Below are 55,934 nucleotides of genomic sequence, written 5' to 3' on the forward strand. Positions count from 1 at the left end.
CCGTTAGAATTCCTGTAGAATGAATAATTTGGACTTTGTACAAAAAAGAGCGCCTCTGTAACATGGGAGTTGGAAACGGGTCTACAGCCCTTTTAATCTCACCATCTAGGAGGTCGCTCTACTATGAAGTTTAAAGCTCAAGACAAGCAAAATCAACTCATTGAAAACATTTCCTCATCGCATCTGGTTGTCGGCGTAGATATTGCCCAAGAGACTCACGTCGCCCGTGCGGTCAGCTTTCGGGGAATTGCTCTAGGATCGCCGCTGGAATTTGGCAACCACGACGAGGGATTTCAGCTGTTCAGCCGCTGGATTCGAGATCTACTCAAATCTTACAAACTGAGCAAAGTTATTGTAGGTATGGAACCTACCGGCCACTACTGGCTGAGTCTGGCTCGCTGGTTTTCAGAGCAAGAGATTGAGGCGGTTCTTGTGAATCCCCACCTCGTCAAAAAGAACAAGGAAAATCGGGACAATACTCCCTCTAAAAGCGACCGTAAGGACGCGCTTGTCATCGCAGATATGGTCAAAAACGGCTACTATTCCCCCGTACGTTTCAATCCGGAAGCCTACAAGGAACTGCGAATTCTCATGGCCAACCGAGACACGGTTACCAAACGGCTTAATAGCGCTGTTAACCAGATTCATCGCTGGGTAGATATTGTGTTCCCGGAACTGCGGCAAGTCTTTAAAATCTTAACCTGCACAAGTAGCATTGCCACATTAAGGCTCTTTCCTCTTCCTACAGAAATTAGCCGTTTAACAACCGAGCAAGTCATAGCCGGCTGGAAACAATATGTGAAACGTCACGCGGGTTTGCAGCGAGCCGCGCAGCTCATCGCATTGGCTAAACGCAGCGTTGGCGCTACACAGGCTTTGCACGCCTACAAGCTGCACTTAAGTCAATTACTCGAAGAATACGACCTGGCCCAACGTCAGCTTGAGCAAATCGAAAATGAACTCCAACTCGTTCTTAAGCGCATCCCTTATGCGAAGAAGATGCTTGCTATTCAAGGTGTAATGCAATCAGCTTAGCCGGTATTTTAGGTGAAGCCGGTGATCTGAGTGGCTATGCTCACGGTAATGCTTTACTTCGACATGCAGGTCTTAACCTGGCTGAAGCCAGCTCAGGGAAATGGCGTGGAAAAATGGTACTTAGCAAGCGTGGCCGCCCTCGTCTCCGGCGCTTCCTTTATCTCATGACGATGTGCATGGTTATGACTAATCCGGATGTTAGAGCCCTGCACCACTACAATGTCGATGTGAAAAAGCTCAAGAAAATGAAATCCATTATGAAACTATGCGGTAAAGTGGCTCGAATGCTCGTCAGTCTGGCAAAGAGCAACGAAGCATACAGTTCAGCTAAAGTGTTTCCGCAAGCGGCTTAAGAGCGTTATTTCACCAGTTGATGCATTCGCAGGATGACAAGAAGCACGGAGTATCGGGAGACGTTGCGCAAAAGGGCTCGGACCCGTTCCGTTAGAAAAACCGACCTCCACCCCTTAGTTAGATGTGACGAAGGAATGATAGGGCTTGACCCGTTGAGACATGGGAGTGAGAATCGCTAGGGTGACGTGGAGACGTGCATGATATGGAACAAAGTGGGTATTGGACACAACACCCTTGTTCCCGCATGCCCTTTCTATAGTCCCCAGCCACCGACTCCCCCTGGATTCTTTGCTTTCATGTTTAGCTCAGGGTGAAATCCTGCGAATTCATGAGTCTGAGTGAGGAAACTGAATTATTTCGAGGGAGCGCAACAAACTTTTCGTTCTTTAAAGAGCACTGAAACTGCGATAATTGCTTTTTTACGTTCAAGGATTCTGAGACAGAAAAAACGTGACAAATCATAAAATAAGAATTAAATATAACGAGGTACGAAATATCGAATTACGTTATAATTGTAGTCGATATAGGCTGAGTACGTATGAGGCTGGAACGCTATAAACCGCAATAAACACGCTATTAAAGAAGAAGTGGATTGACCATGCGCCGAGCATGGAGGATCCCGACAGCAGGCGCAAAATGTACTCGATCACCGCAAATGGTCGGGAGGTTGCTACGCTTTGGCTTCTAACGCCAACAATATACACAACTTCTTCGGGTGAGGACGGATCACGGCCACCATTATACCCGCAGTTTTGCTGGAAAGCCTGGTGGTGTTGATTCTCGGTTACGGCATTATCCGAATCCGCAAAAAATCGGGGATTAAGAGAATTAAGGGTGTTAGGCTAACTTGTTTAAAATTAAAGCGACAAGCAGGGACGAAAAAAATCCTAGACTGCCGCTGTTTTATTCAACATATCCCTTAGTATGAATGAACCCAGCGAATAACAGCAGGCAGTTCTCATGCAAACAAAGACCCGAGTATCAGGCATTTTGTTTTTATTTGCGGGTGATTCGATCTTCTTGTGTCTTCGTATTTTGTTTATTTGCCTTATATGCGCAATACAGATTTAGCAAAATCATAAGGGGAAATATTATCCAGTTGAAACCTCTGCCTAGAGCGAACGGTGTTTCGAATAGAAAAGCCCTTCAGAATGCTACTCCGTTTAAATCCCATAGTCCTGGAGTATAATATAGCGATTTCGGTTCAAGCATTACCCCCGGATCGATCGTGTCTGTAGAAATGAGTGCCGCCAGTAAAGGAATGAAGGAAACAGCTAATGTAGCCCACATATATGATAACCGCTTATATCGCCCGGCTTTGGAATCGACATCCGAAAAAATATCTTCATTTCCCTGTTTATCTGTTTTCTTAAAATATTGATATCCCGAGCTTCTCGTTCCAGCGATATGTTCCCAGCCGCTGTCCTCAAATAAAGCACAATAATCTTCGAAATCCTCACGCTTTTTAAAGAAGCGGTAGTCCATTTTGATAATGGAAATTTCCGGATTCCCAAACTCGAACTCATAGCCGAACGACGTTTTTCTTGTGAAACGGTAACCCTGCTTCGCCATTTCATTCAGCCAGTTTTCTTCTTTGTCGAACCTAGTAAAAAATTTGTATTTCATCATACGCTTTTTCCCCCATTCTTATTTCAATCGATCGATCGTCACGTCAATCATTTGTTTCATTCGTTCGAAATCGAGGAGCAATATTTCCGACCCTTTGTTTGTAATGGTGTATACCTTACGGCGGCTGTCCTTGTTGGGCACAGGCTGAATGAACTTCAGCTTAACCAACTTCTCAATCGCGCCGTATAGAGTACCCGCAGCCATTCGAACTTGCCCGCTGCTGAGTTCCTCCACCTTCTGCATTATTAGATAACCGTGCGCCGGCTCGATCAAGGCCAACAGAATGTAATAAACCGTTTCGGTCAACGGCAAGTGCTTATTTCTCTCAATTCCTATCCTCCTGGCAAAAAAATTTAATAACCCATATCTATATAATGCCAAAATGTAAATTATACTTTATACAGTACAACTATATACTGCAACAAAAAAACGAAAGAAATAACATAGCCTTAACATTGTTCTAGTTGTTGTGGTGATGTTCTGATCCATTCCACTATCGTTCCCAGTTAGCATTCCTGTGGAGCGTTAGATTCCCGCATTGCAATAAAACGAGCGCCTCAGTACGATGGGAGTACGCAACGGGTCATAGCCCATAAATCCCATCATCCAGGAGACGCCCTGAAGTTCAAATCGCAGGACAAACAAAATCAACGAATCGAAAAAATAACTGCCCAACATCTGGTCGTCGGGATCGATATCGCTCAGTTAACGCATATCGCTCGGGCTGTTAACTTTCGTGGGATTGCGCTTGGTCATCCCCTGTCTTTCTCGAATGATGAAGAAGGCTTTCAAACCCTTCTTCATTGGATTCACGCGCTGCAAGCAACGCATCGCCTAACTGCAGCTATCGTATTCATGAACCTACTGATCATTACTGGCTGTGAATCTCTCTAACTGGCTCTCCGAACGTTGGCACCCTTTGTCTTTTTCCAGCCCCCGAAGATCTGAGTAAGTTGCAGCCTCAAGACGTCATAGCTGGTTGGAAAACCCTTATGAAACGGCATTCTGGGAGCGGAGGTCTCGAGCGCTTATCTCGCTAGCTGGTAGTTCTGTTGGATCTAAACAAGCCACGCATGCCTACAAGCTTCACTTGAATCAGTTGCTAGATGAATATGACCTTGCTTGCCGGCAGCTAGCAACGGTAGAGACAGCGATTATTGCCGTATTAGATCGGATTCCTTTTGCGAAATCCATGTTTGAAGTAAAAGGGATTAGTGCTATTTCACTGGCTGGTATTCTCGGCGAGGCAGGGGATTTAAGCGGTATTGTTCACGGCAATGCCCTGCTGCGGCTGGCCTCAACCTCGCAGAAGCAAGCTCAGGCAAATGGACCGGACAGATCAGCAACGCCTCCGCCGCTTCATCTCTTGATGGCCATGAGTTTAGTAGCGAACAATCCGGAATTCAAAGCCATGCACGCGTATAATGTTACAGGTAAAAAAGATAAAGAAAATGAGATTATGAAGCTGTGTGGTAAATTAGCTCGCGTCACTCGTTGGAATGGCTCGCAGCGGCGAAGCCTACAATCCTTCTAGAACGACGCCAATCCAGTTAGTAGCTTAACCTATACTTACCGTTTCGTCGTACGAATTTTGGCCTTATTCGCGGGATTTCATAAGAAAGCAAGGAGTGATACATGGGAGTGAAAACCTCCAGGGGCGGCGTGGAGAAGCGTCAGTAGACGGAAGGATATGGGTTTTAACCTCCCCCTTTGGTGTTGGAAAACATGAAGAAACTGTACGTAGCATCATGATTGGAACCCTGCAGCATAAAAATGGAGGCTACTGTTTAAAAAATATCCATCATCGGCTTGAGATATGTTTGGATATCCTTATGGTTTAGCAATCGATAGCAAAGTCGGTACGGGTACGAAGGTTAATGTACAAGTCTCTCAAAAGGCATACCAACGAAAGAGGGATATACACCGAACCGCACTACTTTTTATGACAAATCGCTGGCATTGGCAATTCGCGCCTTGTAGTGGCCCCTTAATACCCCTGATCCATCAAATTTTTCTGCCCATTTCCCAAACCGCTACACAAAACATCGAACGCGATATCGCATTTTTGAGTCCTATATTATAGGCAGGCGCATATTAAATGATTTGGCCATATAATGAGGCATATTTCTTATTTCTTTTGGAGGTTACCATATGGATCAATATCATTTCATCGGCATTAAGGGTTGCGGAATGAGCGCCATGGCGCAAATTCTTCATGATCTTGGAAATGAAGTACAAGGGGAAGACACAGAATCTATACTTTTTACACAGTCGCTTCTCGAAAAGCGAAAAATCCCCGCATATCCGTTCGGGAATGCCCCTTTATCCCGCGACATGAAAGTCATCGCTTCAAACGCATTCGGCGACGAGCATCCTTCCCTCGTCAACTGCAAGAAAATGGGCCTCTCTGTTGTGCGATATCACCACTTTCTTAGCGAGTTGATAAAGGACTACACGAGCATAGCGGTTGCCGGTTCTCATGGAAAAACGACAACGACTGGGATGATGGCTCATGTGTTTGGAGAAATCGAACCTACGTGCCATCTTATTGGTGACGGGACCGGCAAAGGGCACCCCGACGCACGCTTGTTTATTTTTGAAAGCTGTGAATATAGGCGGCATTTCCTTGCTTATCAACCGGATATTGCGGTGATTACAAATATCGATTTTGATCACCCGGACTATTTTGTTGACCTGGATGATGTATGCGATGCATTTGAACAAATGGCTTCTAGGACACGAAAGCAATTGGTCGTGTGCGGGGATGATCCACAAATACAAGCTATGCGTCGAACCTGTAGCCCAAGAGTATTATATTATGGCTTTGGGAAACATAACGATTTAAGAGCATCCGAACCGAACATTAAGGATAACAAGCTGCATTTCGATGTTTATTTTATGGATGTAAGGGTAAATCAATTTTCTATTCCGATATACGGGAAACATAATATTCTGAATGCCTTAGCTGTAATCGGTGTTGCGCTGACTTTAGGGCTCGATTTGAATATCGTTAGGAACCAATTGGCAGCGTTTCCGGGCGTTAAACGAAGATTGTCTGAAAGGGAATGCCAATCAAACATCCTAATAAGACGACTACGCCCATCATCCATCAGAAATTAGGGCAACTCTCGAAGCTGTGAGAAGTAAGTATCCGCGAAAAAAGATCGTTGGGGTATTTCAGCCCCACACCTTTAGTCGTTTAGCAAAATTTCTTGACGATTTCGCCCATTCGCTAAATCATGCCGACGATATATTTTTATGTCCAATTTCCAGTTCCGCTAGGGAGGGTAGGGGGAACATCTCAATAGAAGACTTACAGGAACGGATCCCGAATGCCCGCCTCGTTTCGGATAATATTGCTGCGGATTTATCGCTTTATAAGAACTCCGTTTTTGTTTTTATGGGGGCAGGCGATATACAGAAATATCAAGAAAATTTGCTGGAATTGTCCTACCGATAGACCATTCGAAAGTTCCGCAAACAAATACTGCCCGATCTTGCTACGGGCAGTATTGCATTCAACATTCGCATCTCCTTCATATAAATGTTCTGGTTTCTGCGATTCCATGGTTGAGATCTCCTTCTTGAGAGTATATTCTAGCTAGACCCTCCCCATCATAATTAAAGATATCGGTGGAAGCGGCCCCACATGCCCCGCAAGTGATGCATGTCGCCTTGCTCACTATCGAATATTTCGCCATGATTCTTATGGATTGCCTTCGGACCCACCATCACCGGGGCCGAAGTTCATAAAGGCGTTTTTTAGCTAATACCCAAGCATCCTTACCATGCAATATTTTAGGGAAAAGCTTCATTCTTTGGGCAGCTAGAGATGTAAGGCCACCATCGATGAAGGATATACCTTCATCTAACTTTATTGAAAATGAATCAAATGCTGCCGGATCGTTCCGATCCAAATAGACAAGAAAAGAGCCCATGCTTTGTTCCAGCGATTTGAACCCTATGGAAAAGTATTGGTTAAGATCATTTAACGGAAGTCTAACGTCGGGCGGCAATGTATCCGGAAAGGTAAGTTTGGAAAAAACGACGGAAGCATTGCCAAACGTTTTTTCTGCCTCCGTGATTGTAGAGGTCAATATTGCATTGTCTTCCACTGTGTCGAGTTTTTCCAATGGTAAGCCCCTTCTCGATGAGATCGTAAACTTTATTTTCGTAGGCCAGGAATTGGTTTTTTTGCTTTACGGTATATTGGTCTTGGGCCGAGGCGGGCTGATGGCCACAAAAACTGAGTGGAAATAGCAATAGAACGGCGAGAGTGAATTTCCCGGTGTTTTCCAACCAACGTTTCCATGTTGATTTTGTCATATTCATTGCCCCTCTCGCAGGTCTAATAATTCAGGGATCGTAACTAATTTTATACCGTCGCTTCTTAGCTTTTTAATAATGTCGGGTAAGGCATGGACTGTCCCAGATAAGTCCTCCCCTGTTCCCCCCGCTGCGTGTTGTAGAACAATGGAACCTTGATGTACGTGGGATAGAATGTTCGTTTTCACCTGCTCCGCATTCAACCCTTTCCAATCCAACGAATCAACGTTCCAGAATATAATTTTTTTATGCTGACTGGCCAACCATTGAATTTGTATTTCACTTATATTCCCGTATGGGGGTCTGATGAGCATCGGTTTATACCCCGTAATGGACCGAACTAAACCATCCGTTTTGGTCACTTGGTTGCGGAAATCGGCGTCGCTTAATTTTGGCAAGTTCGCATGGTTATAGGAATGGTTACCCACGACATGGCCTTCGTCGGCCATTCTTTTTATAATCTCCGGATGGGCCTCGACACGGTTACCGATAACGAAAAAGGTTGCCTTTACATCTTCCTTTTTTAAAACATCAAGTATCTGTGGGGTGAACCGATCATCGGGCGCGTCGTCGAAGGTTAGAGCCACTTCGCGTTTTGTTGGGGAGCCATTCAATAGAAAAGTGCTTTTATATTTCGCACGTAAATCGGCAAGAGATAATGGATGAGGGGCGCGTACTGAACCTTCCGAGCCGTCCAACAAATTCGGCGTGCGAGAGGTCTGGACGTCATAGTTTTTAATTTCTTCCGGCTCAGGTGAAACTTGATTCGATTTATATTGTGCGCAGCCGGAGCAAATAATTAAAGCCAGTAAGGGAATGACCCAAATAGATCTCATCGGGATTAAACTCCTTCGCTAATTTTGAATGAAATTCGATATTTATCATCCCCTCCTTTCCCAAGGATATACTTTTGCGTTACGTCCACATTTTGGAAGGTCTAAGAAATGAAATTTGTGATACTTATAAAAAGTGTTGGCGTTATTATTATTTTTTGGTCTTTCCTCCATTGCGCTACGCCGGAAATAAGTAAGGTCGATTTATTAAATTGAGCATGGGAGGGTCGTTTGGGAAACGAATAACTCAGAAGCTATACAAAAAGAAGCCAAAAAGTGGATTCACCATTAACGGAACCTATCCGGGTAGAGAACGAACTCATGGATACAACTATTCGAGAGATGTGAGATGGCCAGCAAGATATTTAGTGTATTTCTCGGCGGATATTCGCCCCTTTTTAAGGAATTGGGAATATGGAAATTTGTTAACGATAAAAAATATGCATTTACAATCGGGTAATAAACGTGAACGTTGATTCTTTAGGGTGGATTTGAAAGGTGACATCTCTAATGAAATTGTTCTTATCCCATATTATTAGATATCTGAGACAAAAGCTGTTCCCCAAAGTTGTTACGTCACTAATCTCTGGGGTAAAGTTATGCCTGCAAGCATTTCAAATTCATTTGAAATGCTAAATTAACAGCCGAAAACCATCGATCTAAAACAGGTCGATGGTTTCTTTATGATCAGATGGGTAGGAATACAGACAAGTTAATGCCCATAAATTTATTGTTAAAGAGGTATTTTCCGAAATATAAACACGAAACGAGGTGAGAGCATGCCCTATACGGATGATTATGAAAGAGATATCTATGGGATAATAGCGTTTTGGGTCCAAAATAATTATGATCACGGTCGATTTTTTGACAGAGAAATAAGCCATCATGAAATGGAACTAGCCCGTGCGAATCAGCATATGATTCAGCGTCTCGGAACCATCTTTGAGAAAACAAAATCAAAAACAGTAGACCCCGGGGCTTTGATTAATGAAGCGCAGCATGCAACAAATGAATTCCATGGTCTACTCGTCTATACACTGGATAAATCTTTACGCTGTGAAACCATTATTTCTACCCCACAATCCCTTCTCGATCACATGATACGGGAAGCAGAAGAGACAGTATCGGTGTTTAAATTAATACAAACTGGTGGGAGGGTTTCGCCAGCAGACGCAATAATCCATGAAAACTATTTCTGGTTGAGGCAAATGGCAGATCACCTAAGCTATATAACGCATTATTTAGACACATCAAATTATGAGCTTCATGATCAAGTGAGAAACATGACAAAAAAATTCGAAAACTTATTCCTTCAAGCCAATGCACTCAGAACAATGATACGCCCTCCACGTAAAGAGGTATTACCGGCTTTAGATGGATTCAGCCAAATGGTTATTAAAGAAACTAAAGCCCTTGAAGCATTTAAATTGGAACTAGACGAACTGATCAAACAATGCGCTGCCGTTACAACTTCACCACCAGATCTGTTGGAGCATATCGCCAGGGAGGCACATCATTTATGGAGGAATTTGGAGGATCGGGTTGTATTATAAGATTTGGATTCAAACTGTGGGTTCCAACAACATGGATTAACATGTTGTCGGGACAAGGTGACAAGGCCTTCTCATAGCATTATTCTGCTAATTCTGACTTAATGCCAAAGCCGTCACCGCCTGCACAGCCTCGACATAGCCAAGCATGTTAGACAGCGGCAATCGCAGATCGTGCGTAATATAGGCAAGGAGCTTCTTCCTCCCTTGCTCGGAGTGAAGCAGCTGCTCATACGACGTACGGAGATCATCATGCGCTGCGGACAACGCCTGCGTGCGTTCCTGCACGGTCCGTTCCAAGTTCATATTCATTTCGGTCAGTTTGTTGTTCGTGTCCTGCAGCTCGCGTGCAATCCGCTCCTCGTTCGATGCCGCCCTTGTAAATTTCGAAGAAATCAGAATCATCTGCGCGATTGTAAACACCAACAGACCGAGCGGAGACGTATTGGCGATTGGCGACCATTCGTTATAGTACAGAAAGTCATTGATGACCGTAACCAAAGCAAACACGGACACCAGCAGGAAGGTGAGCGCTCCCTCCATACGCTTCACGGCCGCATAGACCAGCCCAACCATCAGATAAACCATATGCAGAACAACCATCACGCCGATGATCGGCAACATTGTGGTATAGAAGGTGGCGGGGGTCGCCGCAACAACGATGCAGAACGCGCCGGTGACGATCCGCGTGCCCAAATGAAACCAACGCGACACATAATTCGGGAAGATGCAGTCGAAGTATTTGGTGATGATATATCCGCTGCTGCAAAGAATCAGGTACTCGATCTTGAACTGCAACCCCCACGGAAAGTCCGGCCACAATTGGGTAATCAAGTGCTCGCCGACCAGCAAGGATCGGATACCGAACAACAAGGTGAACAGGCCAAAATACAATGGCGCTCTGTCTTTGCGTCGCAGTCCGAACAACAGCAAGTGATACACGCCAATCACCAGAAGGCTTGCGGTGATGAACATTTCCGCGGCGATTTTCAGATTTGTCCTGACCGCTAATCCATCGCTGCCGCCCAATTCGATATTCTTGGTGATACCGCCGCGGTGATGGTGGAAGTTGGCAACCTGAATCACCAGCTCCACGCGATCACTCTTGGGCTGGAAGAACACCAGCTTCGTTGCCAGCTGCGGTGTCACGCTGCGCTTGTCCTGACCAACCACGCCGACTTCTGCCAGCAACTCGCCGTTCACCCACAATTTATACGCATGAAATATCGTAGGCAGTCGCAACGCAAGCCGCGCATTCCGATCCTGTTCACTCAGTTGGATGTCCAGCCGGAATGTGGCATAGCCTGTACCGCTCAACCGCTGGCCATCGAGCCAAGCGCCTAGCCAGGAGCTTGGGATGCGAATCCAGCGGTCATGATCTCCATTCTGTGCCTCGCGAATCCGAATTTCCTCGGGCGACAGCAGCTCTTGCCAGTAGAACGTCCACTCTCCTTGCAGCTTTATCGGATTCTGAGTGACATTAACCTGCGTTAAATCCAGCACGCCTTCCTTATTTTCGATTCTAGGGGCGTCTGGTACGGAGACCACCACATAGCTAGCGATCAGACCAATGACAATCGCAACAACGATACGAAGCAAGATTGTGCGAGAGCCGAATCGGAGATTCCCCCTCATGCTGAAGCCGACCTTCATCTAAGTTGCGATATATAAAAGCGTTCGTCTCGCGCGCGTCCCCGGCGTCGCAGCGCTTTGAGATACTCACGGACCAGTGGCACTGATATTACATTCTAGAAATTCTCCACCTAGATTTGTATATCGGTACATCGAGATGACGACTTTAGACGCGCAGGATTTAGGTAAAGGTAATATGGCGCTTATCCTAACAAAAGCGGGCTAACATTACCCATTGAAAAAGATTATAACACTTAACTCTTTTCAGATGTTCGCAAACAAAGGAAAGCCCCCGATAGAATCGGGGGCAGACAGGCTGGCTATTCGTTGATTTTGATGTTTTCTATAGTATATCCCCCTGATAAGAACGTCACTTTACGAAAAAGGATGAGCCACAAAAGAGCAGCTCAAGAAATACGTGCAATTCGGTAAGATCACGCCGGCAGAATACGAGACGATTACCGGCGCACCGTACGTAGCCTAGCAGCAGTGCCCCGTATCAGCGGGGCTATTTTTTCTTATGACGTTTCTCAAATACAAATGCAAGTAAACGATCTAAATCAAGCCCAAGCTGAATTCCAATATCCTGGATGTCTAGTTCTAATGTAGTAGGGAGCTGATTATCAATTATCTTCTTCAGCATTAGCATTTACTCCTATCCTGCACTTATTTATTTATAGAATAAGCATAGTAATCGACCGCGACGCGATATCGCTTGGTTCCTGAACGTGTTCGCAGCCGTCACATTGCCTGGCAGTTTCCGCAGACGGCTGATTGATCGCAGCGGCTTCTTCGCGACTGATCGGCATGTTCGGGCGAAACGTACCGTCTCCATAACCCGTAAATATCGGACAAGCAGCGTCGCGAATTCCGCCCACGTAATCGGATCCATCGGCCTGATCCGACCGCCTTCGTCCCCTTGCAGGAAGCCTTGCGCAATGAACTGATTAATATACGGTTCCGCCCACGCGGCGATTGTTTCGTCCGGCGCTGCAAACGCTGCCTCTCATTCCTCTGGTATCCCCCCATCACCATTAGCATGATGAGGAAAATCGCGGTGATCCTTTTTGCTGTTCTGTTCATGGGCTCACAACCCATCCACCGCTTTTCTAATGACACATTTAGCTAAAATATAGCATAATGGATGAGCCCGTAGATGAAATGCAAAGAAAACTTTAACACTAGGCTCTTGTCAAATTCGCTAGCGGACAGAACAAAAAAATGGGTCTACAGCGTCAAGTAATGCCCCAACGCCATGACCCATTTTCTCTATTGGGTGAAGACTCCCCCATTACGCTATACAAATATTTCGCCTTATTTAGGTTACGGTTCTTCGTAACATCCATATAGCGAAATGAAGGACACCCGATCGGGTGTCCTTCGCAGATACTAGCTAAGTGATTCCAACAACGTCTTCAATTGTGAGTTAATCTTCAGCGCATTCAAGATGATCTGAAAACGCAGTTATATCGGTATAATTGGTATAACCCTCAAAACGCAAAAAATTGGAGGCTTATTGAGTTCTTGTTCTCCGTTAGGAGTTCAACTATCAGACTTTATTATGTATCACTACGCTCCACTACCAGCCTGCCAAAAAGTTGTGCGTCAGGCTGCTTTGTTCCTGCAACAGCTTACAATCAGCTCGCGCCGACCAAGTAAGTGCTGCCCAATAGCTCTATTGAAACCTTTAGACACCTACCCATGTATACAAAACCAAGTTGACTGATAATGACTCATTCCTCCTTAACATGCATCATCACTTCTGTATATTCGCCACGGAAAGTGCCACCCTCGATTACGGCTTGTGTAGATGATGTTTAATCCAGTTGGAGTCAATCCGAACGAAGGACAACATGAACGGAACCACCTGGTACGTTTTGCGCAGTGGGGATGTAACTATACGAGATTCAAAACCGCAGTGCAGTTTAGGCAACTGCGTTCAGACTGTCGGCAAATCCTTGGTTATCAGGTTTTGCTTGTTTAAGGAAATAGGAGCAGTGAAAAAGGTAGACGAAAACAAGAAGATCGCCCTAACCAGCCTAATGGCCAGGTGGTTGGCGATCTTCTTTACGTTCTGGCAGACAGCGGTCATCAACGCTTGCTCCAAGACCTTCTTCCTGCCCAGCAACCGACAATAGCAAAGCCCGTGGAGCTCTTTCTAAAGGGCGCAAATGCTTCCTTAGTGCACCTTTCTTTACTTAACCTTCCTCCTCTTGGGCTACTGCTTTCGTTTCGTGGATTGTACCAAACGGATGCTCCGGCGGGGCGTAGATCGAGTAAATTTTAAGGGGGGAATGACCTGTATTGGTTATATTGTGCCATTTTCCTGCAGGTATCATAATGGCATAGTCATCGAACGCCATAGCCTGAAAATCCAGGTTATCTCTGCTATCACCCATTTGAACAAGGCCCTGACCTTCTTCAATTCGAATAAACTGATCCGTTGTCGGATGGACTTCCAAACCGATGTCTTCACCAACATTAATACTCATCAAGGTTACTTGTAAATGCTTTCCTGTCCATAAAGCGGTGCGGTAATTGGTGTTTTGTTTGCTGGCTTGGTCAATATTCACGACTAATGGACTGGTTCCGTAGTCTTGTAATGGGATGGTTTCGTGTGGATTATTATTAACGTTGCTCCGGTTGAAATCGTACGGATTCTCATAGTTATACCAGTAGTATTGCATTGGATTTCGCCATTGATGCTGATAGTATGAATTAGGGTACATACTCATACTCCTCTCAGTGATTTTCTTATTGACCATGTATCCTATGCATCTACCCAGTTACAGGGAAGAAAAATGGGCAAAAGCCCACTCGTTAAAGAATAATCCCAAGTGAGTAATCTCATATGACCGACTTTCCTTCACAACCATCAGATATGCAAAAAAAGAGCTGCCCCTCTTGCTGCTTCCGCCAATTCGTCTCAGTTATAATGGTCCTTGAGCACTGTGCTCGGAAAAGGAATGCAAATTCCCCCTTTCATTATTCAAGGACTTGTTATGCTTACAAGCCTTGCCTTGGACAGTGTTTTGAAAACCTGTTTTATATACAAAGGTCAACTTGTACGGATTCGGGTTCTCAGAACCGGAGTAATCCCCAATATCACTTTATCGAAAATGCTTTCAAATACGTTACGGTCAAATGAGAATAAAATTTCATTCGTTTGAACACTTTGCGGAAACGTTTAAGCCGTTTTCCCATGTCGATTTCTTCTTGTGCAGATTGCTCTAACGGCTCCTTTTGTTCAAGTGATTCAGTAAGCGAAGTCTCCAGTCCTTCGAACTTCAGCTCGTAGGTAGCCCTGTCTATTTTTTCATTCAGACACATATCCATTAGCCTTGAACGCTTTAGCTCAAGAATAACTGAATGTTGATAACAAGTTTATTCAACCGTTTCTGATTGTTCTGATCACTGAATACGGACTCCACTTTTCATAAGTTCATCCAGTACGTCCGTATTATTACGACATACCGCCTCTCCTGAAGAGGAAAATCCCTTATAGATTTAACAACTAACATCTTATCGCACCTTTACGATTGGTTACAATGCATGTTCAGATTATAAGTTTCAAGAACTATGGGCAATTGAAAGTTCAGTTTACCTAACCGACAAGGAATCCTATAATGGGAGCTTATCATTACTTGCCCGGAATCCCTCACTTATGGCGATGTGGCCCAAGTCATTCGCAGCGTTACCGGCCTGGACGCCAAGCATATCCATATCACACCAGAGCAACTTACAGAGCGGCATAAGGCCTCCGGCTTGCCGGAAAGCTATGCCAAATACCTGGCCGGTATGGATGTCGGCATCCGCCTCAAAGGAATGGAGGATCACGTTACGGACACGTTACTTCGTGTAACGGGCGAGAGCCGCGTTCCCTTGAACAATTCATTTCGCTGAACAAGACATGGTTTTCAACGGATAACCAAAAAGCACCGCTTAGCTGCCTTGCATCGTCCGGAAGACGGACAGTACCATTTGCATGATGCCAAGCAGCTTCGGCTCATCCATTCCGAGCTTGGCTGACGTTATCAGAGCGATCCGCTCGTGAACGAGGAAACGGGCAAGGTCTCAGATGTTCACCTCGGTGCTTATTTCCCCTCCTGTCACCGCATGTTCCAGCATCGTGTAAAAGATCTGCTCCGACAGTTCGGTATTCGCCTGCAAATAAGCAGCCAGCTCCTCATGATGAGGGGCCTGCTCGATGCGCTGCTAATAATGAAGCATTGCAGGCGCTGTTCGGGGTCCATTAGGACCTTAATGATGGTAGTGAAGACAAGCTCCACCTTGTCAACCACCGTTCCAGGCCCTTCACAATGCTTCCTCAGCTCCTGATTCTCTGATCCATATAGTGCTTGACTGCTGCGAAAAACAACTCCCACTTCGTTCCATACGTATCGTATGTACTTTGACGGGCAATGCCCAGTCCAGTGATTAAATCCGGTAACCAGGTGCCTTCATAGCCGCGATTCCCAAAGATGTTGATAGCCTTATGAAGGATCTCATTCGTATCAAAGCCTTCGTTCTTGCCACGGTCCTCCCCCTTTCTCCAGTTATTCATATATGTAATTATACAATAATTGCGGGCGGACCCACTTTTTCTACTACCCTTTTGGGGAGTGAAGATTACTCTGATCAGTCAAAACTTACTAATTAATCTATATAGATTAAAGGTTTTTCAATAGCTCCTTCGCTTTAGTCTTTATGGCTGCAGTCACGCTCGGATGACTTGAGTTAATAGCTGCTTTTAGCATCTCCTTTTCCCACTTATTAGAGAAAATGATAGTTGTGTAGTTTATTCTGGTACCTGTGCACCAATTGACGACGCTTTTGGATTTGAAATCAATAACTTCTGGTCAAGTTGCCTTGTTCGAAGCAGTAGGCTGTTCAAAATATTTACGATAATCCTCGTAGTATAAAACAAAATTAGATAAACCCACTGAAGCTTTCGCCCGATCAAAATTCACCATATTTGTCCTCCATCCATTTTTATTTACATTTTTATCATCAGTCAATATTAGTTTCGGAGAATCTTAGATGTAAACCCCAAGTGAATTATGAAACTCAGTGATATTTTGAATTATAATATTTTCAATGAGATGATCTTGATCTAGGAGGTTTTAAATGTCAATGTCCAATAAAGATAAAATACTTTCTTCAATAACACATGCAACGTTATGTGATGATTGCTTATCAAACTCTGCTAATGTTAAGCCAAGACAAACAGTTTACTCTATTTGCCGCTCTCTTAGCAAAGCTTCAATAATCAAACGATATGAGGGAATATGCGAGCATTGCCATAAATCCAAAATAATAAATCAATTCCTCAACGAAGTAAAAACATCTGGCGAAAAACTGGACTCACTGCGGTCAGTAAAACTAAACAGCGAAAACACCCCGTGGTACTGGGAAGGCAATGTGCAAAGTAAAGTTGTAAGGTACCTTGTATTAAATGGATACACAATTCACAGTGTTGCGGATACAATATCCCGTTCATCAGGAAAAGATATCATTGCTTCAAAAAGTGGTAGCGAACTATAGATAAGTGTAAAGGGCTACCCACAAAAAAGCCAGCATAATCAGGCTCGTCACTGGTTTTCAAATGCAATCTTTGATCTCCTCCTCTACCACGACGAAAATCCTGAGGCTCAGCTAGGCATTGCTTTACCTGTTGGTTTTACTACTTACAAAAACTTGATACCCCGAATTAAATGGCTGAAAAAGTCCATGCCATTTCAAGTATTTTGGGTAGATGAATCCGGCAAAATACAAGTAGATGTAGCCGCGCAAAATTTTTGACAAAGATTCTCATGATTTTTGGCAAAAATACTCAGGCTTTTTATGTACGCGATCCTTGATTAGGATCGCTTTTTTGTGTTACGCTGCTGTGCCGTTTACTACTTCCCAAACAACTGTTTTGAGATTATATAATACTGGTACTTGGTCAACCGTGTAAGCACCCGTCATAACAAGGCTTACCCACACCTTAATCAAACCACTATCCTTGGTGAAAGTCATAAGTTTTCACTTCCTTTCATTTTCTCAATCCTACGCATACCACGTACAGATTTACCATCATTGTTATTTACTCAAATGCGATCCATTTAATTTCTGAACTAGCAGTGTTGATCTTTTCAATAACAAAACCGCCATTACTATATGTTACGGCCGGTCTTTCATAAACATCGCTTGGACCAGTTTTAAGACTAAATCCAACGCCAAAAATGGATTCTACGGATACCCCAAGTCCAAAATAATTGACCGCACTGTAGTAGATAACTATACTAGGCTTAAAACTTAGCCCAGTCACAACAAGATTGTAATTGTTGCCGCTATAAGTAGCGGCCGTTATGCCGCTAGCATATTTTTTACCAGTAACGATCTGTCCAATTTTTGTTGCCAGTTGTGCAAAAGTATCGCTGCCTGATGCCGCTACTCCTTTGCCAGTAATGGCGGCAGCAACTGCACTTTTCCCATCACTGGCAGACTGAAAAAGCTCGTTAATCGCCGCAACAGCGTTTGTTTTTGCAGTTGTTTTTAAGCTTGACAATGTCCCAACCGCATTATCGACAGTGCTTTTAATGGCGATATCATCTGATGCCGATGGTGCGGCTACTTTAGCTCGCCCGGCACTGTCTTTAATTACAAGTTGGTTTTTCGCTGTTGCATCCAATTCTTGTAAAGTAATGCCCTTTGCCATGAGTTTTTCCTCTCCTTTTTAAGACGTAGCGATCAACATTGTTAGTTCAGCAATAGCTTGTTTAAGTTCGTTTACTTGTTCTGATAATGACACTTGATATGTTGGTTCTTCTGGCTCCGATTCATTCGGGTTCGGGTAACTAAATTCTAGTTCTAATGTTTCAGGGTTTACCCTATACCCATTGCATTCCGAAAAATCACTTGCGAACTGTCCATATTCGAGTTGAAGGCATCCAACTGTTTCCGGCATACGTTCAGCAAGCGCTTGGAATGTCATATAATCTTCTTCTTGTGTAGATTCACGGACAAATCCAGCTCGTTCTCCTGTATCCAAAATTACATTACCAGTTGCTTTATCCCAGTATATTCTTCTTCCAATTTCCATTGTTTTTAACCCCCTTCGTTATTCTATTGCCAACCACTGTACCTGTTTTCCAGTTGGCACGTTTGGTGTTCTTATCTTAAAACCATCTGCATAAAAAGTGCCGGTAATTTGGTTATATGAATTAGCGCCAGCCGTTACAGCACCAAAATCAGTGGTAAAACCATTTCGACGGGCAAGAAATCCGTAAAGATCAGGAATATAGTAATAAACAACCACACTGGGAGAAAACGAGAGTGACCTGACTGAAATCTCACTATTATAAGGGATAGCTGTACCAGTTGCTGAGCGTTTACCCTCAATCGAATTGCCTGCTACGCCGAATATTTCGGCACCATCCTTGATATTACCGGGCACAAGATTGGCATCGCCCTTAATCGTTATCGCCCCATCGAATATACCTGCTTGCAACACTTTGTCACTCGTCCCCGGTGTAATGGTTTGTGCCGCTGTTGCTCGCACAGGCAATGAACCTGTTAAACCGTTTGCCGAGGCATTGCTAAAAGTTGCGCCAGCTCTTACCTGTGCCGCAGTAGCGTTACCTGTCGCCTTGATAATCGCCGACATCTTCGAAATCAATGAATCCCAACTCTCCGAAATGGATGCCGAAATACCCTTGGCAACAAGCGCGGCAACCACTTCCGTTTTACGCTCATTGCCAGCTTGAAAAACCTCATCAAGCTGTTCCTGTAGTCCGTTGACCCTGTTGAGAGGGACGCTATCCACCGCCAGCACCGCGCCATTGATCGCGCCATCCGGGCCGATAGGTACATTCTTCAGTACAACCATAGACAACTCGGATGATGAAGCGACGCCGGACAGGAGAGTAATCTTAGCCCGTTGCGTAACTTCACCAGCCGCATTTCGGACGGTGTTTGTAATGGTGTATTGGCTCGGGTCTAGGATGGCCCGGTTAATGGAGACCATCAGCGTATCGGTGTTAGAATCAAACAGGTCGAGCGGGATCTCAAATACGGCTTGGTTATCCGTCGTGGCCGTCACCTTTAACGGGTAGCTGACCAGCTTCGGGATTCCCGTTTCAGTCACAAGGTTAATCTGTTGGTCGGTGTAGGATTTCGCTTTTAACGCTGCATCTTTGATCGCTTTGGGGGTAGCCGCTTTGTCTTCGGCATCACTGTCCGTGGCGCTGGAGAGCTGCACGATACCAGCCTCATCCAAAGATGCGGGTGGAACCTTAACATTTTGTAAGTCCACATTTAGCTGCGCGATGCCTTCCTCGATGTTGTTCAGGTTAGCCGCGCTGATCGGCGTCCCCTGCTGAACTATCTCACCGGTGGGGGAGACGATATGGTCTTTCCAGACTGTTCGGTTATACAATCTAATCCACCTCTGTTTCTATGAGCTTATATCGGAAGGCAACATATAGGCTTTTGGCTGCCGGTTTAATAAAGATTCGCCCAGCATGTGCCACGACATCGCCCTCCTGGTCGATGAGCTTCACATTACCAATTTGGCCGGAGATATTCTCATCAAAAATGACAATGATTTTAACGCTATCCTCGCTAACCTCCTTGGAAAAACTGATTTCTTTAGTGTGTGCTTCATGCTCATATGTTGCATGAGAAAGTGATTCCGCGAAGCGCGTCATTTGTTTGGACAGTCCTAACGGTGTTAATGTCTTCAAACTGGTTCACCCCTTAAATTTTGCGACGGCCATACACCGCATAGAATCGTTCCACAAAGCGGCAAGCCAGTCATTCCAGCATCAAAAGACGATTGCATTACCACATTTGTACCAGCGCCTTCTTCAATCCCATAATTAGGTTTAGACCGGGCTGGCTTAACCTTCATGACTTCGCCGTCAATGATCGCAATATCGTTGATCCCTGGCGGTGTACTGCTGCCGAGATAAACGATAAATTCGGCCCACCGTTCCGGATCGTAAATATAATAAGGCTCAATGTATGACTGATCGTATCCAAGGGCCTTCAGGGCGGTTAAAATGCCGTTTTTCGTCCCGGCCTGTTCGGCGATAACGTTCTTCATAAGCAGGCGCATTCGATAGCTTTCAACGTCCTCACCTTTCAGGCGGGGCATGTCTCTCTCAGCGCCATGTATTTCGAGCATCAGTTCACTGGCCGAAATGATCATGGATTCTTCACGAACCTTAAAGATGTCCTGTTTGGTCTGGTCAAACAGCTTGCCGATCACTTTAAAAAAGATATAGAACTGGTTGCTTTTTTTTATGACCTTTTTGAGAGGGCCGAACAGCAGGTAAAACATATAATCAACAAACTTTTCAAACAAGGTCGTTACCCCCTCACTATGGAAATGGTGACCGATCCAAGAACGATAACCTTGTTATTGTCCAAGACTACGTCTTGCGGCGGCTCAGTGACCTTCACGTTTTTACTGATGCTGATGTCCTTCCGGATCGCGTAGATGATATCGGCGTGGTTTAGTTCATTCAGGCTTCGGTCTTTTCTGATTCGAAGCAGTTCGGTAAGGATGGCCGTTGCCTTGGTCTCAATGCCTTCGTCGGAGGCGTCGGCAGGAATCCAGATCGTGACTGCGATATCCTGCGGTACTGTGTCTGAAGGTTTAGCCAGGACGTTATCGTCCGGGCCTTTGATGGCATCAGCTGCCGCTTGGACTTGAGCAAGCAGCCCGTCCGAAGGGGTGCCAGCGGTGCCGGTGACAATGATGTCAATCGTTCCTTGACCGCGAGGGTGTAGATCATCGACACGAACGAACAGCACACCGGGAATTGCTTCACAGACTGACTTGTATTTCGCTGCGATCGGTTGGGTGGATAATTCGGCCCAGCTATTCAGAGTACGTTCGCGCAGGCTTTCAATCTCCTCCAAGTCGCTGCCCTCTTGGGTGATCCAGCCGGATTCGTTTGTAATTTCGTCGATCCCTGCATAATGCGTAAGCGACCGTTTGATCTGCCCAGCGGGAACATTATAGCCAGAGCCTTCGGATTCGGCCTCGACGAGTACCCGATATGATAAAGCATCAGCGGGCACCGTACTATTTTCTAAGGCTAGGAAGCGCAGCTCCTCGCCCAAGAGATCGGGTTCTGTTTTAAATATATCTCCCTTGGCGATTCGTATCGCTTCGCCCGCTTCTGTACGCAACAAGGTAATATAGCCTTGTGTCTTGACCGGCTGTTTTCGTTTCTTGGAAAAGTCCGCTGCTTTCAGCTCCAACCAATCACCGGTTGCGTGACTGACAAACACATTGTTCAGGACCGTGCGGAGGAGGTTGACCAGGTCGATCCGGATCTGAATCGCGATCATCATCAGAGTATAGAAAATACCGCCCGAGGAATAGTTGGTAATGGCGAAGCCTTCTTCTTGTAATTCCTCCTGAAGGTCGTTCTTCAGCTCATCACGATCGGGAACGGGGAGGATCTGATCCAGCACCTTGTCGTCAATCATTTCACAATCACCTCGACCTTCACTCTGTCCAGCTCGATTTCGAGCTGATACTCCTTATCGTCACCCTTAAATCTAAAGGAGACGTATACACTGACTGTATCCCCGTTAAATTGAGCGGTGGCCTCAATCGTTTCGGAGTCGATTTCCTCCCGGCGAGCGAGCTTCAGGCGGACACGCTGTGTGATCTCCAGCCGGGTCAATTCGTCATCCTGCTGCTGAATGAAGTCCAGTAGCGACCAGCCCCAAGTCTCATCATAGAAAAGTTCGCCTTCCTGCGTCTGTGCCTCCAGCCGAATGTCCTGAAAGAAGCAGTCAAGGCCAGATACCAGGAGGGCATCGCCTCCGGTGGCTTGGGCGATCTGCCAATCATCATTGAGCAAGAGATCCGTGTCATTAAGTCCGGCCATCAGCTCGCCACCTTACCGACGATATGAATATCAAGCAACTGGCCGTACATCAGAAGAATTGCCACGATATCACCGTTCTCAAATAAAAGGGCCGATTTCACATTCGGTATCTCGGGAAACCGTTCATCAATAACGCCGTTCTCGTCAAGTATTTTGAGATTGTACTCGCTGCCGCCTGATGCCTTGGTGATCTTAGCCCGTACCGCTGTCGGATATAGGAGATGCGGATATTTCGTCTCAATATGCTTGTCGATGGCGATTTTGGTCATTTCAATTAGCGACATGGTAACACCACCTAAAAATAGATTCGTGTCCGGATAAACCCTGAAGCTTCCGTCGTGAAGATAACCTTTTTTACCGTAACCTCACCGGACACTTTCGGGTGAATCACTTTTATCTTGTGCGAGTGCCTTACCCAAGGGGCAGAGATCGTCTCTAGCACCCAAAGACCTCCGGAGCGTTCCAAGCTGATGATATTCTCGGCATATTCGAATTCATAGATTTTATCCTGTTCCGGCTGCTCTCCCCAATAGAACACGCCGGAGGAGAAGAAGAAGGGCTCTTGGATCTTCCATATGGAATGGATCGTCTCAATGACTGATATGACATTCTTCCGGAATACTGGAACGGTGGGCTTCTTTGGATAAACTTTTGAAGATATTCTCATATCCGTAACCCCAGCCTTGTTAAGGCAGAACTTTAATATTTCTTGCGGGGTAGTCTGGAGAAATGTATTTGTGATGATTGTCTCCTCCAGTAGAATCATTTCATCCTTCAAGACGATTTCATGCTGATTACTACCAGTAGAGTATGGACTCACCACATAGCCCTGAAAGACATCCTCAAAGCTATTGTTATAGCCCAATTCGATCAAAGCGGGGTCCTTTCGGGATACAGAGATATGGTCCTGAAATTGCTCCGTAAACCGGATTTTAGCCCAATCAAAGTAGGAATCCATCGAGGAGTACGCCTCAATTTCAATTCCCTCTGAAAGCCCGTAACTGCCGAGTTCGACATATACATCCGGATAGAATAAATCGATATCGTTCAACTTGTTCGCCTCCTCAGACCGGCATCCGGAGGATACCGTTTTTATATACCGAAGTGTTTTTATTATCGACCGCCGTCGTCTTGGATGTTTTGTCCGTTGTCTTAGGAGCGGTTCCACGGTTTCCGGAATTGAGATAACGGCTATAGTCTTCAGTAAGCTTGATATTTGAATTGGAATTGGTACTGGATTTACTGCTCGATGAACTGCTACTAGATGACTTTGAGCTGCTACTCGATTTCGTTGCGGTTATTTTCGTGGCTACGTATTCCCAAAGCTCAATCATAACCGTGATCTCCGACTTCTTGCTTTGCTCCCGGGTGGTCAGGCTTTTAAAAATTACTTTGGAAACACCGCGCACAGAGGAGTGGGTGCTAACAAAGTCGTGAACGATCGGCTTGGCTTGCCCTGGCTTCTGAAACAGCCGTTGAATCGTCTCCAACCTTCGGAGTTTCGTCATATTCGGACTATCCTCCAAGGCTATTTCCAAAGTGATCTTCACATCCTCATAGCCGGTCGCCTGTTTGGGTTTGGATGTTTTACCTTCTACTTCTTGTTCCTCGACCTTTGCTTCGCCTTTAATCTCCATATTCCGGAACAGGCCGGGGAGGACAACGCCTCCGACCTTAACGCCTGTATCATCTACATAGATCATGTTGTCCTCCTATCCAGCGGTCGCCGGTGTCGGTCCGTTACCGTTCGTGTAATCTTCAACTTCCTTCAGCAGCTTGAACAGAGCAGGGAGATCCTTCAGCCTGGAAAGATCCAGATTGATATGGAGGCTTTCAATGGTCGTCCCGTTTTCTTTCTCCTTCATGGTAGTGCTGGTCTCGGACTGATTAGAGAAAGTCTCCCGGAGATTGATCTTCTTGACCTCACTGTCACGATCCAATCCCATTTTGCTGAAAGCTTTGTCAGTCATTTCAGCCGGAACGTCTTGGCTCTGTTCCATCCCGGTTCCGATTGTCTCAAATACTCTGCGACCAGAGAGCGTCAGTTGAGAGAGCGGCCCCTCATGGGCATCCGAAAAGGGAAGCAGTTCTCGGACCTTCGCCAGGCCGTTTTTAATGAGTTCAGCCGGTTTGTTAATAACGCTCTTGATACCATCTGTGAACGTAGTGATTACCTTTGATCCGGATTCCTTGAACCATGTCAGCGCTCCGTTGATGATATCTTTCGCCTTTTGAATTCCGCTAGAGAATAATTCAGTGATTCCGTTCCAGAGGTTTGCAAAGAACTGTTTAATGCTGCTCCAGTTGTTTATGATCAGCATCGGAATTCCAATAAACGGCATAAATACGGCCAGGGCTACCTGAAGCCAGGCAGGCATTCCGGCGAATAAATTTCTAATCCAATCGAAGCCTGCTTTAATACCACTAACAAAAGAGTTCCAAGCACTCTTAATCCAGTTGACCACGCTGTCCCAATTAACCCAAAGGAGGACAATCGCAGCGATCAGGGCCACAATGCCGACCACAATCCAGGTGATCGGGTTTGCCAGGAGCGCCGCTGTAAAGGACCAAACGCTGGCGATCAGCCCAGGCATAGCACGGACAGCGGTCATGATGGCTTGTCGGGCAAGATTTGCCATTCCTGTAGCGACATTCTTGATTCCTGTTACTGCTGATTTGGTTACTGATCCGATCCCTTTAAAGGCAGCCCGCATCCCGTCACCGGCATACATAGCACGTATCCTTAAAGTTAAAAACAAGTCCGGGAGCTTCAATAAAGATTTATAGAAACCCACAAATATGCCTACTGTTTTCGTTGTCATCAGCCCTATACCACCGATCACAACGGTTAAAGTTCCTGCAACAGCAATCAAAGTCCCGATCGCGAGGACCGTCAGAACAATGTATTTAGTCAGATCTTGATGTTTGTCGATCCAGTTGCTTATCTTTGATACGACCTGTTCTCCCTTATCCAGAAAAGCATTAAAGGTTGGAAGCAGTTGGTTTCCGACTTCTTCGACAACGTTATGAATTCGCTGCTTCAACCGTTCATAGCGCTCGGGTTCCGTCTTGTTGATTTCAGAAGCCATTGCCTTTGTGACGGCAGTCCCTTGGCCCATCGCATTGTAAAGAGTCAATATATTGTCCTGAAGACTCCCGGTCTTGGAATAAAGCAAGTCGATCAATGCGACAGCTTCGTCAGTTCCAAACGCTTTTTGTATCTGCTGCTTTTCAATGGTATCAAGCGTTTCTCCATATTTGGCCCTCATCGTTTCAAGTATTTCGGGCATGGAGAGGAGCTGGTTATTTGAATCCGTAAAGGTTAATCCCAACGTTTTACCAGCCTTTGCAGCAGAGCGAACAAAGGCATTATATTTTGTACCAGCTTCAGATCCCGACATCGTAGCCATAAGCTGCCCTAGAACAGCGAGTTGTTCTTCAAGCGGGACCTTTGCAGTTGTGGCCGAGCCGCCAAGGGATTCAATCGCTTGGGCCATACCAGGACCGGATGCCTTAAAGACGAGAATTGCTTCAGCAAGCCCTGCCGATAACATTTCTCCGAAATCCAAATCAGAGAGATCCGAGTAAAAATCCTTATAGATTCCGTATCCGGTTGCAAAGAGTGAAGTCATTTCTTCGATTGTTGCTCCGGTGGCTTTGGCAGTGATCCCGGCAATTTCCGTGAAACCCGCGACACCTTCGTCCGTAAGAGAATCTATACCACCTTTGATATCAATCGCTGCCTTTAAGAAATCAGACTTACTTGTCCCAGCCCATTCATCGGAAAATTCACGAGCAGCCGACTCCAGCGCGGCAAAGTTCTCTACCCCCATAGCCGATAATTCACCGAGTGCCCGGCGCGTTTCAAAGGTTGCTTCTATAGGGGCCAGAGCCGTATCAGTGATCTGGGCACCGATTCCAGCAACAACAAGACCGGTTTTGGTCATACTTGCAAAACTCTGATTCAGTTTATCAATTCTACTAACCGATTCATCGACTGAAGAGTTTATGCGTGTCATAGGCCCGGTCAACTGATCGATCATGCCGACAATAACCGACAATCGAAAGACAGAATCCAAGCTCACATATAGTCGCCCCCTTTCAGTTGTGATATATTGGAAATACTAATTAAATACATAGAGGAGGAAATATCATGGTTGGATTATGGTTTGCATTTAAAATCTTGCTTTTCGCACTATGTGCAGGTGCCATTATTGCAGTTATCATCTTTGTGCCCCTGAGTATATACATAATTCCGTACTCTCTCTGGCTTGGGAATCAACATACAATGGGTAGATACGTGGAAAAGAAGAACGATAAGTTTTTCAAAATCGTAAAAAGTGCAACAAAGGTTTATGGAAGCTGGATTCGCGGAAAGAAACCGTCCTTTTAAGGGCGGTTTTTTTAGTCCCCGAACGCCCTAACAATCGCCTTCGCCATAATGATTTCCTCTACTTCCTGCACGTACCTGGCCTGCGCCAAGGTTCGAATAAACTCTTCCATGTCCATTTGCCCCGGGTCTTTCTTTAGAAGAGCAGGAGGCAAAAACCGATAGATTTCCAGTGTTCCTGACTCTACAATATTGGCTTTTACCTCCTGAAGGGCACTCTCTAAAGCTGCTTTAAATTTACGTCCTTGCTAAGCCCGAGCATCGTGAGTAACTTTTCGCCAATCGCTAATGCAAGAGCCGGATATTCTTCCAGATCCGCTTCAAGCTTTGTAGCTTGTTCCTCCACGATGTTGTCCAGGATAAAATTCCGTAGGGCTTTTGTTGTGCTTTGGGATGTAGTTTTGACATACCGATCAAAACTAGGAGAAGACGGACGTTTGAAAACATACTCCAGATCAACCGTCGATTGATCGTCAGGTTCCAAGGTAGCTTTCACCTGGTACACCTTGTCATACTTTGCTTTATAGTCATCAGCTTTCGTCGTTACTACTTTTTCACTCATAGATTTCGCCTCCGAAATTTGTCATTTATTTTGATATTGACGGGGGTGGAGCCGTTAGACCGGCTTAACCCCGTCACGATCAATGCCATTAACGATGATAAAGTCCAGATCTACTTTCAGCGATTTATCGCCCTGGGCGTTTTTATGAGACGCCTTGGTAAAGGTGACCGTATTCAGTACGTCCGTTCTTGTACGGCTATTGCCATCAGCATAACTAATTACAATTTTCGGAATGACCAACTTATATAAGCCGACTCCTTGGGCCTTACAATAGGCAATCAGATCATCGTAATCATCGCGCAGTAGAGAGAGCTTTCCCTCTGATTTGTAGTTCCCTTCGCCAAAGCCGCGCGGCCGAAGTCCTTTCCCGTAGACAACTTCTTTCTCAAGTTCATCATCATAGCTAATCTCTTGAACTTCCAAAGAGAGGCCAGGGATAGCGATATTCACATCGCCCCAATCATACGCCTTGCCGTTGATAATGCTCATTTTACGCGCCTCCTACATATGGATTTTCCATACCGAGATCGATGGCGATCTCCCGGACATATCCGACCGGCACGTAGCGAATGATGACCTGAAGGGTTTCGGTGACCAGGATATCCTGATCTTCCGGAACAATGATTCTTCCCGAGGAGATCTCCTTTGCCCGTACCATTTCATCCACCGGAGTCTCGATGAATTTCGCGATCGTCTCCAGGCTCCCTTGAACGTCCGACATATCGACCTGGCCCTGAAGCTGCTTGAGGGCTTCTTTCCGGGTTTCACGGATCAGTTTGTTCTTAATCCGGACATTCTCGGCGTAACGGTAATCCGATCCATCCGGGCACATCATCCTGGCGTTCGTCACATAGAAACCGTCAAGCCCTTCGTACTGCCGAAACGTGAGGTAGTTTGCCTCATCCAGCAAGCCGATGTAATCCTCTATGCCTGCCGGAAGCAATTCCAGCATTTTTGTTTCAGCGATGCTGAATGTTTTTGTTTCACCGATCGATTGCTGGGGAGCTGCCTTCGCATACCAGCCGCACACAATACCGGCATTGTTGATCTCCATTGTTCGGCCGTCCATCTTGGTATAGCGGGATCGTGCCGTCACGATTTGAATATCTGTATGTTTCAGGCCTTTTCGTTCGTTTACCAGCCGCTGCGCGTAGGTGTCCACGGTTTCCCCAGGCTCCGGACTTGGAGCCTCCATAATTGCAAAGACCGGCTTTTTATACGTTTCGTGAAAGGTCGTAATCTCAGAAGCGACCGCTAGCCAAAGAGCCCGAGCAGATTCCCCGACGATATGAATAAACTCATAGGCCAGGGTGTTATTCCGGAGAGCGGCCAAGGCTTTAATAACGTCCTGATTGGACATCTGCGGGGCCTCGGATTTGACTGTAAAGGCATCGCCGACTTGGAACGAATTCGCCGGTTCGGTCGTGGCTTCCGAAAATTTGAAAGTCAGGCCCGTGTCAGGAATCGCCAGCTCACCATTTAATGGCATGGTGATTTCATCCCCAAAAGAATAGCCACCGTCTACCGAATACCGCAAAGTAGCCGCATTCAGTCCGCCTGATTCCGTAATCTGAACAATAATTTCATAGGCATTATTGGGTTTGCCGGACACGATCGCCGTCCCCGTTCCGGAACCTTCCTTTTTGACTTCGCCAATAGCGCCGTCTACAGAGGCCGCCACCGGTACACAGTAGATTTTCCCGGAACCATTTTCCACACTATCAAGGACGGCGTCAGCCAAAGGAGAAAGCCCCAGGAGCTGTTTAATTTTGGCTGCGCTCATGTTGCCCGTGATCGGAATAGGAGAGTTAGCCTGGACCGAAGAAACCCCGATTTTAATATGGATTCCAGTTCCGGATGCGGCACTAACCCCAAGACCTCCGTCTGTAATTGTCGTGCTTACATCTCTAAGCATTTTTCCTCACCTTCTTTCCGCTGATCGGGCTGCCGTTAAAGCGATCTACAGCCTTTTCGAACTCTGCCTGCGTGACCTGGCGACCAGGCTTCCAGTTCTCAGAGGCGGCGACGCCTTGGTAAGTGGATTCCGGAACGTTTAGGAGCTGCTTCAGCTCGCCAACATCCCGAAGCTCCGGGGTGTTACCCTGGGGAATTGCCGCATCTTTATTTGCTGCCATTTCAATCCTCCTGTTCTATACTTCTGATTTCGTAATTACTAACCTTTGCAAAATCCGTATCGCGGTAAATGCCACCCATGAATTTGACCTGGATCTGAACCGCGATTTGGCTGTTCAAGATGCTGTCATTCTTGTCCACCCAATCGGCTTCAGGGACAATGATTTCGGTATAGTTACCGTTAATCACGATTCCAGTATCAAGAGATCCCATAAACCGATCGAAAATTTCAGAGGCCCGAAGGTAATCATTTTCTCCGATTACGACAACGAAGGTCAGCTCACGATCAAAGAGTTTCCGGCGCTTGTGTTTATCTCCGGAATCCGTTTGATATACCTTCTTGCTGTACGCCTTCTGAAACGACTCACCATCCGGAATAACGGCACCGACATGCGAATCGGAGAAACTTTTCAAGTCTTTCATGGAAGTGCAAACCTTGGTTTTAATTCCGGCAGTTCGCAGCTTCTGGATTAAATAATCTCTGCATTCCACAATCATAGGTTATTCCTCCAGCAGATCTTCAAGCGCACCCTTGATTTCGAGCATATCCGCTTCGTTTATACCCAGGAATGGCCGTGCCGGGATTTTAATATTGACCTTCACTTGGCGTTTACGAACCCAGCGGTCACCGATCCGGAAGACAAGACCTTTCGAAGTCTTGGCCCGGATGGTTACCTCGCGGCCTTTTTCACCAAACTGATGGGTCCGGGCATAGATTTTATTTGTACCGACCGCAAAGCCGTCCATGGATGCTTTGGATTTAATGGAGTTCTTCAGACCGGCGCTCTGTGTTAGCGTAGTGCCGCCCTCTTTAGAAGCACGGATGGATTGTTTCCAAACCTTACCTTCCGGATCTTTTTGCTCCTTGAAGCGCTCCCGGGTGGATTCTCGTAATGATTCGGCCAATGCGAGATTGACCGAGCGGATGTCTACCTCTTGAAGCTGCTTTAGTCGCCGCATCAAGCGTCGTACATCGCCTTCTAAACGAATGCTGTACATCACATACCTCTCATGCTGTCTCGGGAGAAGCGTCGCGGACTGGAGTGAACCGAAAAGCCGGTGTCCGCTTTACGGGTGGTGTCGCTCACTCCTCCGGTGCCGATATCGATCATGCCTTTCGCTACATTTTCCAAGAAGCGGATCGCTGCGTTATAACGATTCAAATAGTTTTTTTCCCGTTCTGATTCGTCAATTCCGATCCGGCTAAACAGGTTATATATGGCGATATCCTTAGCAAATTTGTTAATGGCCTTCGGTACAACCTGGAGGGGGACGGAATACCGTTTAGCCAGGTATCCGTCAATTTCCCCACAAGCGTCCTCAATCGCGCTCTTAATGAGAGGTGTAATCTTCAGTTCGCGTTCTTCCGGATCGTCAATGTAGTCGCCACCGATCAGAGAGCCTATCGCATCGTCTTTAACCGAGTCGCGAACCTCCTGTGTTGAGCAGTACATCAGATCACCCTTTCAATAAGCGTTATTCTTCGGCTGCCGGATCTTCAGTTGTTGGATCGTCAGTTGGTGGAGCGGCTTCTTCGCCTGTGCTGCCGTATGCCATTTGCCAGAAGCCATAACCAGCATTCGAACGGCCATCAACACCATACAGATACTGCTTTTTCATAAAGACATTCTGGTCGGTTTCCTCTGTCATAGAGACAAATTTCGGCGGTTTACGTTCTTGATAAATCAATGGCTTTAATGACTTGGACGTGCAGAGCAGATACCAGGCATCATCAGCGCCTGCAAGTTCAGGGACGACAAGTAATGTAGCAGTTCCCTTGTACGTATTTGTCGTTCCGTTAATTTGATCCGCTTCGAGGATCATCTTGCCCATATTTTCATTTGCCGGGGCTACCGCAAGAATATCCGGAATGATCTTCAGGCTTTTTTCTTTTTCATCTGTCAGGGACATCATGGCTGTACGGGCAGCAGCGTAAGACTCAGGCGTTAGCTTCTTCTTTCCCTTGTTGCTGACGAACTTTTTACCAACCTTATGAGAATCTGAAAAGAATGGCTGGCCATCGTAACACTTGTTCTTAAACCCATTTTTCAAGAGGTCAAAGACCAATTCATCAGGAAATGTTGCGGAACTTTGGCCGATATCCTGAATCACGGGATTATACAAGCCGATCGTGTCATCCTCGATATCGTTACGATCTACACCGACGGTCAATTCAAAGTCCTTATTTTTAACCGTGTAATCCGAGGCTTCCAGGTTTTGAATCTGTCGATCTCCAATCCACTCCCGCATCCGTGGGATTCGGCCAAGCCATTTATAATTCTCTTCCCCTGTAGTAGATGGAACTTTGGTAGCGACCTTTTCCCATTGTGTTTTCGTCTCGTCAAACGCCTTGTTAAACAGAGTCTTGAACCCTGTATAAATACCCCGCAGGGCTTGCTGGTTTACAATCATGCTTCATTTCCTCCTTGATAGGTTTAAAGATTGATTACAAGATTTCGACTATCACGTCGCCGTCTTCAAATCCAAGGACTTTACCGGCTATGCTCGCGCTGGTTGCCGTTATTGTGACCGTTTCATCGTCCTCGATGTAACAGTTCTTCAGTACATCCTTGGCACCAATAGTTCCGGTCTGCGAGTTGCTCCAAACAAAAACGCCGCGACGAACCCGGATAGATAAGGCCCCGTCAGTTCCAGATGTGTTATCGACAAGCTCCTCCGCACGGCCAGCGGCAGTAAGTCCGGTTGCTTTGGTTCCCGGAACCGCGAACCCGGCTGCATCGACGGCCACGATAGAACCGTCAAAGATTTTAGCGCCACCCTTAACGGGGAGCATAAGCGTTCTTCCCTCAGCGACTTCCGGGGTGTTTCTACCTTTGCTTAACATGTGTCTTTTCTCCCTTCAGGTAAGATGATGGATCTTACTTCCCGTATTTTTCGATGTCTTCTTTGGAGACGCCGAGCTGCTTACACACGGCCAGCGTCGCCTCGTCAGTGGCCGCTGGTTGTTCTTTGCCGGAATCGATCGTCAGCTCACCGATCGGGACGGTTTGCGGTGCCTTTTCCATGAACTTTTTGAATCCCTCCGGATCTTTCAAAGCATAAGTTTCAGCCCATTCCTTTTGAGCGGGGGAAATCTTTCCGTCCTTCAGGGCTTTGGTAACAAGTTCATCCGAGTCCTTTTTATCCAGACGGGCTTTCAAAGCTTGGAATTCAGATGCAGGCACAAACCCTGAGGGGTTCTTCAGAGACATGATGGCGGCTGCCACATCTTCCGTTTTCGCCGTCTCGGCCACGCCCAGCAAGTCCATGATTGTCTTATTTGCGACCAGCTCATTGTCGGCTTTTTGTTCTTTATCTTCTTTAGGCTTCTCAGCGGATTTCAGCACCTCGCTGATCTTTTGTAAAATTTGTTCTTCCGTGGCGTCTTCACCCAAGCCCAATAGGGCCGCCAGTTTCTTCAGAAAATCCATTTCATTTCTTCCTCCTTCATCCAATTTGAAATTAAGAGAGTTGACAATCGGAAACATGCCGTCAATCGCCGGGGTGTTTGTGAGGGCGACCGAATGAAGAACGATCGCCTTGGTATCCGATTTACGAACCAACACAACCGGCGACAAATACCGATATTCCTTGTTTCTTAAATACTCCTGTGCCTTTGGCGTCCATTCCACCTTTGCCGCGATGGCATCGTCCTGAAGGATCAGGTCTTTGATCCAGCCGCCAGCCGGAGCCTGAACATCCTCCAGCGTCTGATGTTCGTAATCAACAACGATGTCGAGGGCCCGCTCACGGAACTTTCTTTGAATCTCCTGGAATGACTCCTGATCGACGATAAAGTCGCCTTTTTGGGATTTAACTCTCCCTAGAGGGAGGACTTTAATGATGTCTGGAATTCCTTCGATCTTCACCGTCTGGCCGGAGCAAGCGAACCATTTTTTCAGGGGAACCACCTCCTTAACGTGTCATTTGCTTCTCAGACCCCGTTATAACGCGTTATAACGGGGGTTGCATTGCAGATACCACCAACCGGAAGCCAAATTTCTCTATCGGCTTAAATCGGCTTTTAGAGGCCTTGTCTTATGAATTCCGTTTTTCCCGATTTTCGAAGGCCTTCCGCAAGGCTTCCGGGTAGCTACTCACATCCGGATGAAAGGCATTCTTTGCCGGGTTGGTGGAGAAGTTCGGGTCCGGAATAATATTTGTGAACCGACCGCCGACTTCCGCAGAAACCGGGGCCGATGTTTCAACCGTAAGCCCTCGATCTTTTACTTGGCGCTCCGAGAGAGTCTTTACACCGCAGCGGCAACGAAACCCATTCGGAGGATACCAAGTATCCCAAATCGGATCATCAGCCCGGAATACTTTGCCATCCATTGCAAGATGAGAGGGACGTGTTCTGCGGTCATTAACGGCGTCATATTGCCAATAGGGCCGCAGCCGAAGTACCTCCGGATCAGTCATTTGCTTGTAGTGCCCAACCTGGTAGGCTGTCTGAATATTCGTCCGGTAAATGTTATCTGCCTGAAAGTTCGTGATCCCTTCATATCCCTTGCGCTCAAGAAAGTCGTTCATTTTGTCTCTGAAGCTTTGCGTCGTCTGACCTTCTTCGATCGCTGCCAGCAGCTCGTCCTGGAATTTCTTCAGGATCTGGATCTTGCTATACCCGGACACGGTGAACGCTTTATGGCGATATTCTTCCGCAAGGTCATAAAAGTCAGTTGGTTTCAGCGTCAGTTTATCGCCAAAAAATTCGGCTGCTTCTTTAAAGCTCCAGCCCGGCTCGGTTAGCAATTCAAACAGATCTTTCATATTCTTCGGCCCTCCCGATCAGGTCGGCGTAAAACATCGACTTTGCCAGCAGCTCGTCGAGATCCCGAATGTCCATCTTGGCATACAGCGATTCAACAAACGTTTGATCCTCAAGCTGATTCTTCAGTTCCTCTAAGCTTTCGGCTTTGCCAAGAATATTGAGAATCGGCGCGAATATTTTTGCAAATACCCCTGAATTGTGCTGGAGAGCTGCATCGGCCAGGTGATCGATTTGCTGTTGCGCTGTATCCTTCGTTTCCTTGTTTGTATTTGCCATCAAGAAAGAGGGCTGTGCGGCTGATAATGGCAAAGCTGCTGCAACTGATGGCGGAGAAGCTACCTCCTCACCATATTCCGGTTTCGGGATAGAGAACTTCTTATAGATGTGTGCTGTAGGTATCTTCAGCCCAACTTTTGAGATCAAGGTGTCGTAAATTTCAGCCGTCTGCTTCAGATCATCGGCTTCCTCACAATCGAACCGAATGTAAGGTATACGGCGATCCTCACCAAAGTTGAAATAGACTAGCGGGCGGAGGAGATCCCGGCGCAAAGTAGCAGCGAGAGCTTTACAGTCGGCCACCGTCAGGTCATGCCTGACCTCGTTATGCGTCTTGGATTGAGCGTAGCTGCCGCCACCGGAATCAGATGTCAGTGTCTGACCGAGAATCGCTTTTGAGACCTGCTCATCACAGTATCTTGCCAACGACTCATAGACATTAATTGATGTCGTCTTACTGGATTCCTTGAACTCAATCTCCGTACCGTTCGGGATGACCCCAGCGGCGTCTGTCCCGATTTGAATTAATGCCCGCATTAGAGCAATCTTGTCATCCTCGGAGGCCGAGGGATCGTATTTGCCGAGCCGTAGCGGCATTCCAAACACTTCGCAGAAGCTGACCCAATCTTTGATGTCATAGTTCTTGAAAAGATACATCCAGGCGACTACCCGTAAAACCCCCGCACGGGCCGGATGTCCGGATCTAGCCTTATACCGGTGCATGATGAACTTATTGGGAATCATCGGTATGCCATTAGGAGCTTCCCGAGTTGTCACTTTAAAGATGTCATCGTTGTCCCAAAGGAACCTTTTCGGATGGCGCCATTTGATGTCTTGTATAACGGTGTGACCCTCGTCGTAACCCCAGATAATCTCTGAAACGGAAATCCCCTTGCCGATCGCGTCGAGGAGATCCATAAAGATATCCTCAATATTCTCCAGCGCTTCGATTTGCTCTTTGACGAATTCGGCGATCAGCTTGTCCTGCTCTTCGTCCGAGAAGGGAATGATTTCGAAATCAAGACCTGTCACAGCGTTCTTCCTTGTCTGGAGCTGCGAAAACAGATGAGGGTCTTTTTCCTCCATTTCCTCGAACAGTTCCATTTGCCGCATGACATCACCAGCATCGGCTTCGCGGAAAATTTGCGCTAAGCGCTGCGGGGTCAGCCCGTTGCTTGGATAGGTCGAATACTTATCATGGACCTGGGCGACCGCGATTTCAGTCATTTCCGGCTTCTGGATCACGGGGGATTGTTGCCGATTCACCTGGTTCTTTTTGGATTTGTTTTTCGACAATTCGTTTCACCCCTTTAATAAGCGCCTCGCCGGAACTTCAGCGCACGGCCGATCACAGATTTGTAATCAACTTTGTTGGTCGTCTTGATGCTGAGTGCCAGACGGACGGCCATTTCTAAACCATCGGGGCCGTCGTCATTCCGGCCCATTGGAAACTCTTTGAGCTGCTGAAGCAGTGTTTTGTGTTTCCGGGAAAACTTCAGATACCGGTTCTTGATCAGCGGCTGCAAGCTTTCAATACGCATGAATTTATTCTGGGTGCTAGTGATTTCCTCGATGGGTAAATACTCACCAGCTTCAGCGGACTTTTTAACGAGTACATCTTTGAAGTAGTGCTGAAACTGTACGGTCTCCACGCCGAACTTATAGAAAGGTTTCTTTAGATCCCGTTTATTTCGTTTCGACATCTCGATCGCATCATCGATGATGACATCCGGATGTCGCTTCTCGATCGAAGCCTCGGCCACGTACATGTAACCGGTTTTGGTATCCTTGGCGATGGCAATGATTGAGCTAGTGTCTGATTTTTTGTTTTTGCCAAGCGACGGGTCATTCGCAGCTACGATGATGTATCTGGGATCGGAAAAGTCGATTGTCGGATCATCGTCGTAGAAGTCGAACCATTCCTCGTTAAACGTACAACTGTCCGGGTCAATCGGATCGTTCTGGATCTCCGAGTTAAAAGAAGCGTCACCTTCGGACAGCTTGATAACCATCAGATCGTAGTAGGAGAGTTTTTCCTCCCAGAGAACTTCCGTTCCGGCCAGCATGGCTTCCCGGTTTTCTTCAAAAAAAGCCAGAGCATCTTCCTCACGTGCCGGATTGTCCAGATCGCAATAGAGCAACGCCCAAGCGTCCCAGAGGCTTTCCTCAGTTGAGAAGCCGATTACCCCGCGATATGTCACACATTTATAGGATGGGTTTTTAAGCACTTTGGACAGCAGGGAATCATAATGCAGGATCGTTCCGATATATACAATATCCGTGTACGTGTCCCCAGCCTTGGAAACTGCTTTATAGAACCAGTTCTCCAGCTTCTTACGTTGTTCCGGCGTATTGACGTTCTCGTCATTTTCGATGTCGTCCAGGACGAGGAGATCCGGACGCCAGTTTCGATGTCTACGGCCGCGAATCTTCTTCCCGCTGCCGATCGCTTCAACCTTGATATCCGTAGATGTCAACAGGACGCTGCCTTTCCAAACCTTGCCCTTCAGGCTGCCGAAGTCCTCAATAATCGCTGTATTGTCCTCCAGTTCGGTCTTGATGTCAGTGAGGAAACCTTCGGCCTGGTCGCTGCTATCCGACAGGATAATGGGGTAATGCTTATATTCGTAGACCACGGCATGGAGCGTATCTTTAAACGTAAAGTTTGTAGATTTCGCATGACCCCGGGGAGCAGCCGTACCACGTTTGCATCCTTTTTCCCGGGAGATCTTTTTCTTATCAATGATTGGGTTCAGACCTTTCATGACGCCTTGCGTCCAGATCCGATCCAGCTCACCATGAAATTTTGGCGACTCCCGAATAAAGTAATGGGGGAGATAAGCCCGGCCAAAGTATTCCAGGTCAACCGCACCGAGCCTTTTCCGAAGCCCGTTCGCCCCGGTCAGCTCATCACCTTCCAGGTAAGCCTGCCAAAGGGATTTGCGGTAATCGCCGTGTTCATTGTTCCGGCAAACATATCGCTCGAAGAGATCCCGCTGGTAGACAAGGTCTTGGATCTGTTCCTTGGCTTCGTCGTCCTCCTCCAGTTGACGGATGTAGTCGTCCAGTTTAATCATCGGCCATCATCTTTTCCTTGGCTTTTTGTAAGACCTCTTTGAGTTGGGCGGCCAGAGCAGCGTCCGACTTGATCGCCGCCATGATGTCGGATTCCATTCCGGAGAAGGCAAGGTCGATTTTCTTTTGCATGTCCTGGCGGACTTTGTCCTTGTAGACCTTGCTGCGGGATAGGGCGACCATCAGCCGACCGGCTTTATCGAGATCCATCTCGTCCCATTCTTCCTGGGCCTGCGCCATCTTGCGGGTCAGCTCACCGGCCATGATCTGCATGGCACCCTCGGTATAATCCGCATCCGGATTTTTCTTGATCAATTCGACCAGGGCGCGGGTCTGTTCTTGGGCTTCCAGTAGCCGCTGAGTCGATTTATCCAGCCGTAGAGCATAGCGCCCGACTGCCGATTTACTTATCGCATAGCCTTGACTGTCCAGATATTCGACAATTTCCCAATAAGTGATCCGGGTATCTGCCAGCATGGCATCGACCTGATCCTTAATGTGCAGCGGCAAATCATCGATAAGGCATCTGGTTCTACGCTTTCCCATTAGAGCATCACTCCCGGGTCAGATGGGGTGGAGCCTTCCAGCAAATCGATCCCCGTGACAGTCAGCCGGATAACGGCATCATTTGCGTATGCGGTATAAGAGTTGATCCGATTATCGGTAAATTCGATGTAGCCTTTGCCGATCAAGTAATCCAGGTGTTTCGAAATATCCGGGCTGACGATGACGCCATCATTGACCATGACATTAACGAGCTGCCGACATAGCAAGGAGTTGTTATGCCCTTTTACGAGGGATCGCAAGATGTACCCCCGGACCGCCTTGTTATGCTGAGCGCCGCGATATTCTTGTTCATCCTGTACCATGCTTATTGCCTCCTTTCAGCAGCACGTCATGGATCTTCTCCAATTTCGTATCCACGTTGTTCATTGTGCGAATAAAATCTTCTCGGGTGGTGTAGATAAAGGGGAGGTCAGACTTCAGATTCTCCAGCTTCTCTTCCAGCGCATCCACCCGTTCGGCGTTCTCCTTGATTTGGGTCTTAACTTCGGAGAGCGTTGCTTTAAGGAAGAAGCCGATAGCCCCGATCCCGAGCATTGTGACCGTTTGTATGATCCATGAATAATCCATCAGACTGCTCCTTTTAGCTCCAATACCTTGGACTCAATTGTGTTTTTGATGTAGTTGTCCATGTCGCCCAAAGTCGAGGCCAGAACCGCCAGATACTCCGGCTCCAGTTGGTCATAAATCTGGTCGAAGGCTTGGCGGGAAAGCTGGAAGAGCTGATCTCGGCTAGTTAGCCCGGCCTTGACTGCCTCACGGATTTCCTTTGCCGTCGTCTGCTCAATGGACCTGACCGTTTTGGTTGCTACATCATCGAGCCGGGAGAGGGCAGTTAGTATAAGCGAGCGCTGCTCCTCATTGTCGATCTTCTGCGCTTCAAGTTTCACCTTCGCGATAGCCCGCTTGATGTAATACATGGCGTAGGCACAAAGCAAAGTAAGTACGCCGAGCGCAAAGTTTGTCAGTATGTCTTGGATGGAGTTTTGCATCGTATTCCTCCTTGTCAGAAAAAATAAAAAAACCAGTACAGGCAATTGCCTATACTGGTATCTTAGCTTTCTTTTATTTGAGGGTATTGAGGAAGCGCTTCTGTGATTTTTAAGGGGTTTCGTCTATGAAGTCGAAGATCGTCATCTGATCCTTATGGTGCCCGGGACCGCAAATTTCGCGTATCCACTTTTCTGTCAGATCGTATTTTCTAGCAAGTTCAGCGTGATTATATCCGTTAAACTCTTGTTTGATATGATGATCCCGTGCAGGCCTCAATATAGTATCCGCCTTTGGGATATAAATTGTACTGCCTCCGAAGGCTTGAGCCAATTTGTAAAATCCTATAACGCCGATGAGTTCCGCAAATTCGCGATAAGCATCCGGAATCATTTCGATATCCAAATCGTTTACCCATTCGTCCACGGAATAATCACCTCCCATTATATCAGGGTCATTTCATTTGGCAATCATCCGGCCTTTTGTCCAGCAGCTAAGCGGACTTGATTCGCTAAACGGTTGAACTCGTCGCGGGCATCTTTGAAGTCTTGGACGACATGCCAACCAGCGGATAGAAAGCGGATGATCTTTTCGGCGTCGGTAGGTTGGATATCGGTTCCCCGGCGTAGTTCATCCGCCAGTCGGTTAAATTCTCCTGCGTACTCTTTTTGCGGAACAAACCATGCGGCAGATAGGAATCGGATGATCTTCTCAGCGTCAGAAGATGAAACTTTGCACTCGATCTCTGGAGTCATCGGCTTGTCCTCTTCGGACGTATCCCACCAGCCCTCACCTCCGTAGGATTCGTTAAAATCAACAGTCATACCTGCCAGAGACTGCCCATTTTTATATTGAAAAACATTAGCCTTCGCGCTTTTCTTCCCACTTGACCAGGCATACGTCTGCCAGAAAGCTGATGCGGCTTTACGCTGCGCCATTGCTTCAATGACTTTATACGATCCATAAACGCCGATCTTATAACCTGGGATCTGGGAAGCAGCAGCTTTGAGGTAGGCCTCAATCTTATCAAAGTCTTTTGCTTGAGCATCATAATCTACGGCAAAGTAGATTACGCTTCCTACTGGCTGATTTATTAGCTTCGCCTCTTTAAAGGCCTCGGCACCGTCAACCTGTCCGGCTGCCGCACCTCCCGCAGGCCGGGAAGCTGTCGTTTCGAACACCGAGATCACTTTCATCCCGGCTGCCGTCAGCCTTTCCGCTTCGGTTCTAGTCAACCGTTTCCAGGCTAAACGCTCCGGTACCAGGTAGCGGGCAGCAAAAGTATATCCAGCCGCCGCCATTTTTTTTGCATTTGCCGCTGTGATTGGAACGGCACAGTCAATTCCTTTGTTCATTTTCATTCTCCTCTTCACTAGGATTATTCTGCTGGGGTAAATCATGTAAAAACCGTATCGCCATTGCTGCGACCTGGGTCATTTCCATTCTTGCTTTAATAAGGTCATTAGCTTTTATAGCCTCCCAAGCCTCGTCTACTTCTTCTTTAAGTACGGCATATCCCTCATGAGCCGAAGCTAATGGAGAAAACTTTCCCATAGCTCTACGCAATTCCATGACTACTTCAACCGTAATATTATCAATACGGATATCTAAAGGCCTGCGATCATCGGATATAGCCGGGGTGGCCTTGTTGTTTTCCGCCTTGCTGAACTGAGGTGATTTAGGACTTCGAATTCCCCAGGAACGAAGACGACCATATAAAAAGTTCTTTGACATTCCGTATTTTTCTTCGATCTGGGTGATTGTCATCCCCTTTTTAAACTCTTTTAGCACGATGTCTTTGGTTACATGTTCATATTTTGACCGCCGCTTAACTCCTGAAGCCGGTTCTGGCTGCTGCAAAGAAGGGGGGCTCGATGTTTTGCGTTGTAAAGAAAATGGCTTGGATGCCTTTGACTGAATCCGATCTGGTTCCGGAAGATTACTGTTAAAATGCTTCAGCTCTTCCGGGGTGAGCAAATACTCATCGACGGCTCCCGCACCAATGGCGCGACTTTCAGCCTCACGGCTTCGGATAGGATAGTGAAACTCGCTCATTGTGACACCTCACATTCATTCTTTTCATACTTGATTTCAAATCTAAGGGTAGGGTCTATGGTGACTTCAATGATCTGGCGGTCAGCCGGTTGCTTTCTAACCTGATGAAGGATACTTTCCAGACTCACTGCTACTGTACCCGCCGTTAAAATCTTCGGAAAGACTACAAAGCTGCGGTTGGGATCGGGTGGAGTCGCGAATGGAATAGGAACAGAGCTAGGTTTTGATCTTGCCATTATGATGCACTTTCTGAGGCTTTACGAATAATTCCTTTGATCATATGGCCGTTTCCTTCCTGATTAACTTGATCAGCAAGGCGCTTCACTTGATATCGAAATGAAGACGATAACCGTATTTTTGACACAACCACGGCTTCCACCGGCTTTGAACCTTCCCGCAAATACCCTCCTAATAGCGGGTTAGGAACCATTTTTGAAACAAGAACAATATCTCCAACCTCTGCCGATTCCCGCATGATTTGAATATCCTTAACCCTTTTGGAAACTTCCCGTTTGAGAGCAGTCCGTTGCTTCACGGTCATTTTATTTGCGTTGAAGCAATAGCTCCGTAAATCGATTGTTCTTACCGCCAAATCAAATTTATTTCCATTATCAGCACATTCTGAGGCAAGTGCATTAATACAGCCCAAGCGATCCGTCCATTGAAATTTTTTAGGATCGAATATGGGTTCTTCTTCATTCGATAGCGACATCTTCTTCGACGCCTCCTTTGTCATTCATTTTGATAATTATTTCCGCTTGTTGTCCTGCATTTGCTGAGCCATTTTCATTAATTCGGCAAACTCTTCATCGGTAACAGTTGGTTCACCTTGACTTTGGACAATCGGCAGAACCGGTTTTTGATAACGATTGTTCGATGATGGGGCTGGAGCCTGGGACTGACCTTTACTCAAATTCCGGATAATACCACGGGTGTAATGCTCTTTGATGTTAGGGTACTTATCGATATGAGTCCGAAGCGCCTGGATGACAGTTTTAGCGGGATACTTACTCCAAAACTCAAGTTCCTTGCTTTTAATGCCTTCAGACACTTTGCCGGTTGACCTTGTCCAGCGAATGGTATCCCAATAATCGTTAATCACTTTTATTTGCAGGTCGCTGTAACGCTCTAGCAGAGGGTTTTCCATACTTAACACCCCCTCCCTTGAATCCATCGGATAGATAAAGCTGCGAATCCTTCCGGTAGATAGGGAGATCCGCGCAAAATATGCGTCACGACAACGACTGCGGATCTGCCAGTATATTTCCATTCTTCGGGATTCCATTCTTGCAGCCGCAATACATCGCCCGCACTATACGTTTTGTCATCCTCTTGTCTGATTTCTACCGTCTTACGTTTCAGGGGATCGGGGGAAGTAACGGCTTCAAAGTGGTCCGGCCAGATTTTTAAATCATAAGCAATCATTAGACTGACCCCCTGCTTGTGGCCCGACGCTTTATATTCTTCAGCGCCTCAATCGTTTTGCTGGCGGCTTCCGGCGTTAAGTAGCTCGGATGGCTTACATGTTGTTGATTTTCAAGAAAATGTCTCAGCCTACGGGGATCATTCGTCCAGCCCATTTCTTCGGCAAGCTTATTGATTTGCCAGATTTGATTTGGTGTAGCTCTTGTTGGAGGATGGCCTTTTACTAGGGAAGTGAGACGATCAATAACCTTAATCCCTTGATTTTTGCTCAGAGACTTAATGCTGTCTGACCTGGTCACGGAATAGACCAGGTCATGCAGCTCTTCATCATTTAAACCGGCTTGTCTGGAGAGACCATAAATCTTCTTAATTTGCGGATAGGTGATCTTATCCATGAACGGCACCTCACAGATCGGCCAGCTTTTCGCGATCTACTTCATACCAAAAAATGTCATCAATGGTGAGTGTTGCGCCAACCTTTAAGATGTCGCTTTCCGGATACTTCTTCAGGTTATCCTTGTCGATTTTCTCCGGCGGTTGAACAATACAATCTGTCATTCCAAACTCTTTAATCCGCCGGATAACTTCCGCCAGTTTGGCCGCCGCCCGAGGAAGCCCAATCTTTGTACTCTTGCGGTAGCCCGCGCGACCGAAGTTGATTTCTTTCGTTTTCCGGTTACCTAAGTCATCGCGGTTTTCATCGATAAACTCCTTCATTTGAAGTTCCAGCAGCTTGATACGTTCCTTGTGCGGCTTTGCTTCCATTTCGGCAGAAAGCTTGATATCCGAAATTTTGGCGTTCATTTCCGCCTCGATACGCTCGACGGCGAGCTGACATTCGCCGATCTCCTTTAGCGTCAGGTCTACATCATCCCAGCTTTTGAGTGCCGGTGCGTCCGGCATTCTTACTCTTGTCATGCAAATTCCTCCTTTGATTCGATAAATGTATTGATAAGCTGACCCGCTTCAAAGCGGAAGACGCAGCCTTTTTCACGGTATAACCAATCGGCATCAGAGGCAGAAATCGCTTCTGATAGCTCTTTCTCTAATCTCTCCAGGACAGCTTCGTAAGGTTCTTTGACTGAAATATGCTCGCCATTCACTACGTAATCAGGTGAATAGGCCAGAGCCCGGCGAACTTCGGAGTCACTGAGCCCAGAAACCACGGCTGCCGCTCTCACTTTGACCGGCAGCCTGACACAGTTCAATAGAGCAAAGAGGCGAATAATCGGATCGGTTGGGTTCGAGAAGGTTCTCATAATGTAACCTCCTAAAGCATCATCATGTTACTGGCCTTGGCGATCATTTCTGATGATATGGCCGATCCAGCGGATGATAAGCGCATAATGTTGTTCAGCGTGCGATCAAGCAGCCGGAAACAACCGGTTTGGGCATTCGTAGCACGGGCTATCATTTCTTGCATTGCCTCGTCATCAAGGTTAAAGTTTGCCAAGTATTTCATCACTTCCTGATTGGACAGACCCCGGAGCGTGGCGTAGAAATCGACCCGGTTCGCAAAGCGGGAGAGATAACCTTTAATTAAGCCCTCCAGTTTGGGTTCCCCGGCGATAACCAGACCGACATCGGCTTGATCGAAAATTCCCCGCAGGATCTCCATTTTCTTTTGGGTGTACTTGCTGACCAGCTTGTCCGCTTCATCGACGATCAGCAGATAACCCCGATTGACATTAAAGAATTCCCGGATGCCGTTGACACGCTCCCAGATAGACCCATATCCGGTAGGAATACCGAGCGCTCGCTCAATCGCCTTGACAAGGTCGCGCTGGCCCATCGTATCATCGCACTCGACATAAGCAACGCGCGGCATCTTGGCGTAATACTTCAGAGTATGCGTCTTACCAAATCCGGATTTACCGACAATAATCCCAAGCCCAAGATACTCCTGGGCAGATTGGCAGACGCCAAGAATATTGATTGAATCCCGGCTTTCAAAAAATCCTGGCTTAGCCGGGAGAGAGCTTTCCCTAGTAGCGGTCAATTCGATCTCTCCCGTCTTAGCGGCCAGGTATGCGGATATCTTTTCTTCGATGTCACTGTTCTCGGCCTTGTAATTGCCGCTTAGAAATTGGGATACGGCGGGACGGGAGAATCCGATCTCCCGCGCAATTTCCGTAATCGTGGTTCCCGTTTGATCCATGTATTCACGGACTTTTACAACCAAACTTTTATTAATGGTGTAAAGTTCAGCAACAGCCGTCATATTTAATCCCTCCATTAATTAGCTAATTTGCGAAGTACGGCGAGCGCTTGCTCTGCCTTCTCTGAATACAACTCAACTTCAGCTCCGCGCTTGCCTTTTCTTGATTTAACCTCTTCCTTGAATTGCTGGTCTGATGGAAGAGAGACCACTTTCGATGGGCTCGGGGAATCATTCTTAACCATGAATCCGGCGACTTCTCCAGGGGCATTGTTATATTCGTTCACGCGCTGCTCAAGCGGCGTTCGGAAATAATCGCCTTTCGCCGTGTCGCGCTTGATTTGGTTTTTCTGCATTCGCATATGATCTTCTAGCGCCTTTTGCTGCACCTTCGGGGCGATCAGCAGGAGATCCTGGCTGACTGCTTCACAGATTTTCTGACCATCCTTGGTATAGACATAAAGCCTAGTAACATCATTGGCATCCCATTTGATATCCACTTTGTCACCGATGTAATCCGTCAATTCATCAGCTCGGTATTCGTATCCAAACTTCCGGATTCCTACGTTGTAAACCCGTACGCGCTCAGCCTTCATCATCAGGACAGTAGCGTAGGACTTCGGCGGCGCTGGTTTGATATATCGTTCCTCGGCATTCTGGAAGACCTCAATCGGCGTCTGCCATTTTTCACCCTGACGCTTCAAACCGCTATGCATGGAACGATGGTACTCGTTATCTCGCCATTCCTTCCATAGCTCATAGAGTTCTTCCATAGAGATCAGCTCATCGCGCTCCAGCATCTTGTCGATATCCTTGTTCACTTTAGCTGCCGTCTTTGAGCCGGTTAGCGTGCCAGTATAACTTACGAGCCATTTCTCAAACTTGCTGATCATCGTTCCAAAGAAGCGTTCGATCTGACCCTTTGACCAGGGCTGATATGGCAAGCTGCGGATGTCATCCTGGATACCGATTGAGCGATAGAAGCCCTTTGTTTCAGAATCGAAGCTCACACGTTCATTCCGTTTGCGACCGGTCATTGTCTCAGCGGTGTAGTCTTTTCCGTTGTCGATCAGCAGCCATTCCGGCACGCCGCCAACTTCACCGGCGTACATCATATTCAACAAGGATTGTTTCAGAATCTGAGCGTTAGGATTCAGACAGATCACATCACCGACGATGCAGCGGCTCCGAGTATCCATCCAAGCAACGAGCTTCGGACGAATCGCTGTGACTTTTCCGTTCGGGTGTGTGTACTTAACCCAAACGTCTAATGTATGAGCATCACCCTGAACCAGCCCCATAACCGGCAGGGCTTTGGTGTTTCTCGACGCTTTGACCATGACATGATTTTTATATTCCCGCAGGCCACGTGCAGCCAGGAACCGGGCATTACCTCCGCGCAGTTCATCCATCAAGTAACCTATGTAGCGTGCGACGGTAGGGTAACTCGGGTAATCCCAGCCATTGGCCGAGGCGACTTTCATCAGCCTGCTATATACCATGTCGATCGTGCCGTTATTCGCTGCAAAGTCTTGATCAAACCAAAGGTTCTCAATAAAGGCTTTACACTCAGGGGAGAGCGAAGGAAAAGTGAATTTTTGTTTAGGTTTCCGGCAAAGCGCAAGCACCTTGAAAAATTCATAATCATTTCCGTCTTGCTTCCTCATTTTCAAAGCCCATGCACTTGCTTCCAGATAACTTTCAGCATGTCGGTATAAGGTTCTTTGGCTAATACCAAGCTTTGCGGCGAAAACCTCTGAAAACTTGGTACGATCAGCATCGGCATAATTCAGGAACTCTCGGATGTGATTCGCCAATTCAACGGCTTCATAGTATTGCTTGCTATTCTTTGTCAGATAGGCGTTTAGATCACATTCTACGTACCAAGGAATTTCCTCATTTTTTGCGCGTTCTTCTATTAGGATATCTCCACCTTTGATCTGGGTAGATTTCTTATATGCCAACCGAGCTTTTTTACTAAGCGACGATATTGAAATTAATACGCGATCTTTTCCTCCAGATGGAGAGGCTTCATGTTTTGTGATAAAAGCTTTGGGATTACGTTGAATTTTTTTCTTGATTGTTTCATAACTAACTCCTTCATACCCAGCAGCTTCATCAATCGTGATGTACATTAAATCCAAAGCCTTTACCTCCTTTCCATTCAATGCAAATCCATGGTAAAATGGAGGAGAAATTTATATTCCTTGTCTCGGGAGAGCGTCTGCCTGTGGTGGGTGGGACGCTCTTTCTCATCTTCTCTCGAAACGCTGTGTAGTTTCTCCTCTGAATACTTCATGCTGACACTGATTCATTAAAGTTCTTAGATTCAATCCCTAATGCCTCCGCAATTTTGCCAATATAACTTCTCCCTGACCGTTCTCCGATCATAATGAGGTAAAGGTAATTGCTACTAGTTCCAACCTCTGCTGCAAGCTGATATTGGGTTTTTCCAGTTTCGATTAACCTTTTCTTTATGATCACCCCGGTAGGCGTTAAATCACGTTTCATTGTTTGCACTTCCTTTCTGGTTGTCTGCTGCTACCATTCTAAATGCGATTTGTTTACCAGTTTCACGTGACGCTTCATTTCTTAATTGTCTTGTTGCAGCAATTTTTGCACTAATTTCAAGCGTGACTTTCCTCAGTTCGGAAATCAGTAATTTTTCGCGTTCCTCCAAAAACTCAATAAAAGATTCCATTGCTGCTTCGTGTGCAGTAGATACGATTAATTCCGCATCTGGAGCATTCATCTGAATATCCCCAAGAATTTTCTGAGCAATTCCCGTTACAAGCTCATGCTGCTCATGCAAGGATCTGGCCACATAAATCCTCCTCTCCACATAGAATTCCAATCAGAAGTAAATATTCAGTTTTCAAGGATCAGGTTGCCTTAAACCTGTTGTTAGATCATGATGTGTGGTAATATCTTGATAAGGTTTCCTATCTATCATTATTTTATTTCGGATATCCGAACTTGTCAATAAATTTAATTCTGAAATCAGATATTTACACTGAAATCCGAATTTCCCTGGGAGGATCAATTCATATGGGCACAATTGGTGAAAGGATAAAAGGCAAACGAAAAGAACTGAAGCTTACGCTAAAAGACATAAATAAATTGACTGGCATATCCACTGGAAATATGAGCGATCTTGAAAATGACAAATACGCTCCCTCTGTTGCAAATTTATTGCTCATCAGCAAAGCGCTCTCTGTTTCAATAGATTGGCTTGTGACAGGAAAAGAATATCAGATATCCGAACATGTTGTTCAGCCTACGACTCAAACTGCAAGTGGCGATTCAATTTCTCCTGCTGATCTGGAACTTTTAGCAAAATTTCATCAATTGACCGAAAAGGAACAAGTGAAGATTGAAGGAATGATAATGGGGATACTGATGGCGCGTGAGGATATACGTCAAACATCGGTCACGCAGAAGTCTTCTTCCTCGATGAATACAGAAAGACGAGAAGAAGGCGCAGCAAAAAGTGAGTCCGCCTAATTTTTTTGTATGCAATGATAGGTTTTCCTATCTTATGCTGAAGAATTGCTCTTACCTTAATCATTAACAAAAGATAGTTGTGAACCCGCGCAAATAAAGCAATTCCGCACAATTTGCCAGTCTGTACAAATTGAAGAATTGACCAACTATAAAGTCGCGTTTTTTGACTCTTACTTAGCCTCTATTTATTCGAAATAATGTGCAGTTCCTTGTCCCATTGAAACAATGCTAATTTTTATTTAATAAAAGTCCGAAAACCCGCGTCACAACTGCAATGGGACACTTTTTTGTGTGAATTGTTAAAATGTCACTTTGCTTGGATAAAGAAAATCCACTTTAAATTAGTGGTTTGTATTTTTTATAACGCAATAATATAAAGAGCTAAATCACCGAAAGTCCTTGATTTATTTAGGTTTCTTTGAACTAGGTAATCTTCGCGTTAATGAATTTAACAATGACTAACGCCCCGTTATAACGCGGCGACATTTTTTGAGTCATACATATTCTGGTCTAATGTGAACTGGACTCAAAAAAAGCGCGAATCCCTTATCCCGAAAGGGTTTCGCGCTTTTTTTCTTTCAAAATTCGAAAGTACGTGACCGTTTTTTTCTTCTCAAGATTACTGTCATAGTTTTTCTAATATTATCTCGTCTAATCCCTTATAGTATCGGCGTTTCCCGTGTTTTCCCGGTTCTTTTTTTGTCACTTACTATTTGTCAAATATCTTGAGAGTGTACACAAGGGAAGCGAAAACAACCCTTTCCTGTGACGGCCATCACTTCAACATTGACGGATTCACGAAGCCGGGAACCCTGATTCCATCAGTCCTTTTATTTTGTGACTAGTATCACAATCTTGGTTTCCTGCATTGATATAATGATCGCGAAAACTTAAATTTTTAATAACAGGAGGGCTTTAGTATGAGCCAGGACTTCAAAACAACGATCAATGCTACGGAATATCCGCCGCAATTAAAACATAAAACGATTTTTGCGGCATACAGCGCCTTGCAGCCGGGAGAAGCGATGCTGCTGGTAAACGATCATGATCCCGTACCGCTGCGCTTCCAATTTGAGGCCATGCATCCGGGACAGTTCACTTGGGAATATATCGAGCAAGGTCCTACAACATTCCAAGTCAAAATCGGCAAAAACTAACGGGCAGGGGGTAGTTGCCCATGGCAACCGTCACGGTGGTTGATGAGAAAACAATCAAAATCTCCGTCGATCTGGAAGACGCATTAAACATGATTGCGGAGGCGGAAAGCAATCTGGAGCGATACGCCGCTGAAATTTTGACGATCGCCGAAAAGATGCCGGAATTTCAATATACTTACTTCTGCTTCTATGCCTATGATACGGCGATGCTATTTGAGAAGATGCTGGGGATCGATCCGAAGCAATATTTATCCTTTTCTTTGGATGCTCCCGACTCGTTCTTCTATACGCTGTACGGCGGGATGAAAGGTCTTAGCGGCGTGGCCCGTCTGGCCAACACGCTGACGATGGAGTATGGCGGACAGGAGGTGAATGAATAATGGCTACGGAGAACCGTTCCGCGGATGGGATCGTGGAGCTCGACGTACGTCCGCAGCTTAGGGCCGGCGAGGAGCCTTTCAGCATTATCATGGAGACGTTTGACCGGTTGCAGCCGGGTGAAACCTTTGTATTGCACGCGATCATGAAACCGGCGCCGCTGATTCCTCTGCTTGAAGGCAAGGGATATCGTGCAGCTTGCGAACAGCTTGCGGACGATCACTGGAAAGTAACATTTGTGCCGAAAAATCAATAACTGTTATAAAGGCTTGTGTCTTAAGCGGCGCTCCGCTTAAGCACAGGCCTTTTTTATTGGAGATTTGGATGAATTATGAAACGGGGCAGCAGAATAACTTTTTGGGATTCAAGCAAAATAACGCAAAAAGGAGGTTTTTTGCATTATGAATTCCAAAAACTTTTTCCGGTTTATCATATTCGTCCTGCTGACCGCCTTGGTTTTTTCGCTCACGGCATGCAATACGAATCAAACGGCAAACCGTTCGGCGAAATCGTCCAAAACACAAAACGTGCAATCGAAAAGTACAAAGGCGAACAAGGCCAAATCCCAAAAATCGCAAGCGAAGCAACCTAAAGCGAATCAGGCCAAGTCCCCGGGCGCCAAACAAAGCGGGAAACAGACTTCGCATTTGTACAGCACACCTCCCATTAAGCGTAAGCCGCTGCCGATGCAAATTTCGGACAAGGTCACCAAAACGAACGGTGTGCAAAAGGCGACGGTGATCGTTCACAATAATGACATCGTGGTCGGACTGGACACCAAGGGCTCCAATCCCACGATTGTCGAAGAGAATGTCCGCCACCAAATCAAGGTCAATTATCCCCAATACGCGGTCCATGTGACCAGCGACCAAAAGCTGCATGCCAAGATCAAGAAATTGAATACCAAGATGAACGGAGCCAAACCCGTCAAAACGCTCACCAAAGACATTAAGACGGTCATTGCGGATATCGGAAAAACGGTGCGTGCGCCATTCAAAAAATAACCGGTGAAAATCAAAAATAACCTCATTAACGCCGCCCTATTAAATCGGCACTTAATGAGGTTATTCGCATCCGTTATTCTCTCAGCGCCTTCGGTATGTAGGCGCAGTACGGGTCGCTCTCCAGGTAATCGCCGGTTACCGCGTAAGCTCTTGCCCGGGAACCGCCGCAAAGCTGCTTGAATTCGCATGCCCCGCATTTGCCTTTCAGCAGCGATTTATCGCGCAGCTCCTGCAATATCGGAGAATTTCTATAAATATCCGCCAGCGAAGATGCTCTGACATTCCCGCATTTTACGGGGAGAAAACCGCTGGGATACACATCGCCGACATGACTGATGAAGACGAATCCGTCCCCGTCATTCACTCCTTTGGGCGAACGGCCCAGGAGGTCCTTGCGCTTGACCGGCGTCGGCGCCGCGCTCTCCGCGGCCTCCAGCTTCTTCTGCTGCAGGAAAACCCGCCGGTAATGAGGGGCTTCCGTCGCCTTGACTCCGTAAGGCATCTCCCGCTGCAGACGGGCCAGCCATTCCATCACGCGTTCGTGCTCTTCCGCCGATATCATGTCGCTCACCATGCCTCTTCCCGTAGGGACGAGGAAAAAGACGCTCCACAGGACGGCGCCCATCTCCTTGACCAGCTCCGCGATCCGCGGCAGATCGTCCAAATTGTACCGGGACACGGTCGTGTTGATTTGAATCGGAATTTCCAGCTCCTGCAAATAATTAATCCCTTGCATCGTCATCCGGTAAGAGCCCGGCGTACCGCGGAAATGGTCGTGAATTTCCGCCGTGGAGCCGTCCAGGCTGAACGCCCAGCGGGACAGGCCCACTTCCTTGGCCTTCTGCACCGCGGAGAAAGTAACCCTCGGCGTGGCGCTCGGCGTCATCGAGACCGGCAGTCCTTTCTCATGAATGGCATAGCGGGCGAGTTCGAACAGATCGGGCCGCATCAGCGGATCGCCGCCGGTAAAGACGAACAGCGGATGATCCAGTTCCGCGATATCGTCGATCAGCTTCTTGCCTTCCTCCAGCGTCAGCTGGCGCGGGTCCGGATGATACTGGGCCTCCGCCCGGCAGTGCAAACATTTCAGCGCGCAAGCGCGCGTCACTTCCCAAATCACGATAAACGGATTTTGATTATAATCCCGTTCCATACTCAAATCAGGCATCATTTTTATCATCTCCCGGCAATCGAAGTCACTAATTGTTCCGCGGCCGCCCGTCCCTGGCGGATGCAATCGGGGATGCCCACCCCGTCGTATCCTCCGCCGCAAAGCAGAACTCTCGGCATCGTTTTGTCCAGCTTCGCCCGCAGCTTGGCGAGCTCGTCCGGATGGCCGACCGGATACTGGGGCATCGACTCCGGCAGCCTCGCCAGTTCGGCGAAGATCGGCTTCGCGGTGATGCCCATCAGATCGCGGAGTTCATCCGAAACTCCCGCTATAATCTCTTCCGGCCGCATCGCGGTCCACCGCTGGTCTCCCAGGCGGCCGATGTAAGCCCGCAGCAGCACGCTTCCGTCCGGCGCCGTATGCAGCCACTTGGAAGAGGTCCAGGTGACGGCGGTCATCCGGCGCCCTTCGCTGCGGGGGATCAAAAAGCCGGAGCCGTTCAGCTCCCTTGGAACATCCTCCCGCCGGAACGCGAGCGCCGCATTGGCTACCGACACATACTGGATCCGTTCCAAATACCCGGCCTCCGGAACGTTCGCCAGCATTTGGGCCGCCGCGAAGGCCGGAGCCGCGATCACGACCGCGTCCGCCGTCATTAGCTCGCCGTCGCTTAGAATCAGTTCATAGCCGTCCCCTTTATTCATTATGGAACAAACGCCAGCTCCGGTAATCACGCTCTCCGTTTCCAGCGATTTGACCAAAGCGTCGACCAGGACACTTAGCCCTCCCTTGAAAGTCAAAAACATGCTTGTCCGTGCGGGTCCGGGAAGTGCAGCGGCAGCCGCTTGAGCGTGAGCCTGAGCTTGTGCCTGGACCTGGGCTTGGACCGGAGCTTGGACTTGGGCAGAAGCGGAAGCCAGGGGAGACGGCTTCTTGCTTGCAAGCAGGCCCAAAATGAGACTGCGGTGTTTCCGCTCCATTTCCATAAATTGCGGAAAAGTCGCTTTCAGGCTTAGCTGGGCCGTATCACCGGCATAAATGCCCGCCAGCAGCGGCTCCGTCATATGCTCCAGCACTTCCTTGCCCAAACGGCGCTGAATGAATCCGCCGAGCGACTCGTCCTCGTTGCCCCGTTTGGCGGGAAGGACAAGGTCCAACGCGGCCCGGGCTTTTCCCAGCGGGGATAACAGCCCCGTCTTGACCATCGGCCACATCTGCGTCGGGATGCCCAGCATAAGTCCCGGCGGCATCGTATGAAGTTTGTTCCGATGCAAAATATAGTTGGTCTTGGCTGCGGGATTCGTGCCTGTCAGCTGATCCTCGAGCCCGAGATCTCTCGCTAAATCCAGGGCGGCCTGCTTGCGGGCAAGAAACGAATCCGGCCCCTGCTCGATCGTAAAACCGTCTCGGTGCAAGGTCCGGATTTTCCCGCCCAGTCTATGATCCTGTTCAATGATTGTAAGTTTTGCCTCAAGTCCCCGTTCACGGCACAATTTCCGCGCATAAAACGCCGCGCTTAAACCGGAAATTCCTCCGCCGACGACAGCTATTGATTTGACCACCCTTAAAGCAACCTCCTTGATGCGCTTTTCATCGGTTATCATATCCCGATTTGCAGGACCGTTTTATGACTGGGGTCACTTTAGATTCGACGCATTTGGGGAGAATTTCAAACCCGAAGGCTCCAGATACCGTTTTTAAACAAACACCGCATGGTTCATGTATGAAATAGCGTCCTTTTGGGACGCTATTATATGGAAGACCGCGTTTTAGACGAAAATAAGGGCCATAAAGGCCCTTATTTTCAAAAAATGCGGTGAATATCCGGTCTAAATAGGCCGCACTGCTGAAATAGAGCCCCGAAAGGGCGATATTTCCGTAGAATTCGGCCAAAATATAAAAATAACGCCCTAAAAAGGCGTTATTTTCATAAAGCACATGAACAAGCTTCTCTTACAAGCTTTGTTCTTGCTTGCCGCCCTCCGCCGCCCACTTCATTTGCAGATCCCGCAGCTTCGCGCGGCGGACGGCGTCGAGCGCCCGCTGTTTCTCTTCGTTCACGCCGAGGATGAAATGCAAGTGGGCGCCGATGACGAGGAAAGCGAACGCGGCCCAAACCGCGCCGAAGGCGGATACCCAGCCCCCGCCCGGTTCAAAGGAAATCATCGGCAGCGCATACACCAGCATAGCCAAAGCCAAAATGAGATACACGACATGCTTGAGTTTACTCTTTTTCTTAACCGTCTTCATATTTTCGGCAGCTCCTTCGTCTTCAAATCTATATCTCTACTCTATGAAGGCGGCCGGAAAAATATGAGACTAGTTTTGCCCGTACAAATCCTGCAGGCTGTCCGTAATGATCTTGTTGATGTCCTGGATGATCACGCTCAGGCGCTGTTCGGCTTCGAACAGACGGCGGATATTCAGGTTCAGGCTCAGCGTATCGAACAACTTCTCCATCTTCTCCATCTCTTCCTGCGCAGGCATTTCGCCGTTCATCATCGCCTGCTGCATCCCGCTTTGGCGGACCCGGAAATCGTCCAGCATGCGTTTGCTTTCCGGATCGGCCTCCACCAGCTTCATCGCTGCGGTAATATCCGCCACTTCCTGACTTTCTCTGAGCGCCTTGGCTAATTCGTTGGCCTTATCGTAAATGTTCAATTGTTTGCCGCCTCCATTAGTATCATTTTTGAGTTAGTTTTTGATATTAATTTCTCGAAGTTATATCCGGAGTCTCCGAAGTCAGTCTCCAGTCAGTTTCCGAAATTATTTAAGTTTCATTTCCACCATGCAGTCAATCAAGCCCGGCGATCAGCCGACCCATAGCATGAATGCGGACTGGAACAAGCCGATGATCCCGCCGAGAAAAACCCCCAGCCAGGTGATGGCCCTAAATTCCTTGCCGGATACGCTTAGGATCACTTCTTCCAGACGTTCCACCGGGAATTTCTGCACCTGCTCCTGCACCAGCTTCGGCAGCTCAATCGCCTTCATCGCCGCGGGAACGCCCTTGACGATCAGCCCGAGCAGCCGCTCGGCCACCGCGGGGATCGCCGCTTCCACCCGGGACTGCCACGGGGCTACGAGCGCCGAGATTCTGATTCCCTCGGCGGACTCCAGCCATTTCTCCAGCGGCAGCTCCCGCACCTTGCCGGACAGCCATTCCTCGGCGCCGCTGCCTGTCAACGACGCAAACAGCTCCGCTAGCGGCTTCTCCCCGTACACTTCCAGTCTGCCTTCGATCGCCTTGGCCACTTTGCCGCGAGCTTCTTCGCCCTGCAGCGACAGGACCAGCGCCGGCGTAAGCTTGCGGACCAGTTTGTCCTCGTCGACGAAGATCGCGGCCATCGTGCCGAGGAAACCGCCCGCTTTATCCATCATCCCTTCAGCCATATTCTTCAGCAGCCGCTGCCCCTCCGCGGACAACAGCTCTTCGACGACGGCCTCCAGTACCGCTCCCGAGGCGGCTTGACTCCAGCGCTTTCGGGTTTCCCCGTTCCAGCTCGGGATCAGTTCGCCGAGTTTCCGCTCCCCTAAGTCTAGCCTGTCCCATAGCAGACGGAGTCCCCGGTCCGCCGCCGCTCTGCCGGTGTCGGCCAGACGCCGCCGGGCCGTATCCCATTCTTCCTGCTTCCATATCTTTTGCAGCGCTTGCTTCAATGTTATATCGCTCTCGCCGAGACGGGACAGCAGGCTCTGTAAATATTGCTCGCTTTGCGACCGGAAGGCCGGGCGAAGCATCAATTCCTGCAACCCTTCCGTCGTCACCAGATAATCCGCCACGACCTTGCCGAGCGATTCCGCGATGTCGTCCCTACGCTTCGGAATCAACCCGGGCGTAAACGGAACGTGAAATTTTCCGATATACACCGGGTTCCGGGGATGAAACAGCATTTTGATTGCAAAATGATTCGTTACTCCGCCGACAAAGGCGGCCACCGCCACGCTGACTACAATATAAAGCCAATCGGCCACCTCGCATACCCTCCTTACAATCATCGTGTCTTTCGTCGGCCCGTCCCTGACGCAAGTAGACGGGAATGGGTTAATCACCAAGGATTCCGTGTCCTCATATGATGCATTACATGCGCTTATGCAGATGACCATTTTGCATCCAAGACATCAAG

The 55,934-nt window shown here is 47.3% G+C and carries 65 protein-coding genes and 7 pseudogenes; 13 read left to right on the forward strand and 59 right to left on the reverse strand.

What is annotated here, in order from left to right; all coding sequences use genetic code 11:
• The first annotated feature begins 123 nt into the window (after positions 1-123).
• Positions 124-1,388: pseudogene (locus V3851_RS23550) on the forward strand (IS110 family RNA-guided transposase).
• 997 nt (positions 1,389-2,385) lie between these two features.
• Here the strand turns inward: V3851_RS23550 and V3851_RS23555 are convergent.
• Both V3851_RS23555 and V3851_RS23560 read right to left on the reverse strand, forming a co-directional pair.
• A pseudogene (locus tag V3851_RS23555) lies at positions 2,386-3,018 on the reverse strand (DUF2812 domain-containing protein).
• A gap of 18 nt (positions 3,019-3,036) precedes the next feature.
• Complete coding sequence (locus V3851_RS23560; protein WP_128635249.1) at positions 3,037-3,348, reverse strand: PadR family transcriptional regulator; 312 nt, start codon at positions 3,346-3,348, stop codon at positions 3,037-3,039.
• A 288-nt stretch (positions 3,349-3,636) separates the two neighbouring features.
• Here V3851_RS23560 and V3851_RS27075 point away from each other — a divergent pair.
• Both V3851_RS27075 and murC read left to right on the forward strand, forming a co-directional pair.
• Positions 3,637-4,580 (forward strand): annotated as a pseudogene (locus tag V3851_RS27075) (IS110 family transposase).
• Positions 4,581-5,169: 589 nt separating this feature from the next.
• A pseudogene (murC, locus tag V3851_RS23570) lies at positions 5,170-6,478 on the forward strand (UDP-N-acetylmuramate--L-alanine ligase).
• Here murC and V3851_RS23575 read toward each other — a convergent pair.
• From V3851_RS23575 to V3851_RS23590, 4 genes and pseudogenes are all read right to left on the reverse strand, one after another.
• Positions 6,386-6,586, reverse strand: a complete 201-nt coding sequence (locus V3851_RS23575) for a hypothetical protein (RefSeq protein ID WP_178075697.1) — start codon at positions 6,584-6,586, stop codon at positions 6,386-6,388. The pseudogene murC and the gene V3851_RS23575 overlap by 93 nt on opposite strands.
• Positions 6,573-6,719 (reverse strand): annotated as a pseudogene (locus V3851_RS23580) (ferredoxin); the annotation flags it as partial. The gene V3851_RS23575 and the pseudogene V3851_RS23580, both read right to left, overlap by 14 nt.
• A 30-nt stretch (positions 6,720-6,749) precedes the next feature.
• Entirely contained in the window at positions 6,750-7,151 is a 402-nt protein-coding gene (locus tag V3851_RS23585; protein WP_128630803.1) for a hypothetical protein, read from the reverse strand.
• Positions 7,152-7,346: 195 nt separating this feature from the next.
• A complete protein-coding gene (locus tag V3851_RS23590; RefSeq protein ID WP_128630804.1) occupies positions 7,347-8,180 on the reverse strand; it encodes a polysaccharide deacetylase family protein in 834 nt (277 codons plus the stop codon).
• A 776-nt stretch (positions 8,181-8,956) separates the two neighbouring features.
• On the opposite strand from V3851_RS23590, the gene V3851_RS23595 reads away from it, so the two are divergent.
• Positions 8,957-9,730, forward strand: a complete 774-nt coding sequence (locus V3851_RS23595; RefSeq protein WP_128630805.1) for a DUF2935 domain-containing protein — start codon at positions 8,957-8,959, stop codon at positions 9,728-9,730.
• A gap of 87 nt (positions 9,731-9,817) precedes the next feature.
• On the opposite strand, the gene V3851_RS23600 is transcribed toward V3851_RS23595, so the two are convergent.
• The gene (locus tag V3851_RS23600; protein WP_246061416.1) at positions 9,818-11,275 is read right to left on the reverse strand and encodes a 7TM diverse intracellular signaling domain-containing protein; all 1,458 of its coding nucleotides are present in this window, start codon (positions 11,273-11,275) and stop codon (positions 9,818-9,820) included.
• A 487-nt stretch (positions 11,276-11,762) separates the two neighbouring features.
• On the opposite strand from V3851_RS23600, the pseudogene V3851_RS23605 reads away from it, so the two are divergent.
• Positions 11,763-11,843, forward strand: a pseudogene (locus V3851_RS23605) (XkdX family protein); the annotation flags it as partial.
• Between the two features lie 24 nt (positions 11,844-11,867).
• On the opposite strand, the gene V3851_RS23610 reads toward V3851_RS23605, so the two are convergent.
• The 4 genes and pseudogenes from V3851_RS23610 to V3851_RS23625 form a co-directional block, all read right to left on the reverse strand.
• Entirely contained in the window at positions 11,868-12,002 is a 135-nt protein-coding gene (locus V3851_RS23610; RefSeq protein WP_281281608.1) for a hypothetical protein, read from the reverse strand.
• 31 nt (positions 12,003-12,033) lie between these two features.
• Entirely contained in the window at positions 12,034-12,237 is a 204-nt protein-coding gene (locus tag V3851_RS23615; RefSeq protein WP_414859350.1) for an S-layer homology domain-containing protein, read from the reverse strand.
• A gap of 35 nt (positions 12,238-12,272) precedes the next feature.
• Positions 12,273-12,335 (reverse strand): annotated as a pseudogene (locus V3851_RS27035) (hypothetical protein); the annotation flags it as partial.
• 1,222 nt (positions 12,336-13,557) lie between these two features.
• Entirely contained in the window at positions 13,558-14,088 is a 531-nt protein-coding gene (locus V3851_RS23625) for a cupin domain-containing protein (RefSeq protein WP_128630807.1), read from the reverse strand.
• Between the two features lie 943 nt (positions 14,089-15,031).
• Here V3851_RS23625 and V3851_RS23630 point away from each other — a divergent pair.
• A complete protein-coding gene (locus V3851_RS23630; protein ID WP_128630808.1) occupies positions 15,032-15,262 on the forward strand; it encodes a Rossmann-fold NAD(P)-binding domain-containing protein in 231 nt (76 codons plus the stop codon).
• Between the two features lie 424 nt (positions 15,263-15,686).
• On the opposite strand, the gene V3851_RS27040 is transcribed toward V3851_RS23630, so the two are convergent.
• Positions 15,687-15,923: a TetR/AcrR family transcriptional regulator gene (locus V3851_RS27040; RefSeq protein ID WP_128630809.1), complete on the reverse strand. Its 237-nt coding sequence runs from the start codon at positions 15,921-15,923 to the stop codon at positions 15,687-15,689.
• A gap of 563 nt (positions 15,924-16,486) precedes the next feature.
• Here V3851_RS27040 and V3851_RS23635 point away from each other — a divergent pair.
• The gene (locus tag V3851_RS23635; protein WP_128630810.1) at positions 16,487-16,903 is read left to right on the forward strand and encodes a hypothetical protein; all 417 of its coding nucleotides are present in this window, start codon (positions 16,487-16,489) and stop codon (positions 16,901-16,903) included.
• A gap of 336 nt (positions 16,904-17,239) precedes the next feature.
• On the opposite strand, the gene V3851_RS23640 is transcribed toward V3851_RS23635, so the two are convergent.
• From V3851_RS23640 to V3851_RS23695, 12 genes are all read right to left on the reverse strand, one after another.
• Positions 17,240-17,380 carry a hypothetical protein gene (locus tag V3851_RS23640; RefSeq protein WP_331848555.1) on the reverse strand — a complete coding sequence of 47 codons (141 nt, stop codon included), beginning with the start codon at positions 17,378-17,380 and terminating at the stop codon, positions 17,240-17,242.
• Positions 17,381-17,447: 67 nt separating this feature from the next.
• Positions 17,448-18,062 (reverse strand): hypothetical protein, encoded by a 615-nt coding sequence (locus tag V3851_RS23645; RefSeq protein WP_331848554.1) that lies wholly within the window; start codon positions 18,060-18,062, stop codon positions 17,448-17,450.
• Positions 18,063-18,080: 18 nt separating this feature from the next.
• A complete protein-coding gene (locus V3851_RS23650) occupies positions 18,081-18,446 on the reverse strand; it encodes a hypothetical protein (RefSeq protein WP_331848553.1) in 366 nt (121 codons plus the stop codon).
• Positions 18,447-18,464: 18 nt separating this feature from the next.
• Complete coding sequence (locus V3851_RS23655; RefSeq protein ID WP_331848552.1) at positions 18,465-19,781, reverse strand: phage tail protein; 1,317 nt, start codon at positions 19,779-19,781, stop codon at positions 18,465-18,467.
• A 1-nt stretch (position 19,782) separates the two neighbouring features.
• Positions 19,783-20,088, reverse strand: a complete 306-nt coding sequence (locus V3851_RS23660; RefSeq protein ID WP_331848551.1) for a hypothetical protein — start codon at positions 20,086-20,088, stop codon at positions 19,783-19,785.
• Positions 20,085-20,711: a hypothetical protein gene (locus V3851_RS23665; protein WP_331848550.1), complete on the reverse strand. Its 627-nt coding sequence runs from the start codon at positions 20,709-20,711 to the stop codon at positions 20,085-20,087. Before V3851_RS23665 ends, V3851_RS23660 begins: the two co-directional genes overlap by 4 nt.
• A 5-nt stretch (positions 20,712-20,716) precedes the next feature.
• Positions 20,717-21,847: a baseplate J/gp47 family protein gene (locus V3851_RS23670; RefSeq protein WP_331848549.1), complete on the reverse strand. Its 1,131-nt coding sequence runs from the start codon at positions 21,845-21,847 to the stop codon at positions 20,717-20,719.
• Entirely contained in the window at positions 21,844-22,254 is a 411-nt protein-coding gene (locus V3851_RS23675) for a DUF2634 domain-containing protein (RefSeq protein ID WP_331848548.1), read from the reverse strand. Before V3851_RS23675 ends, V3851_RS23670 begins: the two co-directional genes overlap by 4 nt.
• A complete protein-coding gene (locus tag V3851_RS23680) occupies positions 22,254-22,538 on the reverse strand; it encodes a hypothetical protein (RefSeq protein ID WP_331848547.1) in 285 nt (94 codons plus the stop codon). Before V3851_RS23680 ends, V3851_RS23675 begins: the two co-directional genes overlap by 1 nt.
• 11 nt (positions 22,539-22,549) lie before the next feature.
• Positions 22,550-23,305: a serine/arginine repetitive matrix protein 2 gene (locus V3851_RS23685; protein WP_331848546.1), complete on the reverse strand. Its 756-nt coding sequence runs from the start codon at positions 23,303-23,305 to the stop codon at positions 22,550-22,552.
• Between the two features lie 13 nt (positions 23,306-23,318).
• A complete protein-coding gene (locus V3851_RS23690; RefSeq protein WP_331848545.1) occupies positions 23,319-23,957 on the reverse strand; it encodes a transcriptional regulator in 639 nt (212 codons plus the stop codon).
• Between the two features lie 9 nt (positions 23,958-23,966).
• A complete protein-coding gene (locus tag V3851_RS23695; RefSeq protein WP_331848544.1) occupies positions 23,967-26,339 on the reverse strand; it encodes a phage tail tape measure protein in 2,373 nt (790 codons plus the stop codon).
• 68 nt (positions 26,340-26,407) lie between these two features.
• On the opposite strand from V3851_RS23695, the gene V3851_RS23700 reads away from it, so the two are divergent.
• A complete protein-coding gene (locus V3851_RS23700) occupies positions 26,408-26,647 on the forward strand; it encodes a hypothetical protein (RefSeq protein ID WP_331848543.1) in 240 nt (79 codons plus the stop codon).
• 217 nt (positions 26,648-26,864) lie between these two features.
• Here V3851_RS23700 and V3851_RS23705 read toward each other — a convergent pair whose 3' ends face one another.
• The 30 genes from V3851_RS23705 to V3851_RS23850 all read right to left on the reverse strand — a co-directional run bounded on the left by V3851_RS23705 (position 26,865) and on the right by V3851_RS23850 (position 47,477).
• Complete coding sequence (locus V3851_RS23705) at positions 26,865-27,206, reverse strand: DUF6848 family protein (protein WP_331848542.1); 342 nt, start codon at positions 27,204-27,206, stop codon at positions 26,865-26,867.
• A gap of 54 nt (positions 27,207-27,260) precedes the next feature.
• Positions 27,261-27,695, reverse strand: coding sequence for a hypothetical protein (locus V3851_RS23710; RefSeq protein ID WP_331848541.1), 435 nt, complete (start codon positions 27,693-27,695; stop codon positions 27,261-27,263).
• A gap of 1 nt (position 27,696) precedes the next feature.
• The gene (locus tag V3851_RS23715; protein ID WP_331848540.1) at positions 27,697-29,121 is read right to left on the reverse strand and encodes a DUF2586 domain-containing protein; all 1,425 of its coding nucleotides are present in this window, start codon (positions 29,119-29,121) and stop codon (positions 27,697-27,699) included.
• Entirely contained in the window at positions 29,114-29,341 is a 228-nt protein-coding gene (locus V3851_RS23720) for a hypothetical protein (RefSeq protein ID WP_331848539.1), read from the reverse strand. Before V3851_RS23720 ends, V3851_RS23715 begins: the two co-directional genes overlap by 8 nt.
• 1 nt (position 29,342) lies before the next feature.
• On the reverse strand, positions 29,343-29,837 hold the full coding sequence (locus V3851_RS23725; RefSeq protein ID WP_331848538.1) for an SON protein: 495 nt from the start codon (positions 29,835-29,837) through the stop codon (positions 29,343-29,345).
• A 3-nt stretch (positions 29,838-29,840) separates the two neighbouring features.
• Positions 29,841-30,338 carry a phage virion morphogenesis protein gene (locus tag V3851_RS23730; protein ID WP_331848537.1) on the reverse strand — a complete coding sequence of 166 codons (498 nt, stop codon included), beginning with the start codon at positions 30,336-30,338 and terminating at the stop codon, positions 29,841-29,843.
• Positions 30,338-30,793, reverse strand: coding sequence for a gp436 family protein (locus V3851_RS23735; RefSeq protein WP_331848536.1), 456 nt, complete (start codon positions 30,791-30,793; stop codon positions 30,338-30,340). The genes V3851_RS23730 and V3851_RS23735 overlap by 1 nt, the downstream gene beginning before the upstream one ends.
• Before the next feature lie 22 nt (positions 30,794-30,815).
• Positions 30,816-31,751, reverse strand: a complete 936-nt coding sequence (locus V3851_RS23740; protein WP_331848535.1) for a Mu-like prophage major head subunit gpT family protein — start codon at positions 31,749-31,751, stop codon at positions 30,816-30,818.
• A gap of 34 nt (positions 31,752-31,785) precedes the next feature.
• On the reverse strand, positions 31,786-32,184 hold the full coding sequence (locus tag V3851_RS23745) for a hypothetical protein (RefSeq protein WP_331848534.1): 399 nt from the start codon (positions 32,182-32,184) through the stop codon (positions 31,786-31,788).
• Positions 32,185-32,218: 34 nt separating this feature from the next.
• Positions 32,219-33,250: a phage protease gene (locus V3851_RS23750; RefSeq protein ID WP_331848533.1), complete on the reverse strand. Its 1,032-nt coding sequence runs from the start codon at positions 33,248-33,250 to the stop codon at positions 32,219-32,221.
• Between the two features lie 127 nt (positions 33,251-33,377).
• Complete coding sequence (locus V3851_RS23755) at positions 33,378-34,109, reverse strand: phage head morphogenesis protein (protein WP_331848532.1); 732 nt, start codon at positions 34,107-34,109, stop codon at positions 33,378-33,380.
• Positions 34,093-35,682 carry a DUF935 domain-containing protein gene (locus V3851_RS23760; RefSeq protein WP_331848531.1) on the reverse strand — a complete coding sequence of 530 codons (1,590 nt, stop codon included), beginning with the start codon at positions 35,680-35,682 and terminating at the stop codon, positions 34,093-34,095. The genes V3851_RS23755 and V3851_RS23760 overlap by 17 nt, the downstream gene beginning before the upstream one ends.
• Positions 35,683-35,696: 14 nt before the next feature.
• Positions 35,697-37,463, reverse strand: coding sequence for a phage terminase large subunit (gene terL / locus V3851_RS23765; protein WP_331848530.1), 1,767 nt, complete (start codon positions 37,461-37,463; stop codon positions 35,697-35,699).
• Positions 37,456-38,007: a phage protein Gp27 family protein gene (locus V3851_RS23770; protein ID WP_331848529.1), complete on the reverse strand. Its 552-nt coding sequence runs from the start codon at positions 38,005-38,007 to the stop codon at positions 37,456-37,458. Before V3851_RS23770 ends, terL begins: the two co-directional genes overlap by 8 nt.
• Positions 38,007-38,330, reverse strand: a complete 324-nt coding sequence (locus V3851_RS23775) for a hypothetical protein (RefSeq protein WP_331848528.1) — start codon at positions 38,328-38,330, stop codon at positions 38,007-38,009. Before V3851_RS23775 ends, V3851_RS23770 begins: the two co-directional genes overlap by 1 nt.
• Positions 38,317-38,595 (reverse strand): hypothetical protein, encoded by a 279-nt coding sequence (locus tag V3851_RS23780; RefSeq protein WP_331848527.1) that lies wholly within the window; start codon positions 38,593-38,595, stop codon positions 38,317-38,319. The genes V3851_RS23775 and V3851_RS23780 overlap by 14 nt, the downstream gene beginning before the upstream one ends.
• The gene (locus V3851_RS23785) at positions 38,595-39,017 is read right to left on the reverse strand and encodes a guanylate kinase (protein ID WP_331848526.1); all 423 of its coding nucleotides are present in this window, start codon (positions 39,015-39,017) and stop codon (positions 38,595-38,597) included. Before V3851_RS23785 ends, V3851_RS23780 begins: the two co-directional genes overlap by 1 nt.
• A 109-nt stretch (positions 39,018-39,126) precedes the next feature.
• Entirely contained in the window at positions 39,127-39,441 is a 315-nt protein-coding gene (locus tag V3851_RS23790; protein WP_331848525.1) for a Mor transcription activator family protein, read from the reverse strand.
• Between the two features lie 44 nt (positions 39,442-39,485).
• Positions 39,486-40,376 carry a DUF1906 domain-containing protein gene (locus V3851_RS23795; RefSeq protein ID WP_331848524.1) on the reverse strand — a complete coding sequence of 297 codons (891 nt, stop codon included), beginning with the start codon at positions 40,374-40,376 and terminating at the stop codon, positions 39,486-39,488.
• A complete protein-coding gene (locus tag V3851_RS23800; RefSeq protein ID WP_331848523.1) occupies positions 40,354-41,070 on the reverse strand; it encodes a hypothetical protein in 717 nt (238 codons plus the stop codon). The genes V3851_RS23795 and V3851_RS23800 overlap by 23 nt, the downstream gene beginning before the upstream one ends.
• Before the next feature lie 235 nt (positions 41,071-41,305).
• On the reverse strand, positions 41,306-41,782 hold the full coding sequence (locus V3851_RS23805) for a hypothetical protein (protein ID WP_331848522.1): 477 nt from the start codon (positions 41,780-41,782) through the stop codon (positions 41,306-41,308).
• Between the two features lie 36 nt (positions 41,783-41,818).
• Positions 41,819-42,217 (reverse strand): hypothetical protein, encoded by a 399-nt coding sequence (locus tag V3851_RS23810; protein WP_331848521.1) that lies wholly within the window; start codon positions 42,215-42,217, stop codon positions 41,819-41,821.
• A gap of 2 nt (positions 42,218-42,219) precedes the next feature.
• Positions 42,220-42,495, reverse strand: coding sequence for a DUF3850 domain-containing protein (locus tag V3851_RS23815; protein WP_331848520.1), 276 nt, complete (start codon positions 42,493-42,495; stop codon positions 42,220-42,222).
• On the reverse strand, positions 42,495-42,890 hold the full coding sequence (locus V3851_RS23820) for a phage protein GemA/Gp16 family protein (RefSeq protein WP_331848519.1): 396 nt from the start codon (positions 42,888-42,890) through the stop codon (positions 42,495-42,497). The genes V3851_RS23815 and V3851_RS23820 overlap by 1 nt, the downstream gene beginning before the upstream one ends.
• 10 nt (positions 42,891-42,900) lie before the next feature.
• Positions 42,901-43,413 carry a host-nuclease inhibitor Gam family protein gene (locus V3851_RS23825; RefSeq protein WP_331848518.1) on the reverse strand — a complete coding sequence of 171 codons (513 nt, stop codon included), beginning with the start codon at positions 43,411-43,413 and terminating at the stop codon, positions 42,901-42,903.
• Entirely contained in the window at positions 43,410-43,754 is a 345-nt protein-coding gene (locus V3851_RS23830; RefSeq protein ID WP_331848517.1) for a hypothetical protein, read from the reverse strand. Before V3851_RS23830 ends, V3851_RS23825 begins: the two co-directional genes overlap by 4 nt.
• Before the next feature lie 11 nt (positions 43,755-43,765).
• The gene (locus V3851_RS23835) at positions 43,766-44,716 is read right to left on the reverse strand and encodes an AAA family ATPase (RefSeq protein ID WP_331848516.1); all 951 of its coding nucleotides are present in this window, start codon (positions 44,714-44,716) and stop codon (positions 43,766-43,768) included.
• A 14-nt stretch (positions 44,717-44,730) separates the two neighbouring features.
• Positions 44,731-46,788, reverse strand: a complete 2,058-nt coding sequence (locus tag V3851_RS23840; RefSeq protein WP_331848613.1) for a Mu transposase C-terminal domain-containing protein — start codon at positions 46,786-46,788, stop codon at positions 44,731-44,733.
• Positions 46,789-46,948: 160 nt separating this feature from the next.
• Positions 46,949-47,164 carry a helix-turn-helix domain-containing protein gene (locus tag V3851_RS23845; protein ID WP_331848515.1) on the reverse strand — a complete coding sequence of 72 codons (216 nt, stop codon included), beginning with the start codon at positions 47,162-47,164 and terminating at the stop codon, positions 46,949-46,951.
• A complete protein-coding gene (locus tag V3851_RS23850; protein WP_331848514.1) occupies positions 47,154-47,477 on the reverse strand; it encodes a hypothetical protein in 324 nt (107 codons plus the stop codon). Before V3851_RS23850 ends, V3851_RS23845 begins: the two co-directional genes overlap by 11 nt.
• A gap of 224 nt (positions 47,478-47,701) precedes the next feature.
• Between V3851_RS23850 and V3851_RS23855 the strand changes: the two genes are divergently transcribed.
• From V3851_RS23855 to V3851_RS23875, 5 genes are all read left to right on the forward strand, one after another.
• Positions 47,702-48,157, forward strand: coding sequence for a helix-turn-helix domain-containing protein (locus V3851_RS23855; protein ID WP_331848513.1), 456 nt, complete (start codon positions 47,702-47,704; stop codon positions 48,155-48,157).
• A 920-nt stretch (positions 48,158-49,077) separates the two neighbouring features.
• Complete coding sequence (locus V3851_RS23860; protein ID WP_331848958.1) at positions 49,078-49,314, forward strand: DUF2249 domain-containing protein; 237 nt, start codon at positions 49,078-49,080, stop codon at positions 49,312-49,314.
• Positions 49,315-49,334: 20 nt separating this feature from the next.
• Positions 49,335-49,694, forward strand: a complete 360-nt coding sequence (locus V3851_RS23865; RefSeq protein ID WP_331848959.1) for a hypothetical protein — start codon at positions 49,335-49,337, stop codon at positions 49,692-49,694.
• On the forward strand, positions 49,694-49,948 hold the full coding sequence (locus V3851_RS23870; RefSeq protein ID WP_331848960.1) for a DUF2249 domain-containing protein: 255 nt from the start codon (positions 49,694-49,696) through the stop codon (positions 49,946-49,948). The genes V3851_RS23865 and V3851_RS23870 overlap by 1 nt, the downstream gene beginning before the upstream one ends.
• A gap of 145 nt (positions 49,949-50,093) precedes the next feature.
• The gene (locus tag V3851_RS23875; protein WP_331848961.1) at positions 50,094-50,696 is read left to right on the forward strand and encodes a YhcN/YlaJ family sporulation lipoprotein; all 603 of its coding nucleotides are present in this window, start codon (positions 50,094-50,096) and stop codon (positions 50,694-50,696) included.
• 73 nt (positions 50,697-50,769) lie between these two features.
• Here V3851_RS23875 and V3851_RS23880 read toward each other — a convergent pair whose 3' ends face one another.
• From V3851_RS23880 to V3851_RS23900, 5 genes are all read right to left on the reverse strand, one after another.
• Complete coding sequence (locus V3851_RS23880) at positions 50,770-51,864, reverse strand: TIGR04053 family radical SAM/SPASM domain-containing protein (protein ID WP_414859352.1); 1,095 nt, start codon at positions 51,862-51,864, stop codon at positions 50,770-50,772.
• Between the two features lie 8 nt (positions 51,865-51,872).
• Positions 51,873-53,369 carry a protoporphyrinogen oxidase gene (gene hemG, locus V3851_RS23885; RefSeq protein ID WP_331848963.1) on the reverse strand — a complete coding sequence of 499 codons (1,497 nt, stop codon included), beginning with the start codon at positions 53,367-53,369 and terminating at the stop codon, positions 51,873-51,875.
• A 391-nt stretch (positions 53,370-53,760) separates the two neighbouring features.
• Positions 53,761-54,057, reverse strand: a complete 297-nt coding sequence (locus V3851_RS23890) for a hypothetical protein (RefSeq protein WP_331848964.1) — start codon at positions 54,055-54,057, stop codon at positions 53,761-53,763.
• Between the two features lie 69 nt (positions 54,058-54,126).
• Entirely contained in the window at positions 54,127-54,468 is a 342-nt protein-coding gene (locus tag V3851_RS23895) for a YlbF/YmcA family competence regulator (protein WP_331848965.1), read from the reverse strand.
• A 150-nt stretch (positions 54,469-54,618) separates the two neighbouring features.
• The gene (locus V3851_RS23900; protein ID WP_331848966.1) at positions 54,619-55,782 is read right to left on the reverse strand and encodes a DUF445 family protein; all 1,164 of its coding nucleotides are present in this window, start codon (positions 55,780-55,782) and stop codon (positions 54,619-54,621) included.
• Between the last annotated feature and the right edge of the window lie 152 nt (positions 55,783-55,934).

Origin of the sequence: Paenibacillus haidiansis (assembly GCF_036553665.1) — a bacterium.
Classification (GTDB): Bacteria; Bacillota; Bacilli; order Paenibacillales; family Paenibacillaceae; genus Fontibacillus; species Fontibacillus haidiansis.

Coding starts and splice junctions, on each gene's coding strand:
- V3851_RS23575 (WP_178075697.1), bottom strand. CDS start 6,586: ATGGAATCGCAGAAACCAGAACATTTATATGAAGGAGATGCGAATGTT.
- V3851_RS23590 (WP_128630804.1), bottom strand. CDS start 8,180: ATGAGATCTATTTGGGTCATTCCCTTACTGGCTTTAATTATTTGCTCC.
- V3851_RS23595 (WP_128630805.1), top strand. CDS start 8,957: ATGCCCTATACGGATGATTATGAAAGAGATATCTATGGGATAATAGCG.
- V3851_RS23610 (WP_281281608.1), bottom strand. CDS start 12,002: ATGCTGAAGAAGATAATTGATAATCAGCTCCCTACTACATTAGAACTA.
- V3851_RS23625 (WP_128630807.1), bottom strand. CDS start 14,088: ATGTACCCTAATTCATACTATCAGCATCAATGGCGAAATCCAATGCAA.
- V3851_RS27040 (WP_128630809.1), bottom strand. CDS start 15,923: ATGAATAACTGGAGAAAGGGGGAGGACCGTGGCAAGAACGAAGGCTTT.
- V3851_RS23635 (WP_128630810.1), top strand. CDS start 16,487: ATGTCAATGTCCAATAAAGATAAAATACTTTCTTCAATAACACATGCA.
- V3851_RS23640 (WP_331848555.1), bottom strand. CDS start 17,380: ATGACTTTCACCAAGGATAGTGGTTTGATTAAGGTGTGGGTAAGCCTT.
- V3851_RS23645 (WP_331848554.1), bottom strand. CDS start 18,062: ATGGCAAAGGGCATTACTTTACAAGAATTGGATGCAACAGCGAAAAAC.
- V3851_RS23650 (WP_331848553.1), bottom strand. CDS start 18,446: ATGGAAATTGGAAGAAGAATATACTGGGATAAAGCAACTGGTAATGTA.
- V3851_RS23670 (WP_331848549.1), bottom strand. CDS start 21,847: ATGATTGACGACAAGGTGCTGGATCAGATCCTCCCCGTTCCCGATCGT.
- V3851_RS23675 (WP_331848548.1), bottom strand. CDS start 22,254: ATGGCCGGACTTAATGACACGGATCTCTTGCTCAATGATGATTGGCAG.
- V3851_RS23680 (WP_331848547.1), bottom strand. CDS start 22,538: ATGTCGCTAATTGAAATGACCAAAATCGCCATCGACAAGCATATTGAG.
- V3851_RS23690 (WP_331848545.1), bottom strand. CDS start 23,957: ATGATCTATGTAGATGATACAGGCGTTAAGGTCGGAGGCGTTGTCCTC.
- V3851_RS23700 (WP_331848543.1), top strand. CDS start 26,408: ATGGTTGGATTATGGTTTGCATTTAAAATCTTGCTTTTCGCACTATGT.
- V3851_RS23705 (WP_331848542.1), bottom strand. CDS start 27,206: ATGAGTGAAAAAGTAGTAACGACGAAAGCTGATGACTATAAAGCAAAG.
- V3851_RS23710 (WP_331848541.1), bottom strand. CDS start 27,695: ATGAGCATTATCAACGGCAAGGCGTATGATTGGGGCGATGTGAATATC.
- V3851_RS23715 (WP_331848540.1), bottom strand. CDS start 29,121: ATGCTTAGAGATGTAAGCACGACAATTACAGACGGAGGTCTTGGGGTT.
- V3851_RS23720 (WP_331848539.1), bottom strand. CDS start 29,341: ATGGCAGCAAATAAAGATGCGGCAATTCCCCAGGGTAACACCCCGGAG.
- V3851_RS23725 (WP_331848538.1), bottom strand. CDS start 29,837: ATGATTGTGGAATGCAGAGATTATTTAATCCAGAAGCTGCGAACTGCC.
- V3851_RS23730 (WP_331848537.1), bottom strand. CDS start 30,338: ATGTACAGCATTCGTTTAGAAGGCGATGTACGACGCTTGATGCGGCGA.
- V3851_RS23735 (WP_331848536.1), bottom strand. CDS start 30,793: ATGTACTGCTCAACACAGGAGGTTCGCGACTCGGTTAAAGACGATGCG.
- V3851_RS23740 (WP_331848535.1), bottom strand. CDS start 31,751: ATGATTGTAAACCAGCAAGCCCTGCGGGGTATTTATACAGGGTTCAAG.
- V3851_RS23745 (WP_331848534.1), bottom strand. CDS start 32,184: ATGTTAAGCAAAGGTAGAAACACCCCGGAAGTCGCTGAGGGAAGAACG.
- V3851_RS23755 (WP_331848532.1), bottom strand. CDS start 34,109: ATGAAAGATCTGTTTGAATTGCTAACCGAGCCGGGCTGGAGCTTTAAA.
- terL (WP_331848530.1), bottom strand. CDS start 37,463: ATGATTAAACTGGACGACTACATCCGTCAACTGGAGGAGGACGACGAA.
- V3851_RS23770 (WP_331848529.1), bottom strand. CDS start 38,007: ATGGGAAAGCGTAGAACCAGATGCCTTATCGATGATTTGCCGCTGCAC.
- V3851_RS23775 (WP_331848528.1), bottom strand. CDS start 38,330: ATGGTACAGGATGAACAAGAATATCGCGGCGCTCAGCATAACAAGGCG.
- V3851_RS23780 (WP_331848527.1), bottom strand. CDS start 38,595: ATGGATTATTCATGGATCATACAAACGGTCACAATGCTCGGGATCGGG.
- V3851_RS23785 (WP_331848526.1), bottom strand. CDS start 39,017: ATGCAAAACTCCATCCAAGACATACTGACAAACTTTGCGCTCGGCGTA.
- V3851_RS23795 (WP_331848524.1), bottom strand. CDS start 40,376: ATGAAAATGAACAAAGGAATTGACTGTGCCGTTCCAATCACAGCGGCA.
- V3851_RS23800 (WP_331848523.1), bottom strand. CDS start 41,070: ATGAGCGAGTTTCACTATCCTATCCGAAGCCGTGAGGCTGAAAGTCGC.
- V3851_RS23805 (WP_331848522.1), bottom strand. CDS start 41,782: ATGTCGCTATCGAATGAAGAAGAACCCATATTCGATCCTAAAAAATTT.
- V3851_RS23810 (WP_331848521.1), bottom strand. CDS start 42,217: ATGGAAAACCCTCTGCTAGAGCGTTACAGCGACCTGCAAATAAAAGTG.
- V3851_RS23815 (WP_331848520.1), bottom strand. CDS start 42,495: ATGATTGCTTATGATTTAAAAATCTGGCCGGACCACTTTGAAGCCGTT.
- V3851_RS23820 (WP_331848519.1), bottom strand. CDS start 42,890: ATGGATAAGATCACCTATCCGCAAATTAAGAAGATTTATGGTCTCTCC.
- V3851_RS23825 (WP_331848518.1), bottom strand. CDS start 43,413: ATGACAAGAGTAAGAATGCCGGACGCACCGGCACTCAAAAGCTGGGAT.
- V3851_RS23830 (WP_331848517.1), bottom strand. CDS start 43,754: ATGAGAACCTTCTCGAACCCAACCGATCCGATTATTCGCCTCTTTGCT.
- V3851_RS23835 (WP_331848516.1), bottom strand. CDS start 44,716: ATGACGGCTGTTGCTGAACTTTACACCATTAATAAAAGTTTGGTTGTA.
- V3851_RS23840 (WP_331848613.1), bottom strand. CDS start 46,788: ATGTACATCACGATTGATGAAGCTGCTGGGTATGAAGGAGTTAGTTAT.
- V3851_RS23845 (WP_331848515.1), bottom strand. CDS start 47,164: ATGAAACGTGATTTAACGCCTACCGGGGTGATCATAAAGAAAAGGTTA.
- V3851_RS23855 (WP_331848513.1), top strand. CDS start 47,702: ATGGGCACAATTGGTGAAAGGATAAAAGGCAAACGAAAAGAACTGAAG.
- V3851_RS23860 (WP_331848958.1), top strand. CDS start 49,078: ATGAGCCAGGACTTCAAAACAACGATCAATGCTACGGAATATCCGCCG.
- V3851_RS23865 (WP_331848959.1), top strand. CDS start 49,335: ATGGCAACCGTCACGGTGGTTGATGAGAAAACAATCAAAATCTCCGTC.
- V3851_RS23870 (WP_331848960.1), top strand. CDS start 49,694: ATGGCTACGGAGAACCGTTCCGCGGATGGGATCGTGGAGCTCGACGTA.
- V3851_RS23875 (WP_331848961.1), top strand. CDS start 50,094: ATGAATTCCAAAAACTTTTTCCGGTTTATCATATTCGTCCTGCTGACC.
- V3851_RS23880 (WP_414859352.1), bottom strand. CDS start 51,864: ATGCCTGATTTGAGTATGGAACGGGATTATAATCAAAATCCGTTTATC.
- V3851_RS23890 (WP_331848964.1), bottom strand. CDS start 54,057: ATGAAGACGGTTAAGAAAAAGAGTAAACTCAAGCATGTCGTGTATCTC.